Here is a 57,222-nt window from a genome sequence, read left to right as displayed (position 1 = left end):
TGGAGACCTTCCAGATGCAGAAGTATCTGGACTACGTCAACATCATGTCCTACGACCTGCACGGCGCCTGGAACGAGTACGTCGGTCCCAACGCCTCGCTCTTCGACGACGGCAAGGACGGCGAGCTCGCCGCGGCCAACGTCTACGGCTCCTCGCAGTACGGCAACATCGGTTACCTCAACACCGACTGGGCCTACCACTACTTCCGCGGCTCCATGCCGGCCGGCCGGATCAACATCGGCCTGCCCTACTACACCCGCGGCCACAAGAACGTGCAGGGCGGCACCGACGGCCTGTGGGGCAAGGCCACCGCGACCACCTGCCCGGCCGGCGCCGGTCTGACGAAGTGCGGCGACGGCGCGACCGGCATCGACAACCTCTGGCACGACAAGGACACCAACGGTGTCGAGTCGCCCGCCGGCTCCAACCCGATGTGGCACGCCAAGAACCTGGAGAAGGGGATCGTCGGCGACTACGTCACCCAGTACGGCTTCCCGGCGAACACCACGCTGACCGGCACCTACGCCCGCAAGTACGACTCGACCCTGGTCGCGCCGTGGCTGTGGAACGCGCAGAAGAAGGTCTTCCTCTCCACCGAGGACGAGCAGTCCGTGGCCGCCAAGGCCGACTACGTGGTGAACCGCGGCATCGGCGGCACCATGGTCTGGGAGATGGCCGGCGACTACGGCTGGAACGCCACCAAGGGCCAGTACGAGATGGGCTCGACGCTCACCTCGCTGATGTACGACAAGTTCAAGGCGGCCACCCCGTACGGCGCGAAGAAGTCCAACAAGGCGCTGCCGACCCAGGCCGTGAAGATCGACACCCAGTTCACCGAGTTCAAGCTGGGCGACTCGAACTACCCGATCACGCCGAAGATCAAGATCACCAACAACACGGCGTCGACGCTTCCCGGCGGCACCGAGTTCCAGTTCGACTACGGCACCTCGGCCCCGGCCAACGCCTCCGACCAGTCCGGTTTCGGCACGAAGGTCATCAGCAGCGACCACACGGGCTCGAACGTGGGCGGCCTGAAGGGCGACTTCCACCGCGTCTCCCTGAAGCTCCCGGCCTGGCAGACGCTGGCCCCGGGCGCCACGATCGATCTGGCCTTCAACTACTACCTGCCGGTGTCCACCCCCTCCAACTGGACGGTGAACATCAACGGCACGACGTACGCCCTCGCCGGTGACCTGGCGCGCGGCACGACGGTCGTGGAGCCGGGCACCACCACCCCGCCCACCACGCCCCCGACCACGCCGCCCACCACCCCGCCGACGACTCCCCCGACCACGCCTCCGACGACCCCGCCGACGACCCCGCCCACGGGCTGCGCCACCCCGGCGTACGTGGCCGGCACGGTCTACAACGCGGGCAACGAGGTCTCCCACAAGGGCAAGAAGTGGAAGGCCCAGTGGTGGACGCAGAACGAGGAGCCGGGCACGACCGGCGACTGGGGCGTCTGGAAGGACCTCGGCGCCTGCTGAGGCACCCCGTCCGCTGACGCACCCCGTCCGCTGAACTCCCGGCGGCGGACGCTCACGGCCCTTGCCCACCGCCGGGCACCCGCGCCGCGCCCCCCTGTCCGGGGCGCGGCGCGGTGGCGTTCGGGCCCCCTGTCCGCGGCGCGGCGCGGTGGCATTCCGGTCCGTACGGCCTCCGGCCCCCCTACGGGAAGAGGTCCTCCTGGGCCGCGTCGCGCGCCCCGAGCAGGGCGCCGCGCAGGACGGCCGCGTCGCCCAGGGCGGTGGCGCGGACCTCCGTCCGCAGCGGGGACAGCGCCGCGAGTTCGGCTTCCACGCGCGCGGCGAGGCCGGGGCCGCCCTGGTGGCCGGTCTCCCCGGCGAGGACCACGCAGCCCGGGTCGAGGACGGAGACGACGGCGGCGGCGCCCACGGCGAGGCGGCGGGCGAGCGCGTCGAGGAAGGGCTCGTGGTCCGAGGCGAGCGCGCCGGCCGGGTCGAGGCCGTGCGCGGCGGCCAGCGTGCCGACGGCCGAGGCGCAGGCCAGCTCGTGGAAGCCGCCGTCGCAGCCGGTGGCCGAGGGGAGCCCGGAGGTGCCGGGCACCGGCAGGAAGCCGATCTCCCCCGCGCCGCCGGAGGCGCCCCGGCGCAGGCGTCCGTCGAGGACGACGGCGGCGCCGACGCCCTGGCCGAGCCAGAGCAGGACGAAGTCCTCGCGGTCGCGGGCCGCGCCCTCGCGCAGCTCGGCGACGGCGGCGAGATTGGTCTCGTTCTCGACGAGGACGCGGGCGGGCAGCCGTTCCTGGAGGACCCCGACGAGCCGGCGGTGCCAGGCGGGCAGCCCCGAGGAGTCGCGCAGCTCGCCGGTGGCCGGGTCGATGAGTCCGGGGGCGCCCACGGCAACGCTGTGCAGCCGGTCGGCGCCCGCCTCCTTCACCGTCCGCTCCAGGAGCGCGACCGCCTTCTCGACGGCGGGTCCGGTGCCGTGGTCGTCGCCCACGGGGACGGCGGCCCCGGCGAGCGTCGAGCCGAGCAGGTCGGTGACGGTGACGGAGACCGAGCGGGTCCGGACGTCGAGGGCGGCGAGGTGGGCGCGGTCGGCGACGATCCCGTACAGCTTGGCGTTGGGGCCGCGGCGCTCGGCCCCGGACTCGCCGACGACATGGACGAGGCCGGAGCCCTGGAGCCGCTCGACGAGGTCGGCGACGGTCGGGCGGGAGAGCCCGGTGAGCGTCTTGAGCTGAGTGGCCGTCAACGGGCCTTCGTCCTGGAGCAGTCGCAGGGCGAACCGGTCGTTGATGGCTCGTGCGGTGCTCGGGGATGCGGCCATGCGGCGATCCTCTCAGACGCGCGTGGGAGGGAGTCCCCTCCGCCGTCTATTTATCAGGCAGGGTTCCTGATAGTTTACGCGGCACACCACGACCCCAGGGAGGGACCATGGCGGCGGAGACCGTCACCAGCACCGATCGCCTCCGGCGGGCGCGCTTCGCGGTCGCCGCCGTCTTCTGCGTCCACGGCGCGGTCACCGGCAGCTTCGCGACCCGGATCCCCTGGATCCAGGAGCACGCGGGCGTCAGCGCGGGGCAGCTCGGGCTCGCCCTCGCCTTCCCCGCCCTCGGCGCCTCCCTGGCGATGCCCCTGGCCGGGGCCGTCTCGCACCGCCTCGGCGCCCGCACGGCCCTGCGGTTCCTGCTGGCCCTGTGGACCCTCGCGCTCACCCTGCCCTCGCTCGCCCCGAACGTCTGGGGGCTGTGCGGCGTGCTCTTCGTCTACGGCGCGACCGCCGGCATGTCCGACGTGGCGATGAACGCCCTCGGCGTCGAGACCGAGAACCGGCTCGGCAAGTCCATCATGTCGAGCCTGCACGGCATGTGGAGCGTGGGCGCGCTGCTCGGGTCCGCCGCCGGCACGGTCGCCGCCCACCTCGGCGGCGACGCCCGGGTGCACCACCTGATCGCGGCCCTGGTGCTCACGGCGCTCGGCCTGGTCTTCTGCCAGGGCGTGCTGGATCTCCGCAGCACCCCGGAGGAGGAGCCCCCGCCGCGCTTCTCGCTGCCGCCGAGGTCGGCGCTGATCATCGGCGCCATCGGCTTCTGCGGGGTGTTCGCGGAGGGCGCCAGCCTGGACTGGTCGGCGGTCTACCTGCGGGACGAGCTGGGCAGCCCGGCGGGGCTCGCGGCCGCCTCCACGACTGCCTTCGCGCTGACCATGGCGGTGGCGCGGCTGGCCGGGGACCGGGTGGTGGACCGCTTCGGCGCGGTCCGCACGGTACGGGTCGGGGGCGCCGCCGCCACCCTCGGCGGGGTCCTGGTGGTCCTCGCCCCGCACGCCGCCGTCGCCCTGACCGGATTCGGCCTGATCGGGCTCGGGATCGCGGTCGTCGTCCCGCTGGCCTTCGCCGCCGCCGGGCGCAGCGGCCCGAACCCGAGCCAGGCCATCGCGGGCGTCGCCACCATCACGTACACCTCGGGGCTCATCGCTCCCTCGGCCATCGGCGGCATCGCCGACGCGACCTCGCTGGTCTTCTCCTTCGGCCTGGTCACCCTGCTGGCCCTGGGACTGGTGCTGGGCGCCGGTGTGCTGAGGACCGGCGGGCGTGAGGCGGCCTCGAAGACGCCGGAACCCGCGCGGAGCGCCGGGCCGGTGGCCTAGCAGGGGGCCGAGGGGGGCCGGGCGTCCGGGGAGGGGCTCTGGTCGATCACGCCCCGCGCGCGGCCCGATCGACCGGACACCCCGTGGCGTGGCCATCGGCCGCCGCGCGCGGAACGGGACCGGGGATCCGCTCCCGCGCGCACGAGCTCCCCGGTCCGGCGGTGGCGCATACCATGTGGCTGATCTTTTGCGGTCGCGACGCGGCCGCCGACCACCGGAGAACGGGAGCGACCTCATGAACCTCGGCGTGCGCTGGACCCTGCACGGCGACGGGAGAACACCCGCTCCGGGGGCCGTCGTGCGCCCGGACGAGCGGCTCTCCTGGCCCCGTACGGCCGGCCTCGGCGCCCAGCACGTCGTCGCCATGTTCGGCGCGTCGTTCGTCGCCCCGGTCCTGATGGGCCTGGACCCGAACCTCGCGATCATGATGTCCGGCGTCGCGACCGCGATCTTCCTGCTCGCGACCCGCGGCACCGTCCCGTCCTACCTGGGCTGCTCGCTCTCCTTCGTCGGCGTCGCCGCCGCCATCCGGGCCTCCGGCGGCACCAGCGCCACCGTGACCGGCGCGATCCTCGTCGTGGGCGCCGTGCTCTTCCTGGCCGGCCTGGCCGTGCGGAAGTTCGGCGCGCGGATCATCCACGCGGCGATGCCGCCGATCGTGACCGGCGCGGTCGTCATGCTGATCGGCTTCAACCTGGCCCCGGTCACCGCCTCCACGTACTGGCCGCAGGACCAGTGGACGGCGCTGCTCGTGATGCTGTTCACCGGCCTGGCCGTGGTCTGCCTGCGCGGCTTCTGGTCCCGGATCGCGATCTTCCTCGGCCTGGTCTTCGGCTACGCCATCTCGTGGATCTTCGACCTCGTCTTCGGCAGGATCCACTCGATGTCCCCGAGCGGTCAGGTCACCGACCACTGGCGGCTCGACCTCTCCGGCGTCGCCAAGGCCGACTGGGTCGGCCTGCCGTCCTTCCACGGGCCCAGCTTCGAGTGGTCCGCGATCCTGGTGGCCCTGCCCGTGGTCATCGCCCTGATCGCGGAGAACGCCGGTCACGTCAAGGCCGTCGGCGAGATGACCGGCGACAACCTGGACGACAAGCTCGGCACCGCGATCGCCGCAGACGGCGCCGCCTCGATGCTGTCGAGCGCCGTCGGCGGCCCGCCGAACACCACGTACTCCGAGAACATCGGCGTCATGGCCGCCACCCGCGTCTACTCGACCGCCGCTTACTGGGCCGCCGCGGGCTTCGCCCTGCTCTTCGGCCTCTGCCCCAAGTTCGGCGCCGTCGTCGCGGCGATCCCCGGCGGGGTCCTCGGCGGCATCACCGTGATCCTGTACGGCATGATCGGCCTGCTCGGCGCCCAGATCTGGATCAACGCCAAGGTCGACCTGCGCAATCCGCTCAACCTCGTCCCGGCCGCCGCCGGCATCATCATCGGCGTCGGCGGGGTGAAGCTGACCTTCACCGACACCTTCGAGCTGGGCGGCATCGCGCTCGGCACGATCGTCGTGATCACCGGCTACCACGTGCTGCGGGCCTTCGCGCCGCCGCACCTGAAGACCCAGGAACCGCTCCTGGACTCCGGCACCAGCTCGTACGAGACCGGCGCGGACGACGCGTCGAAGAGCTGAGTGATTCGCCCGTTCTGGGTAAGCCGGGCCCGATGAGTTCCCTCCCGGGCCCGGCTGCTGGGAGCCTGCCCCCATGGCGCAGACCCAGCAGCTCGGGCAGCAGACCGGACCGTGCGTCGGCCCGTTCGTCGCGGTCGACCCCGTGGTGGACCGGATGCGGGCACTCCGCTCGGCCTGGCATCCGGCCGACGGGGTCGCCGTCTTCAACCGGGTCTATCTGACGGTCACCGAGGAGATCGGCCACGCCATCGCGGCGGGCACCTTCGCCGACCGGCGGGCCGCCGCCACCCTCGACGTGCGCTTCGCCGAGCGGTACCTCGCGGCGGTCGACGCCGCCGCGGCCGGCCGGGCCGCCCCCGCCTGCTGGCGGCCCCTCTTCCACTACCGGCGCCATCCCGGCGTACGCCCGCTCCAGTTCGCGCTCGCCGGGATCAACGCGCACATCGGCCACGACCTGGCGCTCGCCGTGGTCGACGCCTGCCGGATCCTGGAGTGCGCCCCGGCCGACCTGGAGGACGAGTTCGACCGGGTCGGCGATGTCCTCGTCCTGCTGGAGGAGCGCATCCGGGAGGAACTGATGCCGGGCCCGGACCTCCTGGAGGTCGCGGACCCGCTGACGCATCTGCTCGGCTGCTGGAGCCTGGACCGGGCCCGCGACGGGGCCTGGCTCGCCGCCCGCTCGCTGTGGCAGCTGCGGGGGCTGCCCGACCTGGCCGAGGAGTTCACCGAACGCCTCGACCGGTCGGTGGGCCTGGTGGGGCGGATGCTGCTCACTCCCCTGGCCGGGCCCTGACGGGGATCAGTCCTCCGGCAGCTCGACCGGGGCGATCTCCTCGTACACGTCGCCCGGACCCGGGTTGGTGCCGTCGGTCGCGCCGCCGAAGTGGTGCATCACGCCCCAGACCGCGTTGAGCGCCGTCTGCACCGCGCCCTCGGCCCAGCCGGCCGTCCAGGAGATGTCGTCGCCGGCGAGGAAGATGCCCCGCTTGTCCTCGGGCAGCCGGTCCTGCATGAAGTGCGTGAACAGACGGCGCTGGTAGCGGTAGTGGCCCGGCAGGTTGGCCTTGAAGGCGCCCATGAAGTAGGGCTCGTTCTCCCAGGAGACCGTCACCGGGTTGCCGATGATGTGCTTCCGGATGTCGACCTTCGGGTAGATCTCGCCGAGCGACTTCAGCATGACCTCCATGCGCTCGTTCGCCGAGAGCGGCAGCCACTTCAGGCTGTCGTCGCACCAGGTGTACGAGAGGCAGATGACGGCCGGCTTGTCCGGGCCCTCGTCCAGGAGGTAGGTGCCGCGGGTCATCCGGTCGGTCAGCGTCATCGACATGACGTCCCGGCCGGTGTCCTCGTCCTTGTCCAGCCAGAACGGCCGGTCCACCGGCACGAAGAGCTTCGAGGACTCCATGTAGTGCGTGCGCTCGATCGCCGTCCAGTGGTCGATCGGGAAGAGCGAGTCGTCACAGGCGATCTTGGACAGCAGCATCCAGGACTGGGCGGTGAAGATCGCCGCCTGGAAGGTGCGGATGTCACCGGAGGCGTCGGTGACCGTGATCCGGTTGCCGGCGGTCCGGTTCAGCCGCGTCACGGCCGGCTTCGGGGCGCCCCCGTGCAGGGAGCCGAGCGAGGTGCCCGGCGCCCAGTGGACGATCTTCTCCGGCTCGCGCTCCCACAGGCGCAGCGGCAGCTGCTGCGAGCCGCCCACGATGCCGCGGTGGTGGTCGTCGGCCTCGGTGTAGACGACGCGGAGGATCTCCAGGATGGAGTTCGGGAAGTCGGTGTCCCAGCCGCCGGTGCCGAAGCCGACCTGGCCGAAGATCTCGCGGTGCCGGAAGGACTTGAAGGACTCGGAGTCGCAGAGGAAGCCGTAGAAGGTCTGGTTGTCGAGCTTCTCGACGAGCTTCGACCAGATCTCGCGGATGCGCGGGACGTCGCGCTCGCGCATGGCCTGGTTCATGTCGGAGAAGTCGGCGCCCTCGTCCAGACAGGCGTTCCACGCGTTCATCACGTCGCGGTAGACCTGCGGGAGGTCGTCGACGGTGGTGGCGTAGTGCGACTCGCCCTTCAGGTCGACGACGGTCGACGGGGTCGACTCGGCGAGCGGGTTCGGGAAGGGCTTGGTCTCCAGGCCGACCAGGTCGATGTAGTGCTGGAGCGCCGTCGAGGAGGGCGGGAAGCGCATCGCGCCCATCTCGGCCGTGAGCTCCTCGGTGCCGGTGCCCTCGAAGCCGACGGTGCGCAGCCGGCCGCCGATCTGGTCGGCCTCGTAGACGACGGGCTTGAGGCCCATCTTCATCAGCTCGTACGCGGCGATGATGCCGGAGAGGCCGCCGCCGATGACCGCGACCTCGGTGCCGTGCTCGGTCGCCGGTATCTGGCCGAGACCGGCCGGGTGGGCCAGGAAGTCGTCGTAGGCGTAGGGGAAGTCCGGACCGAACATGGTGATCGGCGGCTGGCCGTCGCTGTGGGGGACGGCGGTCGTGGGCACCGTGGACGTCATGGGGTACGGACTCCTTGCACGGAAAAAGGGTGAGGCGGGGAGGGCGGGGCGGCGCGGGGCCGGTCAGACGAGGGGGCCGTAGAGGCCGGGGCGCCGGTCGCGGAGGTAGGGGTTCTCCTCGCGGGAGGCCGCGAGGAAGGCCGGGTCGACGTCGCCGAGGACGAGGTCCTCACCGCGTCCGGCACGGGCCCGGGCGGTGCCGTCGGGGCCGGCCAGGGTGGAAAGGCCGACGAACTCGAAGTCGCCCTCGGGGCCGGTGCGGTTGGCGTACGCGATGTAGAGCTGGTTCTCGAAGGCGCGGACCGGCACCACGGAGAGCGGCACGACCTCCGCGGGGTGCATGAGCGCGGTCGGGACGAGGAGGAGGTCCGTGCCGGCCAGCGCGTGCGCCCGCACGTTCTCGGGGAACTCGACGTCGTAGCAGATCATCATGCCGACGGTGAGCCCGCCGAGCTCCGCCTGGACGACGGCCCGGTCCCCCGGGGTGAACCAGGTCAGCTCGAAGTCCCCGAAGAGGTGGGTCTTGCGGTAATGCACGAGGGGGACGCCGTCGGCGCCGACGAGCTGCGCGGAGTTGTAGAGCACCCCGTGCCGCTCGGTGTCCCGCTCCGGGTAGCCGTAGCCGACGGCCAGTCCGTGGCGCACGGCGATCGCGGCGACGGCGCGGGCCGAGGGGCCGTCGGACGGCTCGGCCAGGCGCGCGGTGTCGGCGCCGATGGCGTAGCCGGTGAGGAAGAGCTCGGGGGCGAGCAGCACGTGCGCGCCGGCGGCCGCGGCGCGGCCCGCCGCCTCGTCGAGGGCCTTGAGGTTGGCGGCCACGTCACCGAGCTCACCGGAGCTCTGGAGCAGGGCGGTGCGCAGCGCGGGCATCGGCGTTCCTCGGGGGTCGAGAGTTGAGGGGGAAGACGTCAAAAACGGTACGGTTTCGCACTCTCCCGGGACAAGGCGGCAGCGTTGCGGACCGACCGTCGAACCGTTGCGCGATCGACGGCCCGCGCGTCGATTCGTTGCGTACGGCTCCGCCCGGGGGTGGACGACCTCCCCGCCGGGCGGCGGAGGCGAGGACCGTCCTGCGGCGCGACGCCCGGGCGCGGCCCGGGCGGAAGAGTGGTGGTCGTCCGGGAGACCCGCCGGACGACCTGCCGAAGGGGGCCACGACGCACCGTCGTACGCGGATCGGGTGACGGCGGGAACCCCCGAGGACGGGAACGACGGAGGGGCGGTGCGGGAAGGAAGGACGGAGGCCCCGCGCGGCGCCGACGGTGGTGCGGGAACGACGGAGGGGCGGTGCGGGAACCACGGCCCGCACCGCCCCTCCCTCCCGTAGCTGCCTACGCGGGCGAGCCCGAGGAGAAGCGCCGCAGCAGCGGCGAGAGCACCAGGACGGACTTGGTGCGCTCCACGAAGGGCTCGCCGGCGATGCGCTCCAGGACGCGCTCGAAGTGGCGCATGTCCGAGGCGAAGACCTGGACGACGGCGTCCGCGTCACCGGTGACGGTCGACGCGGACACCACCTCGGGGTACCGCTCCAGACCTCGGCGGATGTCGTCCGGCGAGGTGTTGTGGCGGCAGTAGATCTCGACGAATCCCTCCGTCTCCCAGCCGAGCGCCGCCGGGTCCACCCGTACGGTGAATCCGGTGATGGCGCCCTCGGCCCGGAGCCGGTCCACGCGCCGCTTCACGGCGGGCGCGGAGAGTCCGACGAGCGAGCCGATGTCGGCGTAGCTGCGGCGGGCGTCCTCCGCGAGGGCGTGGACGATGCGTTCGTCGAGGTCGTTGAGTCGCACTACGGGTGGATCACTTCTGTTCGGTGGCCAGACGGGAGCGGCGCATGCCGTACAGGAAGTAGAACACGAGCCCGGCGGCCATCCAGCAACCGAAGACCGCCCAGGTGATGGCGTCGAGGCTGAACATGTTGTACGCGCAGAAGAGGAAGCCGAGGACCGGGAAGACCGGGCCGAGGGCCACCTTGAAGGTGCGGGGCATGTCCGGGCGCGTCCGGCGGAGCACGATGACCGCGATGTTGACCAGGGCGAAGGCGAAGAGCGTGCCGATGCTGGTGGCGTCGACGAGCTTGCCGAGCGGGATGAGCGAGGCGAGCAGACCGCAGAAGAGCGAGACGACCACCGTGTTGATGCGCGGGGTGCCCGTCTTGCCGCTGACCTTGCCGAAGAACTTCGGGACCAGGCCGTCGCGGGACATCGCGAAGAGGACGCGGGTCTGGCCGTAGAGGACGGTGAGGACGACGCTGGCGATGGAGATGACCGCGCCGGCGGCGAGCATCGTGCCCCAGAAGGTCTGGCCGGTGACGTCGTTCATGATCGCGGCCAGGGTGGCCTCGGAGCCGTCGAAGGCCTTCCAGTGCCAGGCGCCGACGGCGACGGCCGCGACGAGGACGTAGAGCACGGTGACGATGAGCAGCGAGAGCATGATCGCCCGCGGCAGGTCGCGCTTGGGGTCCTTGGCCTCCTCGCCGGCCGTGGAGGCGGCGTCGAAGCCGATGTACGAGAAGAACAGGGTGGCGCTCGCCGCGCCGACGCCGGTCATGCCGAGCGGCATGAAGTCCTTGTAGTTGCCGGACTTGAAGCCCATGAAGCCGATCGCGCAGAAGATCACGAGGGTGACGATCTTCACCGCGACCATGATCGTGTTGACGACGGCGGACTCGCGGGCGCCACCGAGCAGGAAGACCATCGCGAGCATGACGACGATCAGACCGGGCAGGTTGATCACGCCGCCCTCACCGGGGGCGGAGGAGAGCACGTCCGGGATCGTGACGCCGATCGTGCCGTCGAGCAGCTCGTTGAGGTACTCGCCCCAGCCGACGGCCACGGCGGCGACGGAGACGCCGTACTCCAGGACCAGACACCAGCCGCAGACCCAGGCGACGAGTTCACCCATCGTTGCGTACGCGTACGAGTAGGAGGACCCCGCGACCGGGATGGAGCCGGCCAACTCGGCGTACGAGAGGGCCGAGAAGAGGGCCGTGAGACCCGCGATGACGAAGGCGATCGTGACGGCGGGGCCGGCCTTCGGGACGGCGTCGCCCAGGACGACGAAGATGCCCGTGCCGAGGGTGGCGCCGATGCTGATCATGGTCAGCTGCCACATCGAGAGCGAGCGGCGAAGACTGCCGCCCTCACCCTGGCCACCTTCGCCGACCAGGCGTTCCACCGGCTTGCGCCGGACGAGTGCGCCGAGAGCCGAGGTCTTCGGGGTGGTCGATTTCTCGACCGGCGGGGCTGCGCCTTGATCCAGCACTGCGGAGGCTCCTTATCGCTGCCTGGGGGGACGGAGGCGACCGCGGCGGTACGTGGGCATGCCGAAGCAGGTCCACGGGGGACGGGAACCGCCGAGCAGGCGGTCGCCGCCACTCCTGGTACGGGGCACGAGCCTAAGGGGCGGAGGTTCGCAGTCGTAATGCAGGGTTGTTGCGCAGTACCGGATGATCATTGCGCGCTTCGGGCGCAGACGGGGGAACATTGCGCTCCCCCGCATGAATCGACACATCGGGGTGTGAACCGGCCCCCGCGCGCGTATGGACTCCTCATGCCGTATGACCGACGCTGCGAGCCCCTGACCGCCCCACGACCGGAGGTCCCGTTGGCCTGGCTCGACCCGGCGCCGTACCTGCGCGGCACCGCCTGGCTGGACGGGGACCGGCCCGTCCGCGCCGACCCCGAGGACCTCGCACGGCTGCCGTGGGACATCGCCGAGCGGGCCGCGCTGCCCATCGGCGTACGGATCGAGTTCACGGCCTCGCCCGGCACGCGCGCGGTGGAGCTCCGCTACCGGGCGGCCGTCCCCGCGACCGACGACCCGCTGCGGGCGCTGCGGCACTGCTTCGCGCTCTGGCAGGGCACCCGGCTCGTGGGCGAGACCTGCGCCGCGCCGGCGCGGGAGGGCGTCGTGAGGCTCCCGCTGCCTCCGTGCGGGGGCGACTTCACGGTGTACCTCCCGGAGGCCCAGGCGCCCGTGCCGATCGCTCTGCGGGCCGTCGGGGGCGTCCTGTCCCCCGCTCCCGAGCGGCCGCGCTGGCTCGTGCACGGCGACTCCATCACCGAGGGCTGGTGGTCGACGCGTCCGGCGCATTCCTGGCCCGCGACGACGGGACGGCAGCTCGGCCTCGACCCGGTGAACCTGGGGTACGCGGGCGGGGCGAGGGGCGAGCTGCCCCTGGCCGAACAGCTGGCACGGCTCCCCGGCGACCTGATCACCCTGGCGTTCGGCACCAACTGCTGGTCCCGGGTTCCCGCCACCGCCGACTGGCTCTACGCGACGGTCCGCGCCTTCGTCGGCCTGGTCCGCCGGGGCCATCCGGAGACGCCGCTGCTCATCGTCTCGCCGGTCCTGCGACCGGAGGCCGAGCACACCCGCAACGCCCTCGGGGCCACGCTCACGGAGCTACGGCGGGCGATGGAGCGCGCGGGCCGGGACCTGGCGGCGGAGGGCGACCCGCACCTCCACGTCCTCCCGGGCGGACCGCTGCTGGACCCGGAGCACCTGGCGGACGGGCTCCACCCGAACGACGCGGGGCACGCGCGGCTGGCGGCGGCGGTGACGGACGCGCTGCGCGGCCTGTTGAGCGCCCCCCGCTGACGCGCGGCCGCCGCGCGCCTGCGCCGCGACTGGGCCGCCGCACGCTGCCCCTGTGCGCCCCCGCCACGGCTGGGCCGCCGCACGCTGCCCGTGCGGGCGCCTGCCCCGTGCGGGCCCGCGCTCTCCGGCGGGGCGCTCGCCCGCTGCCCGTGTGGGCAATCGTCCCGCTGGGGCGGGACGGGTGGGCACACGGGACGGCGCCCCTCGCGGCGCCTCCGCCTCATGTGCCTGGGCCGCACCACGCGTGACGGGCACCTGTCGGTGCGGGTTCAGGCGCTACAGCCTCTGGCGCCGGCAGGGCGCTGGTCCGTTGTGCCCACCCGTTCCGCCCCGGCGGAACGCATGCCCACAACGGGCGGGCGCGGCGCCCACAACCGCAAGGCGCGGCCCGCAAACGCCCGTGGGCCCCGGGACGGCGGTCTCGGGGCCCACGGTGGCACGAAGCGGCTAGCTCCAGCTCGCGTGGAGCGGCTTGCCCTCCGCGTAGCCCGCCGCCGACTGGATGCCGACCACCGACTTCTCCTCGAACTCGGCGAGCGACGCCGCACCGGCGTACGTGCAGGAGGACCGCACGCCCGCGATGATCGAGTCGATCAGGTCCTCGACGCCCGGACGCTGCGGGTCGAGGAACATGCGCGAGGTCGAGATGCCCTCCTCGAAGAGCGCCTTGCGGGCGCGGTCGTAGGAGGACTCGTCGGAGGTCCGGTTCCGGACGGCGCGGGCCGAGGCCATGCCGAAGGACTCCTTGTACGCGCGCCCCTTGGCGTCGTGCTGGAGGTCGCCCGGGGACTCGTACGTCCCGGCGAACCAGGAGCCGATCATCACGTTGGACGCGCCGGCGGCGAGCGCCATGGCGACGTCGCGCGGATGACGGACACCGCCGTCGGCCCAGACGTGCTTGCCGTACTTCTTCGCCTCGGCGGCGCACTCCAGGACGGCGGAGAACTGCGGCCGGCCGACGCCGGTCATCATGCGAGTGGTGCACATGGCGCCGGGGCCGACGCCGACCTTGATGATGTCGGCGCCCGCCTCGATGAGGTCCTTGACGCCCTCGGCGGCGACGATGTTGCCCGCGACGATCGGGACCTGCGGGTCGAGCGCCCGCACGGTGCGGATCGCGGCGATCATCGACTCCTGGTGACCGTGCGCGGTGTCGATGACGAGCGTGTCGACGCCCGCGTCGAGGAGCTGCTTGGCCTTGCCGGCCACGTCGCCGTTGATGCCGACGGCGGCGGCGATCCGCAGCCGGCCGTTCTTGTCGACGGCCGGGCTGTAGAGCGTCGCGCGCAGGGCGCCCTTGCGGGTGAGGATGCCGACGAGCTTGCCGTCGGCGTCCACGGCCGGGGCGTAGCGGCGGTTGGCGCCGTCGAGGGTGGTGAAGGCCTCGCGCGGGTCGATGTCGGCGTCCAGGAGGAGCAGGTCCCTGGACATGACCTCGGAGAGCTGGGTGAAGCGGTCCACGCCGGAGAGGTCCGCGTCGGTGACGACGCCCACCGGGCGGCGGTTCTCGTCGACGACGACACCGGCGTCGTGGGCGCGCTTCGGGAGCAGGGAGAGCGCGTCGGCGACCGTCTGGTGCGGCTCCAGGACGATCGGCGTGTCCAGCACGTGGTGGCGGCTCTTCACCCACGAGATGACGTCGGTGACGACCTCGATGGGGATGTCCTGCGGGATGACGACCAGGCCGCCGCGGCGGGCGACCGTCTCGGCCATCCGGCGTCCGGCGATGGCGGTCATGTTGGCGACGACGAGCGGGATGGTGGTCCCGGTCCCGTCGGGCGAGGAGAGGTCCACGGCCTGGCGGGAGCCGACGGCCGAGCGGCTCGGCACCATGAACACATCGTCGTACGTCAGGTCGTAGGGCGGCTTGACGTCATTGAGGAAACGCACGTGCTGACATCCCAGTCGTTCGGATCGGCCCCTAGGCATTTCAGCCAGGGGAAAAAGCACGTAGTTCATTGTCCCACGCCTGTACGAATACCAGTCCCCGGCTAATCCTCCGAGGCTTGCGGCAGGCGCTTCGTCGGATCATCCGAAAGCTCTCCGAGGGCGAGGAGGACGGAGAGGCGGGTGGGGCGTTCCTCGACCGCCGTGGCGAAGACCTCCTGCGCGGTCGCCCACTCGCGCGGGCGGGTCCTGGCGTAGGCCTGCCAGCCGGTGACGACGAGGGTGACCGGCTCGGGCAGGTCGGTGAGGCAGTCCGCGAGGGCGTCCCAGTTGCGGCCGAACCAGTCGGGCAGCGCGAGCGCGTCGGCGCACCGGTCCATGAGCGCGGCCTTGTCCGTGACGCCGGTCAGGTCGAGGACGACGGGGTCGTCAGGTGTCATCCGTGACCACCTCCCGGAAGGTGTCGTAGTGGTCGTCGGTGTAGTACGCCTCGCCGTCCCGCCCGGTGACGATCCGGCGCGCTCCCCGGTCGCGTCCGCCGGGGGTCTTCACGGTGTACTCGTGGTAGTAGCCGCGCGCCTCGCGGGGCAGGACCCGCTCGAAGTTCGAGAAGACCGTGCCGTCCTTGGCGTACGGGAAGGGGCCGCCGCGCGCGATGAGGGCGAGCGTGTCCCGTGCCTCGGGCGGCAGGTCCGCCGCCCGTACGGTGGGCAGCCCGGAGGTGCCGGTGGGTGCGGCGGTCGCGGTGGCGCGGGAGGGCGCGGGCGTGACGGTGCCGGTCGCGCCGCCGCCCGCCGAGGAGCATCCGGCCAGGAGGACGGCGAGGACGAGCGCCAGGAGAACGCGCGGGGGCCGGAGCGACATGTCCCGAACATACCGTCACGGGATGGCTCCGGCCCCTGTTCGCGGCACGCGTTCAGCTGCCGTCGGGGTCCTTCCGGTCGAGGGCCGGGTGCGTGCCCGGGCTCGACTCGGTGAGCAGGAAGTCGGCCGCCGCGCGGTCGGTGACCAGGCTGGTGACGAGCCCGGAGCGGAGCACCGCGCCGATCGCCGCCGCCTTGCGCTGGCCGCCGGCGATCGCCACCACCTCGGGGATCCGGCGCAGGCGGTCCGCCTCGACGGTGATGCAGCGCTCGCCGAGGTCGCGGCCGACCCGGCGCCCGTCGGCGTCGAAGAGGTGCGCGGACATCTCGGCGGCGACGCCGAGCGAGGCGTAGTGGGCGCGCTCGGCGTCGGACAGCATGTCGTGGACGGTGGAGATGCCCGGCTCCCAGGAGCCGATGGAGACGCAGGCGACGGTGACCTTGTCGAAGTACTCGAAGGCCCGGGCGATGCCGGTCTGGCTGCGCAGCGCGGCCGCGGTGGCCGGGTCGGGCAGCAGCATGGGCGCGTAGATGGGGTGGGCCTCGCCGCCCGAGACCTGGGCGGCGCGCCGGACGGCCTCGACGGAGCCGCGCTCGGCGGTCCCGGCGTCGTACACGCCGGTGAGCTGGACGACGGTGCAGGGCGGCAGCCGGTCGAGGGCGGCCGCCATGTGGATGGTGGAGCGGCCCCAGGCCAGGCCGAGCACGTCGCCCTCGGTGACGAGCTCGCCGAGCAGGTCGGCCGCGACCTCGCCGAGGTTCTCCGGGTCGGGCGACTCGTCGTCGCCCTCGGCCGGGGACTCGACGACGACGGCGTGGCGGAGCCCGTAGCGGGCGCGGAGCGCGTCGGAGCGCTCGGCGTCGAGCTCGGCCGGCACCCGGATCTCGATCCGCACCAGGTCGCGCTCCAGAGCCGTCTCCAGGACCCGGGCCACCTTGAAGCGGCTCACGCCGAACTCCTCGGCGATCTGGATCTTGGACTTGCCCTCGAGGTAGAAACGGCGGGCCATGGCCGCCGCCTGCACCAGCTCCGCGGGGCCCATCCGCAGGGCTGACCGTCCCGCCGACATACCGGCCACCGCGATCTCCTCACTGCTCTTCACGTACCGCTGTTCACGTACGGCTGTCGTTCACACTCTGGCTCGCCGTTCATCCTGTCAGAAACGACGGGCCCTGATCAGTCCTGTCGGCGGCCCGACGGACCGCGTTCATCCGCCGGAGGCTCAGTGGCCACACGCCCACGCCGCCGAGGCGGTCGCGGCCTCCGCGCGGGCCCGGAGGGAGGCGACCGCCGCCGCCGGGTCCGCCGCTCCGTAGACCGCGGAGCCCGCCACGAAGACGTCGGCGCCGGCTTCGGCGCACCGCTCGATCGTGGACTCGGCGACCCCGCCGTCGACCTGGAGCCAGAGCTCCAGGCCGTGCTTGGAGATCAGCTCCCGGGTGCGGCGGATCTTGGGCAGCATGATGTCGAGGAAGGCCTGGCCGCCGAAGCCGGGCTCGACGGTCATGATGAGCAGCATGTCGAGCTCGGGGAGCAGGTCCTCGTAGGGCTCGATGGGCGTGGCCGGCTTGAGCGCCATCGAGGCCCTGGCCCCCTTGGCCCGGATCTCCCGCGCGAGCCGGACCGGCGCGGCGGCCGCCTCGACGTGGAAGGTGACCGAGCCGGCGCCCGCCTCGACGTACTGCGGGGCCCAGCGGTCGGGGTCCTCGATCATCAGGTGGCAGTCGAGGGGGGTGTCCGTCGCCCGGGCCAGCGACTCCACGATCGGGACGCCCAGGGTCAGGTTGGGCACGAAGTGGTTGTCCATCACGTCGACGTGCAGCCAGTCGGCACCGCCGACGGCCTTCGCCTCATCGGCGAGCCGGGCGAAGTCCGCGGACAGGATGCTGGGGTTGATCTGCGCCATGTGCCAAGCCTCCCACGTTCTTGGGCACTTCTTTGCCGCTCGGCGGTTTCGCATTCGGTCCAGACCAATTTCGGTACGAAGTGACGAGACCGGGACCAGGACGGACCGGGAGATTGCGGTCAGGTGATCGAAGGGTCGGGCGCCCGGGGGTCAGGCGGTCCGGCGCAGCAGCGCCAGATACATGGCGTCCGTACCGTGCAGATGCGGCCACAGCTGGACGTCCGGGCCGTCGCCGAGCGCCGGGACGCCGGGCAGCAGCGGGCGGGCGTCGATCAGCTCGGCGCCGCCGGTCCGCTTCAGGACGTCGTCGACGACCACACGGGTCTCGGCGAGGTGCGGCGAGCAGGTCGCGTAGCCCACGACGCCCCCGATCCGGACCGCGCTCAGCGCCTCGGTCAGCAGCGCGCGCTGGAGCGGGGCGAAGCCGTCCAGGTCCTCGGGGCGGCGGCGCCAGCGGGCCTCGGGACGGCGGCGCAGGGCTCCGAGGCCCGAGCACGGCACGTCGACGAGGACGCGGTCGAAGGAGCCGGGCCGCCACGGCGGGCGGGTGCCGTCGGCGGCGATCACCTGGTACGGGCCGGGGTTGCCGGCCAGGGCGCGCTCGACGAGCCGGGCGCGGTGGGGCTGCTTCTCGGAGGCGAGCAGGAAGGCGCCGCGCTCGGCCGCGAGGGCGGCGAGCAGCGCGGCCTTGCCGCCGGGGCCTGCGCAGCCGTCGAGCCAGAGGGTGTCGGCGCCCTCCACGGGCGCGTTCGCGAGGGCGATCGCGACGAGCTGGCTGCCCTCGTCCTGGACGCCGGCCCGGCCCTCCTTGACCGCCTCGATGGCGCCGGGCTCGCCGCCCTCGGCCATCCGCAGGGCGTAGGGCGACCAGCGGCCCGGGAGGGTCTCGGTGGCGGCGGCCAGCTCCTCGGCGGTGGAGCGTCCGGGGCGGGCGACGAGGGTGACCTCGGGGCGCTCGTTGTCCGCCTCCAGGAGGTCCTCGATCCCGGCGCGGCCGCCGCCGAGGGAGTCCCAGAGCGCCGAGACCACCCAGCGGGGGTGCGAGTGGACGACGGCGAGGTGGTCCTCGGCGTCGTCCTCGTACGGCGGGGCGACCTGCTCGACCCAGGCGTCGAGTTCCTGCCGCGAGATCTTCCGCAGCACGGCGTTCACGAACTTGGCGCGCCCGTCGCCGAGCACCACACGGGCGAGCTCGACGGTGGCGGAGACGGCGGCGTGGGTCGGGATCCGGGTGCCCAGGAGCTGGTGGGCGCCGAGCGAGAGGACGTCGAGCACGGGCGGGTCGACCTCGCGGAGCGGCCGGTCCACGCAGGCGGCGATGATCGCGTCGTACGTGCCCTGGCGCCGCAGCGTCCCGTAGACGAGCTCGGTCGCGAGCGCCGCGTCCCGGCCGTCGAAGTCGCCCTTCTCGCGGGCCTTCTTCAGCAGCGGCGGCAGCACCAGGTTCGCGTAGGCGTCCCGCTCGTCCACCGCCCTCAGCGCCTCGAAGGCGAGCATCCGGACGGGGTCCTTCTGGGGCCGCCGGTAGGGCTTGGGGGGACGACGACGTGCCTGCTCGCTCAAAGGTGCTCCGCGTGACGAAATGAAGAGGTCGAACCCCCTCAGCCTACGTCGCCCGCGGAGCGGCCCGCGCCCTACGCCCCCAGCCGCTCGCCCGGCGCGATGCGGACGCCACGGGCCCAGTCGGCGGCCTTCATCGGCTTCTTGCCCTGGGGCTGGACCCAGAGCAGTTCCACGGCGTACGAGCCGGTGCCCGCGTACACGTTGTTCTTGGCCACCGCGAGCTCGCCCGGGGCGAGGTCGGTGCGGTCAGGGAGCGGGGCGACCTGGATGAGCTTGAGGCGCTCGCCGCGGAAGACCGTCCAGGCGCCGGGGGCCGGGGTGCAGCCGCGGACCACCCGGTCCACGCGCAGCGCGGGGGCGGCGAAGTCGACGTGGGCGTCCTCGACCTGGATCTTCGGGGCGAGCGTGATGCCCTCGACGGGCTGCGGGACGGCCTGGAGCGTGCCGTCCTCGATGCCGTCCATGGTCGCGGCGAGCAGCCCGGCGCCGGCGAAGGCGAGCCGGGTGAGCAGGTCGCCGCTGGTGTCGGTCGGGCGGACGTCCTCGGTCACGACGCCGTAGACCGGGCCGGAGTCGAGGCCCTCCTCGATGAGGAAGGTGGAGGCGCCGGTGACCTGGTCGCCGGCCATCAGGGAGTGCTGCACGGGCGCCGCGCCGCGCCAGGCGGGCAGCAGCGAGAAGTGCAGGTTGACCCAGCCGCGGGCGGGGACGTCGAGGGCGACCTTGGGCAGCAGCGCTCCGTACGCGACGACCGGGCAGCAGTCCGGCGCGATCTCCCGCAGCCGGGCGAGGAAGTCCTCGTCGCGGGGCCTGGCCGGCTTCAGGACCTCGATCCCGGCCTCCTCCGCCCGCTGGGCCACCGGGCTGGCGACGAGCCGCCGGCCGCGGCCCGCCGGGGCGTCCGGCCGGGTGACGACGGCGGCCACCTCGTGCCGCCCGGAGGCGAGCAGGGCGTCCAGGGCGGGAACGGCGACCTCGGGGGTGCCTGCGAAGACGAGCTTCATGGGTGGCGACTGCCTGTCTCTCCGGGGGCGTTGTGGGCAGCGCACCAGTCTAGGGCGTGCCGTCCCCGTCCCGTCGTCGCCCGGAGGGCGGCCCCGACAGGTCGCGGGGCCTGGGGCGAAGGGGGCGTACGGGAGGGCGAGCGCCCCGCGCATATGCGTGTACGCCCCCGCAGCGTGACCCAACTCCCGGTGACGCGTTGGTCAAGAGAGATTGACCGAATCGGGCCGCTGTTCCCCCCTCGGCGGCCCGCCCCCTTACACGCCGGTTCGAGAGGCTTTCACATGGCCGACCACGCAACCCACGACGCCCAAGCCCGGGCAAGTCTGCATCTGTTGGTGCGGGACATCGAGAGGGTCCGGCGACAGGTGGACGCACTGCGCACGCTCACGGCCCAGCTGGGCAACGTCTACCGCCCTCGTCGCTCCGGCCCGTCGACGGGCTTCGTCGTCTACGGGCGCGCGCCCGCCCCGACCGTACGTCTCGCCCAGGAGCTGCGGGACAGTGTCGAGACCCTGGTGACCGCGGCGGTCGACTTCGACCGCTCGCTCGGCTTCTCCTGGGACGCGGTGGGTTCCGCGCTCGGGGTCACCAAGCAGGCCGTCCACCGCCGCTACGGCGCGCGGCGCGCGCCCCAGCCGGGCACGGCGGCCGTGGACCAGGACCACGTGGTGGAGCCGGGCGTGACCCGGACGCTCCCCACGGTCCCCGCGGCCCGTTCGATGCCGCCGCAGCCCACGTCGGGCAGCGCCACCCTCCGCGAGGACCCCCGTCCGCCGGCCTTCCCCGGCCCGCGCAACGGCTGACCCACGGGACGACCCGCGACGGCCGCCCTCCCCTCCCGGGGCCGGGCGGCCGTGGCATGCCGGAAGCCGGAAGGCCTGTGTCCGGAGGATCCGGAGGCCCTGACGGTCCGGCGGCGGGAGACAGCGCCGAGGGCGGGCGGCCGCGTCAGCCGATGTCTCCGGCGGCAGGAGACAGCGCCGAGGGCAGGCGGTCCCGTCAGCCGATGTCCGGCGGGTCCACCCTGATCCGCACCGGATCCCCGCCGCCGCGCGCGAGCCGCCCCGCGCGGGCCTGCTTCAGCGCGGCCGCCAGGGCCGCGCCGCTGCCCGGCGGCACCCGGACCAGCGCCCGCTCCCACTGCTCGCCCGGCGGCGGGTCGCCCGGTCTGCGCGGCCCGCCGGGGCGGACGACGGGCACCGGGACGGGCCCGAGGACCTCGGCGTCGGCGGGGAGCCCGGCCCCGGCGAGGAAGCTCTCGACGGCTTCGGGCGGCCCGGTGACGGCGGCCATCCGGGAGACCGGCGGGAAGCCCAGCTCGGCGCGCTCGGCGAGCTCCCGCCGGGCGTGCCCGACCGGGTCCCAGCGGACGAGCGCCTGGACCGGGCGCAGGGTCGGTTCGGCGACCACGACGACGGTGCCGCCCTCGGCCTGGCCCCGGACCAGCGAGGCCGCGTCGATCCAGCGGCGCAGCGCCTCCTCCCCCGCCCGCAGGTCGGGCCTGCCGAGCAGGGCCCAGCCGTCGAGGAGCAGCGCGGCCGCGTAGCCGCCCTCGGCGACGGGTTCGGCGCCGGGGGTGGAGACGACGAGCGCGGGGCGCCCGGGCACGCTGTCCAGGACGTGGTCGCGGCCGGAGGTCCGTACGGGCACGGCGGGGAACGCCCGGCCGAGCTCCTCCGCGGTCCGCCGGGCACCGACCACCTGCGCGCGCAGCCGGGTCGAGCCGCACTCCACGCAGTGCCAGTCGGGGGCGCCCCGGCCGCACCAGCCGCACCGCAGCTCCTGCTGCTCGGGGGCCTCCAGGGGCCCGGCGCAGTGCCGGCAGCGGGCGGGGGTGCGGCAGCGCTCGCAGGCCAGCCTCGGCACGTATCCCCGGCGGGGGACCTGGACGAGCACGGGACCGGTCTTCAGTCCCTCCCGTACGGTCTGCCAGGCCAGGGAGGGCAGCCGGGCGGCGCGCGCGGCCTCGTCGCGGGCGAGCTCGCCGTCACCGACCGTCCGGATCAGCGGGGCGGCCCTGCGGACCTGCTCGCGTCCGGCGCCCAGCGCCTGGGCCCAGCCCGACTCGACGAGCTGCGCGGCCTCGACGGTGCAGCCGGTGGAGCCGAGGAGGAAGGCGCAGCGGTCGTGGGCGGCGCGCAGCAGCAGGACCTCGCGGGCGTGCGGCTGGGGGGCGTGCGGCTCGCTGTGGCTGCCGTCGCCGTCGTCCCAGACGACGGTGAGACCGAGGTCGCGCACAGGCGCGAACATCGCGGCCCGGGTGCCGACGACGGCCTTCACGGCACCGCGCCGCACGGCCAGCCACTGCGCGTACCGCTTCTCGGGGCCGGCCTCGGCGGTGAGCACCGCGTGCCGTCCGGCTCCCAGGACCTCGGTCAGGGCCGCGTCGACCCGGCCGACGGCCCGCCCGTCGGGGACGACGACGAGCGCGCCGCGTCCGGAGGCGAGGGCGGCGGCGACGGCGCGGGCGATCTCCTCGGCCCAGTACGGCCCCGGCAGCGCGTTCCACACGGCGCGGGGTGCCCCGCCGCGCGCGAGGGAGTCCAGGAAGGCGGGTCCGCGGTCGTACCGCGTCCAGCTGCCGGGCTCCGGCGCGGCGGGAGGCGGCAGGGGCGCCGGGGAGGGCTTGCGCTCGGCGGTCGCGTTGCGCGGGGGGACGGCGAGCTGGAGGACGTCGGCGAGGCTCCCGGCGTACCGGTCGGCGACGGCCCGGGCCAGCCCGAGCAGCTCGGGCCCGAGCACCGGTTCCGGCGAGACCACGTCGGCGAGGGCGGCGAGCGGCCCCGCGTAGTCGGACTCGGCGCGCCGCTCGACGAGGAACCCGTCGATGAGCCGGCCGCCCTCCCGCCGGCCGCCCCGCACCTGGTGGGCGCCCGCCCCGAACCGCACCCGGACCCGGACCCCGGGCCGTGCGGCCTCGTCGAGCTCCTCGGGGACCGCGTAGTCGAAGAACTGGTCGAGGTGGAGGGCCCCCTTGTTCACGACGACGCGCGCGACCGGCAGCTCCTTGGCCAGCGCGGCGCCGCGCCAGGTGCGCGGCTTGGCCCGCGGCACCTTCGCGCTCCGTACGGTCTCCCGGATGAGCGCGAGCTGCTCGGGCTCGCCGGGCTCGTCGGGCTTCTCGTCCTCGCTGCTCACAGCCCCATACCTACCAGACCCCACCGACAGCCGGACATGACGGGAGCCCGGCACCCCCACGGGGTACCGGGCTCCTCCGCCTCAGGCCCGGGACTACAGGCCGGCGGCCTGCTTCAGGGCGTCCACGCGGTCGGTGCGCTCCCAGGTGAAGTCCGGCAGCTCGCGGCCGAAGTGGCCGTAGGCGGCGGTCTGGGAGTAGATCGGGCGGAGCAGGTCGAGGTCGCGGATGATCGCGGCCGGGCGGAGGTCGAAGACCTCGCCGATGGCGTTCTCGATCTTCTCGTTCTCGACGGTGTTCGTGCCGAAGGTCTCGACGAAGAGGCCGACGGGCTCGGCCTTGCCGATCGCGTAGGCGACCTGGACCTCGCAGCGCGCGGCGAGGCCGGCGGCGACGACGTTCTTGGCGACCCAGCGCATGGCGTAGGCGGCCGAGCGGTCGACCTTGGACGGGTCCTTGCCGGAGAAGGCGCCGCCGCCGTGACGGGCCATGCCGCCGTAGGTGTCGATGATGATCTTGCGGCCGGTGAGGCCGGCGTCGCCCATCGGGCCGCCGATCTCGAAGCGCCCGGTCGGGTTCACGAGCAGGCGGTAGCCGTCGGTGTCGAGCTTGATGCCGTCCTCGACGAGCTGCTTCAGCACGTGCTCGACGACGAACTCGCGGATGTCGGGCGCGAGCAGCGACTCGAGGTCGATGTCCGAGGCGTGCTGCGAGGAGACGACGACCGTGTCGAGGCGGACGGCCTTGTCGCCGTCGTACTCGATGGTGACCTGGGTCTTGCCGTCGGGGCGCAGGTACGGGATGGTCCCGTTCTTGCGGACCTCGGTGAGGCGGCGGGAGAGGCGGTGCGCGAGGTGGATCGGCAGCGGCATCAGCTCGGGCGTCTCGTCCGACGCGTAGCCGAACATCAGGCCCTGGTCGCCGGCGCCCTGCTTGTCGAGCTCGTCCTCATCGCCCTCGACCCGGGACTCGTACGCGGTGTCCACACCCTGGGCGATGTCCGGGGACTGGGATCCGATGGACACCGACACGCCGCAGGAGGCGCCGTCGAAGCCCTTCTTCGAGGAGTCGTAACCGATCTCGAGGATCTTGTTCCGGACGAGGGTGGGGATGTCCGCCCACGCCTTCGTGGTGACCTCACCGGCGACGTGCACCAGGCCGGTGGTGATCAGCGTCTCGACGGCGACGCGCGAGGTGGGGTCCTCGCGCAGCAGGGCGTCGAGAATGGTGTCGCTGATCTGGTCAGCGATCTTGTCGGGGTGGCCCTCGGTGACGGACTCCGAGGTGAACAGACGACGGGACACAACGCTCCCTGGGGTTGCAGCGGCTGCTGGCTACTCGTGACGCGGACCGGCAGGGGGCTGCGCCCCGCGACGTTCCACGAACAGTCTATCGGTCGTGGTCGGACAATGGACCAGGTGTCTCGCCTGGCGAATGCCAGTGGACAGCGGGATCCGGCCTTCGGCAAGGCAGAGCTGCCCACTCGGGTGGGGCGCAAATCACTTCCGAGGCGGCGTTTCGCGTCGCCGGTCAGCAGGATCACGCCACCGTCCCGGGCGGCTCTGATGCGTCAGGTCGTGGGCCGCAGCCGCGGCAGGACCAGGTCCCAGACCGTCTCGGCGAGCGCTTCCTTGGGCCCGTACGGCACCGGGGTCTCGGCGCCGTCGGAGGCGAGCACGACGGCCTCGTTCTCCTCGGAGCCGAAGGTCTTGCGCTCCCCCACCTCGTTGACGACGAGGAGGTCGCAGCCCTTCCGGCGGAGCTTCGCCCGCCCGTTGGCGAGGACGTCGTCGGTCTCGGCGGCGAAGCCGACGACGACCTGGCCGGGCAGGGCGCGGTCGGCGGCCAGCTCGGCGAGGATGTCGGGATTGCGCACGAGCTCGACGGTGGGCGCACCCCCGTCGTCCTTCTTCTTGATCTTGCCGGGGGCGTAGACGGCGGGGCGGAAGTCGGCGACGGCGGCGGCCATCACGACCGCGTCGGCGTCGGCGGCGGCCTTCAGCACCGCCTCGCGCAGCTGCACGGCGGTGCCGACGTGGACCACGTCGACCCCCGCCGGGTCCGCGATCCCGGTGTTCGCCTCGACGAGGGTGACCCGGGCTCCGCGCGCGGCGGCGGCCCTGGCGAGGGCGTATCCCTGCTTGCCGGAGGAGCGGTTGCCGAGGTAGCGGACGGGGTCGAGGGGCTCGCGGGTGCCTCCGGCGCTGACGACGACGTACCGACCGGCGAGGTCGGGGGCCGCGTGGCCGCGGGCCAGGATCCGGCGGCAGACCTCGAAGATCTCGGTCGGGTCCGGGAAGCGGCCCTTGCCGGTGTCGACGCCGGTGAGGCGGCCGACGGCGGGCTCGATGACGACGGCGCCGCGGCGGCGCAGGGTGGCCACGTTCTCCTGGGTCGCCGGGTGCTCCCACATCTCGGTGTGCATGGCGGGGGCGAAGACCACCGGACAGCGCGCGGTGAGGAGCGTGTTGGTGAGCAGGTCGTCGGCGAGGCCGTGGGCGGCCTTGGCCAGCATGTCGGCGGTGGCGGGGGCGACGACGACGAGGTCGGCGGCCTGGCCGATCCGCACGTGCGGGACCTCGTGGACGGAGTCCCACACCTCGGTGGAGACGGGGTTCCCGGAGAGCGCGGACCAGGTCGCGGCGCCGACGAAGTGCAGTGCGGAGTCGGTGGGGACGACGCGCACGTCGTGGCCCGACTCGGTGAGCCGGCGGAGCAGCTCGCACGCCTTGTAGGCGGCGATGCCGCCGCTCACGCCCAGGACGACCTTCGGCTCGGACACGACTTCCACGACTCCCCGCGCTCGGATGCGTACGACTCCATGAGACACCACAGGCCCGGCGGATGTTCCGCCGGGCCTGTGGTGACAAGCGTTACAACGTGGGGTGCTCTACTGCGCGGGGTCCGCGATCTTCTCGGACGTCAGTAGACCCGCGTTGATCTCGCGCAGGGCGATCGAGAGCGGCTTCTCGTGGACGTGGGTGTCGACCAGCGGACCCACGTACTCCAGCAGGCCCTCGCCGAGCTGGGAGTAGTACGCGTTGATCTGACGCGCGCGCTTGGCCGCGTAGATCACGAGGCTGTACTTCGAGTCCGTGGCCTCGAGCAGCTCGTCGATCGGCGGGTTGATGATGCCCTCGGGCGCGGTGATGGAAGAGGACACGCTCTACCTTCCGAAGATGGAAAAAAGATCAGACAACGTTCATCAACGTTAGCAGCTCGCGTGCGACGTCCTCGACGGAGGTGTTGACGAGGGTGGTGTCGAACTCCGACTCGGCGGCCAGTTCGACCTTGGCGGCCTGGAGACGCCGCTCGATGACCTCGGGCGACTCGGTGCCCCGGCCGGTGAGCCGGCGGACCAGCTCCTCCCAGCTCGGCGGGGCCAGGAAGACCAGCTGGGACTCCGGCATGGAGTCCTTCACCTGGCGGGCGCCCTGGAGGTCGATCTCCAGGAGCACGGGCTCTCCGGAGTCCAGCCGCTCCAGGACGGCGGTGCGCGGGGTGCCGTAGCGGTTGCCCGCGAACTCGGCCCACTCGAGGAGCTCACCGTTGGCGATCAGCTTGTCGAACTCGTCGTCCGTGACGAAGAAGTAGTGGACGCCGTGCTTCTCGCCGGGGCGGGGCTTCCGTGTCGTCGCCGACACCGAGAGCCAGACCTCGGGGTGGACCTTGCGCATATGAGCGACGACCGTGCTCTTGCCGACCCCGGAGGGGCCGGAGAGCACGGTCAGCCGCGGACGTACCTCTGCTGCCATGCAGCGATTATTCCAGCTTTACCGGCATGCCCGGGACGCGTGCCCCGGATCGGTGGCCGGTCCGGCCGCCGATCAGGCGCCGGTGCTGCCGAACTCGCGCTCCAGGGAAGCGATCTGGTTGGAGCCGAGACCGCGCACGCGGCGGCTCTCGGAGATGCCGAGCCGCTCCATGATCTGCTTGGCACGGACCTTGCCGACGCCGGGCAGGGACTCAAGGAGCGCGGAGACCTTCATCTTGCCGATGACGTCGTTCTCCTGGCCCGTCTTGATGACCTCGTGGAGGGAGGCGCCGGAGTGCTTGAGTCGATTCTTGACCTCGGCCCGCTCCCGGCGAGCCGCGGCGGCCTTCTCGAGCGCGGCTGCGCGCTGTTCAGGGGTAAGGGGCGGAAGAGCCACGCCTACGTCACCTCGGATGTCGATCTGTCGGATACGGACCGGTGAGGAACCTGAGCCCCACACCAGTGGAGCAACGCGCAACGGAGTGGCCGTTGAACGCCTGCTCTGCCCCGGAGACTAGCGGCCGATGCCGCTCCAGTCAGCGAGAACAGCGGAAAAGTCCTGGTCAGCATCGACCGACCAGGACTTTTCCGGCATAAAGACCCGGTTTTGAGCCAAGATTTCGTCAAGTGGTGAGACGGCTCACCATCGACCGACCCCGCCGCCTCCGACCTGCGGATTGTCCGGGAGACCCGTCAGCGGGCGACGGCCGCGCGGATCTCGTCCGCGTACCGGTGAGCCGAGTCCCGCAGGGCGGCCACGTCGGGGCCGTGCCGCAGGACGCCCCGGCTGACGTTCGGGACGACGTTGCCGACCGCCGCGCCGAAGACGGCCGGGAGGTCGGCGGGGGTCGCGCCCTGGGCGCCGATGCCGGGGGCGAGGAGCGGCCCGTTGATGTCCAGGTCGAAGGAGGACAGGTCGCCGAGGGTGGCGCCGACGACCGCGCCGAACGAGCCCATGGGGGTCTCTCCCGCGTTCTCCTCGGCGAGGTGCGCGAGCATGGTCGCGCCGATGGTGCGGCCGTCCTCGCGGACCGCCCGCTGGACCTCGGCGCCCTCCGGGTTGGAGGTGAGGGCCAGCACGAAGAGGCCGGCCCCGGACTCCCTCGCCAGGTCGACGGCCGGCTTCAGGGCGCCGTAGCCGAGGTACGGGGAGACGGTCAGCGCGTCGGAGAAGAGCGGGGAGTCCTTGTGCAGGAAGGTCTCCGCGTACGCCGCCATCGTGGAGCCGATGTCGCCGCGCTTGGCGTCCATGACGACCAGGCCGCCCGCCGCGCGCAGGTCCGCCGTGGCGCGCTCCAGGACGGCGATGCCGCGCGAGCCGAAGCGCTCGAAGAAGGCGGACTGCGGCTTGAAGACCGCGACCGTCCCGGCGAGGGCCTCGACGACGGTGAAGGTGAAGCGCTCCAGGCCGGCGATGTCGTCGGCCAGGCCCCAGGAGTCCAGCAGGGCGGCGTGCGGGTCGATGCCGACGCAGAGCGGGCCGCGCTCGTCCATGGCCGAGCGCAGGCGGGTGCCGAAGGGGAGGGTCACGGGGTGGCCTTTCGGTTGTCGGCGCCGACGGCCTCGGCGAGGGTGGCGTACGGGGAGGCCGCGAGGCGCGCGGCCAGGCCCTTGTGGATCCCGCGGGCGTAGAACGGACCCTCGTAGATGAAAGCGCTGTAGCCCTGGACCAGGGTGGCGCCGGCGAGGATGCGCTGCCAGGCGTCCTCGGCGTTCTCGATGCCGCCGACGCCGACCAGGACCAGGCGGTCGCCCACGCGCGCGTGGAGGCGGCGCAGGACGGCCAGGGAGCGCTCCTTGACGGGGGCGCCGGACAGACCGCCGGTCTCCTTGATCAGCGCCGGGTCGGACTTCAGGCCAAGGCCCTCGCGCGCGATGGTGGTGTTCGTCGCGATGATGCCGTCGAGGCCCAGCTCCAGGGCGAGGTCGGCGACCGCGTCGACGTCCTCGTCGGCCAGGTCGGGGGCGATCTTGACCAGGAGGGGGACGCGGCGGTCGGTGACCGTGCGGTCGGCGGCCTCGCGGACGGCCGTGAGGAGCGGGCGCAGGGACTCGGTGGCCTGGAGGTTGCGGAGGCCGGGGGTGTTCGGGGAGGAGACGTTGACGACGAGGTAGTCGGCGTGCGCGGCGAGGCGCTCGGTGGACTTCACGTAGTCGGCGGCGGCCTCGGCCTCGGGCACGACCTTGGTCTTGCCGATGTTGACGCCGACGGTCGTCCGGAAGACCGCACGGCGGGCGGCCAGGCGGGCGGCGACGGCGGCGGAGCCCTCGTTGTTGAAGCCCATGCGGTTGATCAGGGCGCGGTCCGGGACCAGCCGGAAGAGCCGCTTCTTGGGGTTGCCGGGCTGGGCCTCACCGGTGACGGTGCCGATCTCGACGTGGTCGAAGCCGAGCATCGACATGCCGTCGATGGCGACCGCGTTCTTGTCGAAACCGGCGGCGAGGCCGAAGGGGCCGTGCATGCGCAGGCCCAGGGCCTCGGTGCGCAGCTCCGCGTACCGGGGGGCGAGGACGGCCGCGACGAAGGTGCGCAGGACCGGGATCCGCGCGGCGAGCCGGATCCAGCGGAAGGCCAGGTGGTGGGCCTCCTCGGGGTCCATGCGCTTGAAGACCAGGTGGAAGAAGAACTTGTACATGGGTCTGTCGTCCAAGTGTGCTCATGACGAGGGGGACACCGCAGGTCCTGCCGGTGTCCCCCTCCTCGTACGGGCTGCTAGTCGCGGGCCGCGATCAGGTGCTCCGCGTGCTCCTGGAGCGAGCGGACGCCCACCTCGCCGTGGCCGAGCGCCTCGATGCCCTGGACGGCCGCGGCGAGCGCCTGGACCGTGGTGAGGCAGGGGACGCTGCGCGCCACCGCGGCCGTACGGATCTCGTAGCCGTCGAGGCGGCCGCCGGTGCCGTACGGGGTGTTGACGATCAGGTCGACCTGGCCGTCGTGGATGAGCTGGACGATGGTCTTCTCGCCGTTCGGGCCCTCGCCCTCGCTGAGCTTGCGCACGACCGTGGCGTTGAGGCCGTTGCGCTTGAGGACCTCGGCGGTGCCGGAGGTGGCGAGCAGCTCGAAGCCGTGGGCGACGAGCTCGCGGGCCGGGAAGATCATCGAGCGCTTGTCGCGGTTGGCGACGGAGATGAACGCGCGGCCCTTGGTGGGCAGCGGGCCGTAGGCGCCGGCCTGCGACTTGGCGTAGGCCGTGCCGAAGACCGCGTCGATGCCCATGACCTCGCCGGTGGAGCGCATCTCCGGGCCGAGGACGGTGTCGACGCCGCGGCCGTGCACGTCGCGGAAGCGCGACCACGGCATGACGGCCTCCTTGACGGAGATCGGCGCGTCGAGCGGCAGGGTGCCGCCGTCGCCGGTCTTCGGGAGCAGGCCCTCGGTGCGCAGCTCGGCGATGGTGGCGCCCAGCGAGATGCGGGCGGCGGCCTTCGCGAGCGGCACGGCGGTCGCCTTCGAGGTGAAGGGGACGGTCCGGGACGCGCGCGGGTTGGCCTCCAGGACGTAGAGGATGTCACCGGCCATGGCGAACTGGATGTTGATCAGGCCGCGGACGCCGACGCCCTTGGCGATGGCCTCGGTGGAGGCGCGCAGGCGCTTGATGTCGAAGCCGCCGAGGGTGATCGGGGGCAGGGCGCACGCCGAGTCGCCGGAGTGGATGCCGGCCTCCTCGATGTGCTCCATGACGCCGCCGAGGTAGAGCTCCTCGCCGTCGTAGAGCGCGTCGACGTCGATCTCGATGGCGTCGTCGAGGAAGCGGTCGACCAGGACCGGCCGGGTGGGGCTGATCTCGGTGGACTCGGCGATGTACGACTCCAGGCGGGTCTCGTCGTAGACGATCTCCATGCCGCGGCCGCCGAGCACGTACGAGGGGCGTACGAGGACGGGGTAGCCGATCTCGTCGGCGATGGCCTTGGCACCGGCGAAGGTGGTCGCGGTGCCGTGCTTCGGCGCGGGGAGCCCGGCCTCGGCGAGGACCTGGCCGAAGGCGCCGCGGTCCTCGGCGGCGTGGATGGCCTCCGGCGAGGTGCCGACGACCGGCACGCCGTTGTCCTTGAGCGCCTGCGACAGGCCCAGCGGGGTCTGGCCGCCGAGCTGGACGACGACACCGGCGACGGGGCCGGCGAGGGTCTCGGCGTGGACGATCTCCAGCACGTCCTCGAGCGTCAGCGGCTCGAAGTACAGGCGGTCGGAGGTGTCGTAGTCCGTCGAGACGGTCTCGGGGTTGCAGTTGACCATCACGGTCTCGTAGCCGGCGTCGCTCAGGGCGAAGGAGGCGTGGACGCAGGAGTAGTCGAACTCGATGCCCTGGCCGATGCGGTTCGGGCCGGAGCCCAGGATGATCACCGCGGGCTTCTCGCGCGGGGCGACCTCGCTCTCCTCGTCGTACGAGGAGTAGAAGTACGGGGTCTTGGCGGCGAACTCGGCGGCGCAGGTGTCGACCGTCTTGTAGACCGGGCGGACGCCGAGGGCGTGCCGGACCTCGCGGACGACGTCCTCGCGCAGGCCGCGGATCTCGGCGATCTGGGCGTCGGAGAAGCCGTGGCGCTTGGCCTCGGCGAGCAGCTCGGGGTGGAGCTTCTCGGCGGCGGCCAGCTCGTCGGCGATCTCCTTGATCAGGAAGAGCTGGTCGACGAACCACGGGTCGATCTTCGAGGCGTCGAAGATCTCCTGCGGGGTGGCGCCGGCGCGGATGGCCTGCATGACGGTGTTGATGCGGCCGTCGGTGGGGCGGACCGACTCGCGGAGCAGCTCGGCCTTGTCGCCGGGCTCGCCGACGAAGGTGAACTGCGAGCCCTTCTTCTCCAGGGAGCGCAGGGCCTTCTGGAGGGCCTCGGTGAAGTTGCGGCCGATGGCCATGGCCTCGCCGACCGACTTCATGGTGGTGGTGAGGGTGGAGTCGGCCTGCGGGAACTTCTCGAAGGCGAAGCGCGGGGCCTTGACGACGACGTAGTCGAGCGTGGGCTCGAAGGACGCCGGGGTCTTCTCCGTGATGTCGTTCGGGATCTCGTCCAGCGTGTAGCCGACGGCGAGGCGGGCCGCGATCTTGGCGATCGGGAAGCCGGTCGCCTTGGAGGCGAGCGCCGAGGAGCGGGAGACGCGCGGGTTCATCTCGATGACGATGATCCGGCCGTCGTCCGGGTTGACGGCGAACTGGATGTTGCAGCCGCCGGTGTCGACGCCGACCTCGCGGATGATCGCGATGCCGATGTCGCGCAGGCGCTGGTACTCGCGGTCGGTGAGCGTCATCGCCGGGGCGACGGTGATCGAGTCACCGGTGTGGACGCCCATCGGGTCGAAGTTCTCGATGGAGCAGACGACCACGACGTTGTCGTTCTTGTCGCGCATGAGCTCCAGCTCGTACTCCTTCCAGCCGAGGATGGACTCCTCCAGGAGCACCTCGGTGGTCGGGGAGAGCGTGAGGCCCTGGCCGGCGATGCGGCGCAGCTCGTCCTCGTCGTGGGCGAAGCCGGAGCCGGCGCCGCCCATGGTGAAGGAGGGGCGGACGACGACGGGGTAGCCGCCGAGCGTCTCGACGCCCGCGAGGACGTCCTCCATGGAGTGGCAGATCACCGAGGCGGCGGACTCGCCGTAACCGATCTTGGCCTTGACGGCCTCGACGACGCCCTTGAAGAGGTCGCGGTCCTCGCCCTTGTTGATGGCCTCGACGTTGGCGCCGATGAGCTCGACGCCGTACTTCTCCAGGACGCCCTGCTCGTGCATGGAGATCGCGGTGTTGAGCGCGGTCTGGCCGCCCAGGGTGGGCAGGAGGGCGTCGGGGCGCTCCTTGGCGATGATCTTCTCGACGAACTCGGGGGTGATCGGCTCGACGTACGTGGCGTCGGCGATCTCCGGGTCGGTCATGATCGTGGCCGGGTTGGAGTTGACCAGGATCACCCGCAGGCCCTCGGCCTTGAGGATGCGGCAGGCCTGGGTGCCGGAGTAGTCGAACTCTGCGGCCTGGCCGATGACGATCGGGCCGGAGCCGATGACCAGGACGGACTGGATATCGGTGCGCTTAGGCACGCTCGGCCTCCATGAGGGATACGAAGCGGTCGAAGAGGTACGCGGCGTCGTGCGGGCCCGCGGCCGCCTCGGGGTGGTACTGGACGGAGAAGGCCGGCTGGTCGAGCAGCTGGAGGCCTTCGACGACCTGGTCGTTCAGGCAGACGTGGGAGACCTCGGCGCGCCCGTAGGGGGTGTCCGAGACCTTGTCGAGGGGCGCGTCGACGGCGAAGCCGTGGTTGTGCGCGGTGACCTCGACCTTGCCGGTGGTGCGGTCCTGGACCGGCTGGTTGATGCCGCGGTGGCCGTACTTCAGCTTGTAGGTGCCGAAGCCGAGGGCGCGCCCGAGGATCTGGTTGCCGAAGCAGATGCCGAAGAGCGGGGTCTTCCGCTCCAGGACCGCCCGCATGACGGCGACGGGGCCGTCGGCGGTGGCCGGGTCGCCCGGGCCGTTGGAGAAGAAGACGCCGTCCGGGTTCACCGCGTAGATGTCCTCGGCGGTGGCGGTGGCGGGCAGGACGTGGACCTCGATGCCGCGCTCGGCCATCCGGTGCGGGGTCATGCCCTTGATGCCGAGGTCGACGGCGGCGACGGTGAACTTCTTCTCGCCGATCGCGGGGACGACGTACGTCTCCTTGGTGGCGACCTCGGCGGAGAGGTTGGCGCCCTTCATCTGCGGCTGCGCCTGGACCTTGGCCAGCAGGGCCTCGTCGCGGACGCCCGCCCAGGCCTCGCCGGAGAAGATGCCGACGCGCATGGCGCCGCGCTCGCGCAGGTGGCGGGTGAGGGCGCGGGTGTCGATGCCGGAGATGCCGACGACGCCCTGGCGCCGCAGCTCCTCGTCCAGCGAGCGCTGCGCGCGCCAGTTGGAGGAGACGCGGGCGGGGTCGCGGACGACGTAGCCGGAGACCCAGATGCGGCCGGACTCGGGGTCCTCGTCGTTGACGCCGGTGTTGCCGACGTGCGGGGCGGTCATGACCACGACCTGGCGGTGGTACGACGGGTCGGTGAGCGTCTCCTGGTAGCCGGTCATGCCGGTGGAGAACACGGCCTCGCCGAAGGTCTCCCCCACGGCCCCGTAGGCGCGGCCGCGGAAGGCGCGGCCGTCCTCCAGTACGAGTACGGCGGGAGCGGCCTTCTGCCTCTGAGAGGCGACTCCCTGGATGGAGGTCGTCATCGTGCGATGCCTTCCGTCGTGGTGGTTGCGTGGTTCATGGAGTTGATGGCCTCGACCCAGGCGGTGTGCTCGGCCGCCCGGTCGGACCGGAAGCCGGAGTCGAGCAGCTTGTCGCCGTGCGCCCAGGTGACGATCAGCAGACCGCCCTCGGTGAGGACCTTGCCGGCGATGCCCTTGTCGAGGCGGGCCTCGCGCAGGGCCTCGGCCGGGACGAAGAAGTCGTTCGCCCCGGGGCGGACGACCTCGATCCCGGCGTCGGTGAGCGTGAGCTCGACGCGGCTGCGGGTGCCGAGGCCGTGGGCGACGATCCGGTCGAGCCACTGCCCGGCGGTCGTGGACCCGTGGTAGCGCCCGCTCAGGGTCAGTGTCGCCTCACCGGTGGTCTCCGGCGCGGCGGGCAGCTCGGGGAGGTCCGACTGGAGGCTGCCCCGCCACTTCCATCCCTGGCGCATGAGCCAGTAGACGAAGGCGACGAAGAGGAGCAGTCCCGCGACCCAGCCGAGCCGTCCGGCCCAGTCGGTCACCTCCGCCGACTTCTGCTCGGCTGCCTCTGCGGCGATTGCGATGAGTGGTGTCACGCCAGCTTCCCGTCCACGACCGTTGCCCGGCCCCGCAGGAAGGTGTGGGTGACGCGTCCCGGCAGCTCGCGGCCCTCGTAGGGGGTGTTGCGGCTGCGGGAGGCGAAGTCCGCGGGGTCCACGACACCACGGTAAGCCGGATCGACCAGCGTCAGGTTCGCGGGCTCACCTGCCGAGACGGGTCGTCCGTGGCCCTTGGCCGCGCCGATGCGGGCGGGGGCGAAGGACATCCGCTCGGCGACGCCGGCCCAGTCGAGGAGACCGGTCTCGACCATCGTCTGCTGGACGACGGAGAGGGCGGTCTCCAGGCCGACCATGCCCATGGCCGCCGCGGCCCACTCGCAGTCCTTGTCCTCGTGCGGGTGCGGCGCGTGGTCGGTGGCGACGATGTCGATGGTGCCGTCGGCGAGCGCCTCGCGCAGGGCGAGGACGTCCTTCTCGGTGCGCAGCGGCGGGTTGACCTTGTAGACCGGGTTGTACGAGCGGACCAGCTCGTCCGTGAGGAGGAGGTGGTGCGGGGTGACCTCGGCGGTGACGTCGATGCCGCGGGACTTGGCCCAGCGGACGATCTCGACGGAGCCGGCGGTGGAGAGGTGGCAGATGTGGACGCGGGAGCCGACGTGCTCGGCGAGGAGGACATCGCGGGCGATGATCGACTCCTCGGCGACGGCGGGCCAGCCGCCGAGGCCCAGCTCCGCCGAGACGATGCCCTCGTTCATCTGGGCGCCCTCGGTGAGGCGGGGCTCCTGGGCGTGCTGGGCGACGACGCCGCCGAAGGCCTTCACGTACTCCAGGGCGCGGCGCATGATCACGGCGTCGTCGACGCACTTGCCGTCGTCGGAGAAGACGGTGACGCCGGCGGCGGAGTCGTGCATGGCGCCGAGCTCGGCGAGCTTCTTGCCCTCCAGGCCGACGGTGACGGCGCCGATGGGCTGGACGTCGCAGTACCCGGCCTCCTGGCCGAGGCGGTAGACCTGCTCGACGACGCCGGCGGTGTCGGCGACGGGGTGGGTGTTGGCCATGGCGAAGACGGCGGTGTAGCCGCCGGATGCGGCGGCGCGGGTGCCGGTGAGGACGGTCTCGGAGTCCTCGCGGCCGGGCTCACGGAGGTGGGTGTGGAGGTCGACCAGGCCGGGCAGCAGGATCTGGCCCTCGGCCTCGATCACGGTCGCGCCCTCGGCGGAGAGTCCGGTCCCGACCTCGGCGATGGTCTCGCCGTCGACGAGGACGTCCTGGACGTCGCCGCCGAGGACCTGCGCACCGCGGATAAGGGTCTTGCTCATGGTTACTTGGTCTCCTCGGTACGGGTGTGGCTGACGGCGGACTCGTTGCCGCCCAGGAGCAGGTAGAGGACGGCCATCCGGACGGAGACGCCGTTGGCGACCTGCTCGATGACGGTGCAGCGGTCGGAGTCGGCGACCTCGGCGGTGATCTCCATGCCGCGGACCATCGGGCCGGGGTGCATGACGATGGCGTGCTCGGGCATCTTCGCCATCCGCTCGCCGTCGAGGCCGTAGCGCCGCGAGTACTCGCGCTCGGTCGGGAAGAAGGCGGCGTTCATGCGCTCGCGCTGCACCCGCAGCATCATCACGGCGTCGGACTTCGGCAGCACGGCGTCGAGGTCGTACGAGACGTCGCAGGGCCAGGTCTCGACGCCGACCGGGACCAGGGTGGGCGGGGCCACCAGGGTGACCTCGGCGCCGAGGGTGTGGAGCAGGTCGACGTTGGAGCGGGCGACGCGGCTGTGCAGGACGTCGCCCACCAGGGTGATGCGCTTGCCGGCGAGGTCCTGGCCGAGGCCCGCGTCGCGGCCGACGAGGCGGCGGCGCATGGTGAAGGCGTCGAGGAGGGCCTGGGTGGGGTGCTGGTGGGTGCCGTCGCCGGCGTTGATGACGGGGGCGTCGATCCAGCCGGAGGTGGCGAGCCGGAAGGGGGCGCCGGAGGCGCCGTGCCGGATGACGACCGCGTCGACGCCCATGGCCTCCAGGGTCTGCGCGGTGTCCTTGAGGGACTCCCCCTTGGAGACGCTGGAGCCCTTCGCGGCGAAGTTGATCACGTCGGCGGAGAGGCGCTTCTCGGCGGCCTCGAAGGAGATCCGGGTCCGGGTGGAGTCCTCGAAGAAGAGGTTGCAGATGGTCCGGCCGCGCAGGGTCGGCAGCTTCTTGATGGGCCGGTCGGCCACCCGGGCCATCTCCTCGGCGGTGTCGAGGATCTGTACGGCGTCGTCGCGGGTGAGGTCGGCGGCCGAGATGAGGTGACGCATCATCGGGGTTTCTCTCCGTGGTGGGGAGGTGTGAGGGCATGCGGGGGCACAGGGATGTGCCCCGGCCCCAGGGGGAAGCCGGTCCGGTCAGGAGGCGGGCTTGGAGCCGAGCAGGACGGTGTCGCGACCGTCTTCCTCGGCGAGCTGGACCTTGACCGTCTCCCGCAGCGACGTGGGGAGGTTCTTGCCGACGTAGTCGGCGCGGATCGGGAGCTCGCGGTGGCCCCGGTCGACGAGGACCGCGAGCTGGACGGCGCGCGGGCGGCCGATGTCGCCGAGGGCGTCGAGGGCGGCGCGGATGGTGCGGCCGGAGAAGAGCACGTCGTCGACGAGGACGACGAGGCGGCCGTCGATGCCGTCACCGGGGATCTCGGTGCGGCCGATGGCGCGGGCGGGCTTCAGCCGGAGGTCGTCCCGGTACATGGTGATGTCGAGGGAACCGACCGGGATCTTGGCGCCGGTGATCGATTCGAGCTTCTCGGCGAGCCGGCGGGCGAGGAAGACGCCGCGGGTGGGAATGCCGAGGAGGACCACGTCGTCGGCGCCCTTGGCGCGCTCGACGATCTCGTGGGCGATGCGGGTCAGGACCCGCGCGATGTCGGGGCCCTCGAGAACGGGCCGTGCGTCGTCGCCGTACTGCTGCTGAGTGTCCATGGAAAACGGACCTCCTTCTCCGCCTCACGGGACGGCTCTTAAAGGACGTCGGATTTGCGCCGTTCACTCTACCAGGCGTGTGAGGGGCTTTCCCGCGCACCCCTGACGCCCCTCCGGGCGCCGTCCCCCGGGAGGGGGCGGTACGGACCATTCGGCTTGACGGGTAGGTGTAACGCTGCGTAACCTCACAGTGAGTTACCAGCCGCGCGGCGCAGCCGCATGTCGTCACAGCGTCCGGGAGCGTTATGTCCAGCGAATACGCAAAGCAGCTCGGGGCCAAACTCCGCGCCATCCGTACCCAGCAGGGTCTCTCCCTCCACGGGGTGGAGGAGAAGTCCCAGGGCCGCTGGAAGGCCGTCGTGGTCGGCTCGTACGAGCGCGGAGACCGCGCGGTGACGGTGCAGCGCCTTGCCGAGCTGGCCGACTTCTACGGGGTGCCGGTGCAGGAGCTCCTGCCGGGCACGACGCCGGGCGGGGCCGCCGAGCCGCCGCCGAAGCTGGTCCTGGACCTGGAGCGGCTCGCGCACGTCCCGCAGGAGAAGGCGGGCCCGCTCCAGCGCTACGCGGCGACGATCCAGTCGCAGCGCGGCGACTACAACGGCAAGGTGCTGTCGATCCGTCAGGACGACCTGCGCACGCTCGCCGTCATCTACGACCAGTCCCCCTCGGTCCTCACCGAGCAGCTGATCAGCTGGGGCGTCCTGGACGCGGACGCGCGCCGCGCGGTCGCCCACGAGGACAACTGACCCTCGGCGAGGGCGCAGCAGAAACGTACCGCCGGGCCCGTGGACGTCATCATGACGTCCACGGGCCCTTCGCGTGCCCGCCGCCGCGCCGGACGCGGACCGGCCGGCACGGCGGTGGGAAGGCGAAGGGGCCCGCAGCACCGAGTGCTGCGGGCCCCTTCGCGTGTGCCGTACGGGACTAGACGTCCGCGTCGCGGCGCAGGCGCGGCTTCAGGTCCTTGAAGCGCGCCAGCAGACCGTTGACGAAGGTCGGGGACTCGTCGGTGGAGAACTCCTTGGCGAGCTGCACCGCCTCGTCGATGGCGACCGCGTCGGGCGTGCCGTCCTCCCAGATGACCTCGTACGCGCCGAGGCGCACGATGTTCCGGTCGGCGACGGGCATCCGGTCGAGGTCCCAGTCCACCGCGTAGGTCGCGATGAGCTCGTCGATCCGCGCCACGTGGGCCGCGTATCCCTCGACCAGCTGCATGGTGAAGTCGTTCACCGGCGGCTGGCGGTCGTCCGACCGCGCGTGCCGGATCTGGTCCGCGAGAACCTCCTGGACGGAGGCACCGCGCTGGTCCGCCTCGAAGAGGATCTGGAAGGCGCGCTTGCGGGCCTTGCTCCGAGCGGCCACGGTTACTTGTTCACCCGGCCGAGGTAGCCGCTGTCGCGGGTGTCGACCTTGACCTTCTCACCGGTGGTGATGAAGAGCGGGACCTGGATCTCGTGGCCGGTCTCCAGCGTCGCCGGCTTGGTGCCACCGGTGGAGCGGTCGCCCTGGACGCCCGGGTCGGTGTGCTGGATGGTCAGCTCGACGGCGGCCGGGAGCTCGACGTAGAGCACCTCGCCCTCGTGCTGCGCGACGGAGGCGGTGAAGCCCTCGATCAGGAAGTTGGCGGCGTCGCCGACGTTCTTCCGGTCGATGTGCAGCTGGTCGTACGTCTCCATGTCCATGAAGACGAAGTAGTCGCCGTCCATGTAGGAGAACTGCATGTCGCGGCGGTCGATGGTGGCCGTGTCGACCTTCGTACCGGCGTTGAAGGTCTTGTCGACGACCTTGCCGGAGAGCACGTGCTTGAGCTTGGTGCGCACGAAAGCCGGGCCCTTGCCGGGCTTGACGTGCTGGAACTCGACGACGGACCAGAGCTGGCCCCCGTCGAGCTTGAGCACCATGCCGTTCTTGAGGTCGTTCGTGGAAGCCACGGTTGCGGAATCTCCTGGACTGACGTGACCTGGGAGGCGTACGCGCCTTACAGCGCGAGCAGCTCCTTGGTCGTGATGGTGAGTAGCTCGGGTCCGCCGTCCGCCTCCTGGCGCACGACGAGCGTGTCATCGATCCGGACCCCGCCCCGTCCCGGGAGGTGAACCCCCGGTTCGACGGTGACCGGCACACAAGCGTCCAGTTTACCCATGGCCGAGGGTGACAGCTGCGGGTCCTCGTCGATTTCGAGCCCCACCCCGTGCCCGGTGAGGGGCACCGCCGCCCCCGCGTGCCCCGACGCGTCCAGGATCTGGCGGGCCGCCCGGTCCACGTCCCGGTACTCGGCGCCGGGTGCCAGGGACTCCCGACCGGCCCGCTGAGCGGCGAAGACGAGCTCGTACAGCTCGATCTGCCAGTCCGCGGGGGTGGTGCCGATGACGAAGGTCCGGCCGATCTCGCAGCGGTAGCCGCGGTAGTCCGCGCCGAGGCAGACGGAGAGGAAATCACCCTCCTCGACCCGGCGGTCGGTGGGCCGGTGCCCCCGGCGCCCGGAGTGCGGACCGGTCCCCACCGAGGTGGGGAAGGCCGCCCCGTCGGCGCCGTGGTCGACGAGCCGCCGCTCCAGCTCCAGGGCGAGGTGGCGCTCGGTCCGGCCCACGAGGATCGACTCCAGGAGCTCCCCGAGGGCCTGGTCGGCGATCTCCGCGGCGATCCGCAGACAGGCGATCTCGTCCTCGTCCTTGACGATCCTGAGCTGTTCCACGGCGCAGGCGAGGTCGGTGAGACGGGGTCCCGGGGCGACGGAGCCCATGGCCCGGTGCCGGGCGACCGTCAGGTGGTGCTCCTCGACCGCGAGCGCGTCGGCGCCGGCCCGGCGGGCCAGGTCGACCGCGGCGACCGCGGGGTCGCCTCCGCCGGTGGGAAGGACCTGCTGCCGGAGCAGTTCGTCGAGCCTGCCGTCGGCCGGTTCGCCGCCGGGCGCGACGGGGCAGAGCAGGACGTCCGCCTCCGCCTCCGGCCCGACGAGCAGCACGGCGCCGGGCGGCGATCCACCGGCGAGATAGCGGACGTTGGCGGGGCGGGAGACCAGGGCCGCCGGGCTGCCCGCGGCCGCGCACCGATCGCGCAGCCGTACACGGCGGTCCGCATACACCTGTGACATGCTCCGAGCCTACGAGCGGGGCGGCGGGCCGTCCTGTTCAGAACGGCCGTCCGGGCGCCGTCACCAGGTGGGCGGGCTCGCGATCGCGCGGGCCAGCACGTCGTCCAGGACGCGGGCGGTGGTCTCCACGTCGTAGGTGGAGTTGTCGATGATCGGCAGGCCCGAGCCGTACCAGCCGGCCATCCGCCCGTGGATCGCGGCGACCTCCTCGTCGGAGAGGCGCCGGTTCCCGCTGCGCTCGGCGTTCCGCTCCAGGACGACCTCCAGGCCGGGCAGCAGGACGACGGGCAGCAGACCGGGGCCGACATGACGCTTCCAGCCGCCGAGGCCGACAACGGGCCGGTCGGGGAAGACGGCGTCGTCGACGATGCAGGAGATGCCGTTGGCCAGGAAGTTGCGCGCGGCGAAGCCGCAGGTGCGGCGGGCCAGCCGGTACTGCGCCTCGGAGTGCTCGTTCCAGCCGGACTGCGGGTCGGCGAAGCCGGAGCAGACCCACTCGCGGACGTCGTCGAGGCTGATGTGCGCGGTGGGGACGAGGCGGCGCTGCGCCCAGTGCCGGGCGACGGTCGTCTTGCCGGCCCCCGCGGGGCCGATGAGGAGGACGGCGAGGGTCGCCCCGCCGGTCCCCGTGCCGTGCTCCACGGGCTGCGCGAGGGGCGCGGCCACGGGCGGCAGCGGGACCTGCCCGGTCAGGTCCCCGCGCGGCGGCACGGCGGAGGGGTGCCGCGGGGCGGCGGGGTACTGACCCGAGGAGGGCTGGGGAGCCGCCGGGTGCTGGCCCGAGGAGGGCTGCGGGGCCGCCGGGTGCTGGCCCGAGGAGGGCTGCGGCGCGGTTCCGGGGTGCGGCGCCGGGCCGGAGAACGGGGGCTGCGGGGCACCCGGGTGCGGCGGGCCGGCCGGGTGCGGCGGTGTGGGGTGCTGGGAGGCCGCAGGACGCTGCGGTACGCCTCCGGGGGTGCCCCAGCCCGGCGGGGCGTGCGGGGGCCGGGGCGCTCCGGCCCCGACGCTCGGGTGCGCACCGGGCAGGGAGCCGGACGCGGGCCCCGGACGGGGCGGGACGGGGTACGGCTGTCCACCGGTCTCCCCGCCCGCCGGGACGGGAACGGGCCCGACCGGAGGAACGGATCCGGAGCCGGCGACAGGCCCGACCGGAGGAACGAGCCCGGATCCGGGCACAGGCCCGGCCGGAGAAACAGTTTCGGATCCGGGCACAGGCCCGGACGCCCCGGCCACAGGGCCCGGCATGGGCTGCCCCGGTCCCGGGACCGGGCCGGTCGACCCGGCCGACCGCTCCGGCGGTGGCAGCGGACCCCCCACTGCGTGCTGCATCCGGTGCCACTCCGTCTCGTACGCCTGTCTGATCCCCGGACCGGTGTGTCCGTGGACGGCGGAACGTTACCGCCCCCGGCCCCCACAGGGGGAACGGCCGGGGACGCCCCCTGGTGCCCTGCCCGTCAGCCGGCGAGTTCCTCGGCGAGCGCCCGCAGGGCCAGCCGGTAGGAACCGATGCCGAAGCCGGCGACCGTCCCGGTCGCCACGGCCGCGATCACCGAGGTGTGCCGGAACTCCTCGCGGGTGTACGGGTTCGAGATGTGCACCTCGATCAGCGGGGCGGTCCGCTGGGCGGCGGCGTCCCTCATGCCGTACGAGTAGTGCGTGAACGCGCCGGGGTTGATCACCACCGGGACCGAGCCGTCCGCCGCCTCGTGGAGCCAGCGGATCATCTCGCCCTCGTCGTTGGTCTCCCGGACCTCGACGTCGAAGCCGAGCTCCGCGCCGAGGGTCCGGCAGGACTCGACGAGCCCCTTGTACGAGGTGGCGCCGTAGATGTCGGGCTCGCGGGAGCCGAGACGTCCCAGGTTGGGGCCGTTCAGCACCAGGACCGGGCGCGTCCCGCTCACGCGGACACCTCGCCGTAGGCCGCGATCAGGACGGCCGGGTCGGGGCCCTCCAGGACGGTGGGCTTGCCGATGCCGTCGAGGACGATGAAGCGGAGCAGGTCGCCGCGGGACTTCTTGTCGACCCGCATCGTCTCCAGGAGCTTCGGCCACTGGTCGCCGCGGTAGGTGAGCGGCAGGCCGACGGACTCCAGGATCGCCCGGTGGCGGTCGGCGGTGGCGTCGTCGAGCCGCCCGGCGAGGCGGCCCAGCTCGGCGGCGAAGACCATGCCGACGGAGACGGCGGCGCCGTGGCGCCACTTGTACCGCTCGTTCTTCTCGATGGCGTGGGCCAGGGTGTGGCCGTAGTTGAGGATCTCCCGGCGGCCCGACTCCTTGAGGTCGCCGGAGACGACCTCGGCCTTCACCCTGATCGAGCGCACGAGCAGCTCGGCGGTGTGCGGACCAGCCGGGGTGCGGGCGGCCTGCGGGTCCTCCTCGATGAGGTCGAGGATGACGGGGTCGACGATGAAGCCGGCCTTGATGATCTCCGCGAGGCCGCTGACGTAGTCGTGGACCGGCAGCGAGTCCAGCGCGGCGAGGTCGCACAGGACGCCGGCGGGCGGGTGGAAGGCGCCGACGAGGTTCTTGCCCTCGGCGGTGTTGATGCCGGTCTTGCCGCCGACGGCCGCGTCGACCATGCCCAGCACGGTGGTCGGCACGGCGATCCAGCGCACGCCGCGCAGCCAGGTCGCGGCCACGAAGCCCGCCAGGTCGGTGGTGGCGCCGCCGCCGACGCCGACGACGACGTCGCTGCGGGTGAAGCCGGTCTGGCCCAGGGCCTTCCAGCAGTAGGCGGCGACCTCGGCGGTCTTCGCCTCCTCGGCGTTCGGCACCTGGATGGCGACCGCCTCGTAGCCCTGGTCGGCGAGGTCGGCGCGGAGCGCCTCGCCGGTGTCGGCGAGGGCCTCCGGGTGGATCACCGCGACCCGCTTGGCCTGGGGGCCGATCAGACCGGGGAGCTCACCGAGGAGCTGCCGCCCGACCAGTACCTCGTACGGATCGGTGCCCGCGGAACCGCCGACCTGGATCCGGGTCACCTGGTCCTGCTCCGTCATACGTCCTTCAACTCCAGTGCGTCGAGGACCGCCTGGGCGACCTCTTGGGGGGTGCGCTCGTCCGTGCCGACGACGACCCGGGCGACTTCGGTGTACAGGTGGCGGCGGGCCTCCATCAGCTCGCGCCACTGGCGGCGCGGGTTGACGGCGAGCAGCGGCCGCGCGGTGTTGAGGCCGACGCGGCGGACCGCCTCCTCCACGTCCATCGAGAGGTACGCGACGGGCAGCCCGGCGAGCAGGGCGCGAGTCCCGGCGTCCAGGATCGCGCCGCCGCCGAGGGCGAGGACGCCCTCGTGCTCGGCGACGGCCGAGGCGACGGCGGCCCGTTCGAGGGCGCGGAAGTGCTCCTCGCCGTCCTCGACGAAGATGTCGGCGATCTCGCGTCCCTCGCCGGCGACGATGTCGGCGTCGGTGTCCCGGTAGGGCGCGCCGAGCCGTTCGGCCAGGAGCGCGCCCACCGTGGACTTGCCGGAGCCCATGGGCCCGACGAGGACGACCAGGGGTCCGCCGGTCACCGGATGGTGAGGTGGTCGAGGTAGGACTGGACGTTGCGGCGGGTCTCGGGGACGCTGTCGCCGCCGAACTTCTCGACGACCGCGTCCGCGAGGACGAGGGCGACCATGGCCTCGGCGACGATGCCGGCGGCGGGGACGGCGCAGACGTCGGAGCGCTGGTGGTGGGCGGCCGCGGCCTCGCCGGTGGCGACGTCGATGGTGGCCAGGGCGCGCGGGACGGTAGCGATGGGCTTCATCGCGGCGCGGACGCGCAGCAGCTCGCCGGTGGTGAGCCCGCCCTCGGTGCCGCCGGAGCGGCCGGAGGTGCGCTTGATGCCGTCCTCGGTGCGCACGATCTCGTCGTGGGCCTGCGAGCCGGGCACGCGGGCGAGGTCGAAGCCGTCGCCGACCTCGACGCCCTTGATGGCCTGGATGCCCATGAGGGCGGCGGCGAGGCGGGCGTCGAGGCGCCGGTCCCAGTGGACGTGCGAGCCGAGTCCGACGGGCACGCCGTAGGCGAGGACCTCGACGACGCCGCCGAGGGTGTCACCGTCCTTGTGGGCCTGGTCGATCTCCGCGACCATCGCCTTCGACGCGTCGGCGTCGAGGCAGCGGACCGGGTCGGCGTCGAGCCTCTCCACGTCGGCGGGGGTGGGGTAGACGCCGTACGGCGCCTTCGCGGCGGCGAGCTCGACGACGTGGCTCACGATCTCGATGCCGGCGGCCTCCTTGAGGAAGGACCGGGCGACGGCGCCGAGGGCGACGCGGGCGGCCGTCTCCCGGGCGCTGGCGCGCTCCAGGATCGGCCGGGCCTCGTCGAAGCCGTACTTCTGCATGCCGGCGAGGTCGGCGTGGCCGGGGCGGGGCCGGGTGAGGGGCGCGTTGCGGCCCGTCTCCTTGAGCTCCGAGGGGTCGACCGGGTCGGCCGACATGACCTTCTCCCACTTGGGCCACTCGGTGTTGCCGACCATGACGGCGATCGGGGAACCGAGGGAGAGTCCGTGCCGGACCCCGCCGAGGAAGGTGATCTCGTCCTGCTCGAACTTCATGCGGGCGCCACGCCCATAGCCGAGGCGTCGCCGCGCGAGGTGGTCCGCCACCAGCTCAGTGGTGACCGGGACGCCGGCGGGAAGACCCTCCAGCGTCGCGACCAGCGCGGGTCCGTGGGATTCCCCAGCGGTCAGCCAACGCAACCTGCTCAACGATGCTCCTCATGCTCGCGCCTGGCACTGCGACGGCACGACCGGGTGCGCGGCCCTGGCCCGCCGTCCCCGATCCTTTCACGTCCGGGGGACGAACCCGCCCTCCGGTCCAGCTATCGGACGGGGGAGTCGGATTCCTGGACGGACGGGTCCGCCTCCGGCCGCTCGCCGAAGCGGGTGCGCAGCCACCCCAGGCCCTCGTGGACGACGAAGGTGACGCCGGCGGCGAGGAGCGGGAGGCGGATCCATTCGGGCAGGTGGCGTGAGGTCACCAGCCAGAAGAAGCGCACGACGTCGATGGCCACGTCCCACTTGGACGCCAGCGTCAGGCCTTGGTTCATCGCGCCGTTCTCCCCCGTGTTCCGCCCGGCGTGGCGGTGCAGCCTATCGCGCGGCCAGCGCCCGCTCCCCGGCCGCCCGCATGGCCGCGAGCGGGGCCTTCGGGACGCCCGTCATCTGCTCGACCTGGAGGACGGCCTGGTGGACGAGGAGGTCGAGGCCGCCGACGACCTTGCCGCCGCGGTCGGACCAGGCGGCCGCGAGCGGGGTCGGCCAGGGGTCGTAGAGGACGTCGAAGAGGGTGCCGACCCGGTCGGGGACGGCGGTCGCCAGCGCGTTGGTGGTGCCGGCGGGGGTGGTCGCGATGACGAGCGGCGCCTCGAAGGCCTCGGCGGCCCGCTCCCAGTCGGCGGTCCGGACGTCCACCCCGAGCCGCTCGCCCCAGCCGCGCATCTCCTCGGCCCGCGCCTCGCTCCGGACGTAGGCGGTGACGGGGCCCGCGCAGATCCGGGCCAGGGCGGCGAGGGCGGAGGAGGCGGTGGCGCCGGCGCCGAGGACGGCCGCCGACTCCACCTTCTCGACGCCCCGCTCGCGCAGGGCGGCGACCATGCCGGGGATGTCGGTGTTGTCGCCGGCACGGGTGCCGTCCTCGCGGAGGACGACGGTGTTGACGGCCTCCACGGAGGCGGCCGTGTCGCTGATCTCGTCGAGCAGCGGGATGACCGCCCGCTTGAGCGGCATGGTCAGCGAGAGTCCGGCCCAGCTGCCGTCGAGCTCGCCGACGAAGCCGGGCAGCCCGGCCTCGTCGACCTCGAAGCGGTCGTACGCCCAGTCGTCGAGGCCGAGCTCGGCGTACGCGGCCCGGTGCAGGACCGGGGAGAGCGAGTGGGCGATCGGCGAACCGAGGACGGCCGCGCGGCGGCGCGCCTCACTGGCCCGTGTTGGCATTGAACTTGTCCTTCAGCTTCAGGAAGTCGGCGTGCGTCTTGGCGAACTCGGTCTTGTTCATGCCGTCCGTGGCCACGAAGTAGATCCAGCCGTCGTTGGTCGGGTTCAGCATCGACGCCAACGCCTCGTTGCCCGGGTTGCCGATCGGTCCCGGCGGCAGCCCCGCGTGCTTGTAGGTGTTGTACGGGTCGGTGTTGGTGCGGGTCTCCTTCTCGGAGATCTTGATCTCGCTCTGACCCTTCAGATAGTTGAGGGTCGAGTCGAACTGGAGCAGCTGGTACGTCTCCTTGTTGTCCGGCCGGAGACGGTTGTAGACGACCTCGGACATCTTGCGGAAGTCCTCGTGGGTCTTGCCCTCCGCCTGGACCAGGCTCGCGACCGTGATGAGTTCCCAGGGTCCCTTGACGCCGAGGGCCTTGGCCTTCGCGTCCAGGTCCAGCTTCGTGTACTCCTGGTTGGCGCGGGACACCATCTTGCGCAGCGCGTCCTCGGGCTTGCCGCCCTTGGCCACCGGGTAGCTCGCCGGGAAGAGGAAGCCTTCCAGCGGGTCCTTGACGTCCGCGTGGTGCTTGGCCCAGTCGGGCAGTCCGAGGGAGTCCGCCTTCGCGAGTGCGATGCCCTTGGTGGTGCCGGGCTTGAGGTCCAGACGCTCGTCGAGCTTCTCGTAGACCCAGGCGTTCCGCTTGCCCTCGGGGATGATCAGGTTGGCCTGGCTGGCGGGGTCCAGCATCAGCGTGACCGCGCTGTCCGCCGACATCTCCGACTTCAGCGTGTAGGCGCCCGCCTGGATCGAGAGGCCGCGGGGGTTCTTCTGCTGCGCCGAGACGAAGGCGTCGACGCTCTTGACCACGCCGGCCTTCTTGAGGATGTTGCCGATCTCGTAGCCGCCGGCGTCCTTGGGGATCTCGACCTGCACGACGCCGCTGCCGCCGCCCGCGAAGTCGGGTGCGGCGCCGAACTGGCCCTGCCAGAACTTGTAGCCGAAGTAGCCGACGCCACCCACGCCGCCGACCAGGACGCCCGCGACGACCAGGCAGGCCACGCCGTTCTTGCCTTTGCGTTTCTTTGCTTTGCTCCGGCGCTCACGGTCGGGGTCGCGGGACCCCCGGCCGCGCCGGGGCTCCTCGTCGTGACCGTCGTCGTCGGAGTCGTCGCCCCCGGTGAAGAAGGGGTGGTTCTCCTCCTCCGGCTCGGGGTCGTGCGCCTCCTCCTCCGGCGCCCAGTCGACGACCGGCTCCGGCGGGTTCTGGCGGCGGCCGGGCGGCTGGGGCGGCGGGTAGGCCTCGGGCGTCCCGTAGAGGTCCGGGTTCTGGCCGCCGTACGGATCGGCCGGGGGCGCCCCGTAGGCCATCGCCGCCTGACCGGTCTCCCAGCCGCCGTCGTACTGCTGTCCGAGCTGCCCGGGCGTGTCGTAACCGCCCGGGTAGGCCGTCTCGTACTGCTGCTGGGGCTGCTGCTGGTACTGCTGATGCTGCGGGTACTGGGGATCGACGTACTGCGGCTGCTGCTGGTACTGCTGCTCCGGCTGCTGCGCGTACTGCTGCTGTGGCGCCTGCTGCTGGTACGGGTCGCCCGCGTAGCCCTGGCCGGCGGGACCGCCCTGGCCGTACGGGTCCGCGTAGCCCTGGTCCTGGTGCCCGTACTGGCTCGCCTGCTGCGGGTGCGGGTACTGCTGCTGGCCCTCCCACCCCTGGTCCCCGTAGAGCGGGTCCCCGGGGTGCCACGGTTCGGAGCCAGGGCCCCGGCCATACTCAGTCATCGATCCCCAAAACAGCCGCGAGGCTTCCGGACGGTCCGCCTCTACGTAGTACGGCAGCTGTTCGAACACCGCCGCATCGCGCGGAACGTTACCGTATCGCGATCAGATGACCACTTCGACGCCCTCACCGGGCGGATTACCTGATACCCGTTCGGACTCAAGAGCGTTCTGAAGGATGATCACAGCGGCGGCCTGGTCGATCACGGACCGCCCCTTCTTCGCCTTCACGCCCGAGGCCCGCAGGCCCTGGGTCGCGGTGACGGTGGTCATCCGCTCGTCGACCAGGCGGACCGGCACGGGAGCGATGCCCTTCGCCATCTCCCGGGCGAAGGCGCGCACCTTGGTCGCGGCCGGGCCCTCCCGCCCGCTGAGCGAGCGGGGCAGGCCCACGACGACCTCGATCGGCTCGTACTCCTCGACGATCTGGCGGAGCCGCCGGTGGGCGGCCGGGACGTCACGTCCCGGCACGGTCTCCACCGGCGTCGCGAGGACCCCGTCGGGGTCGCACGAGGCGACCCCGATCCGGGCGTCCCCGACGTCGACCGCGAGACGACGGCCGCGGCGCATCGTCACGCGGTCTCCACCACGAGGCGCTCGACGGCGGCGAGGGCCTCGCCGACGGCCTGCGGGTTCTGACCGCCGCCCTGGGCGACGTCCGGCTTGCCGCCGCCACCGCCGCCGAGGGTCTTGGCGGCCGTGCGGACGAGCTCGCCGGCCTTGAGACCGCGCTCGCGGGCGGCCTCGTTGGTGGCGATGACCGTGAGGGGCTTGCCGTTCACCGTGGTGAACAGGGCCACGACGGCCGGGCGGTCCGAGGGGATGCGGCCGCGCACGTCCAGGACCAGCTTGCGCAGGTCGTCGGCGCCGGTGCCGTCCTGGACCTGGCCGGTGACGAGGGCCAGGCCGCGGACGTCGCGGGCGGAGTCGACGAGTCCGGCGGCGGCCTGGAGAACCTTCTCCGCGCGGAACTTCTCGATCTCCTTCTCGGCGTCCTTCAGCTTGCCGAGCATGGAGGAGATCTTCTCCGGCAGCTCCTCCGGGCGGCCCTTGACTAGCTCCTGGAGCTGGGCGACGACCGTGTGCTCGCGGGCGAGGAAGTTGTACGCGTCGACGCCGACGAGGGCCTCGATGCGGCGCACGCCGGAGCCGATGGACGACTCGCCGAGCAGCTTCACCAGGCCCAGCTGGGCGGTGTTGCCGACGTGCGTGCCGCCGCACAGCTCCTTGGAGAAGTCGCCGATGGTGACCACGCGGACCTGCTCGCCGTACTTCTCGCCGAACTCGGCGATGGCGCCCTGGCGCTTGGCCTCGTTGATCGGCATGACCTCGGCGTGGACCTCCAGCTCGCGCGAGAGGACCTCGTTGATCTTCTGCTCGACGTCGGTGAGGACGGCGCCCGGGACGGCGTTCGGCGAGCCGAAGTCGAAGCGGAAGCGGCCGGGCTGGTTCTCGGAACCGGCCTGGGCGGCCGTCGGGCCGAGGGCGTCGCGCAGGGCCTGGTGGGTGAGGTGCGTGGCGGAGTGGGCGCGGGCGATGGCGCGGCGGCGCTTGACGTCGATGGTGGCGTAGGCGGAGGCGCCCACGGTCACCTCGCCGACCTGCACGGAGCCCTTGTGCACGGAGACACCGGGCACGGGCTGCTGCACGTCACGGATCTCGATGACCGCGCCGCTGTGCAGCTTGATCCGGCCCTGGTCGGCGATCTGGCCGCCGCCCTCGGCGTAGAACGGGGTGCGGTCGAGGACGACCTCGACCTCGTCGCCCTCGGAGGCGGCCGGCGAGGAGACGCCGTTGACGAGGAGGCCGACGACCGTGCTCTCGCCCTCGGTGTTCGTGTAGCCGGTGAACTCGGTGGCGCCGTTGGTGTCGGCGATCTCCCGGTAGGAGGTCATGTCGGCGTGGCCGGTCTTCTTCGCCTTGGCGTCGGCCTTGGCGCGGTCCCGCTGCTCCTTCATCAGGCGGCGGAAGCCGTCCTCGTCCACGGAGAGGCCCTGCTCGGCGGCCATCTCCAGGGTGAGGTCGATCGGGAAGCCCCAGGTGTCGTGGAGCAGGAAGGCCTTCTCGCCGGCGAGGACGGTGCCGCCGGAGGCCTTGGTCTCGGTGACGGCGGTGTCGAGGATGTTGGTGCCGCCCTTGAGGGCCTTCAGGAAGGCGGCCTCTTCGGCGAGGGCGACGGTCTCGATGCGCTTACGGTCGGTGACCAGCTCCGGGTACTGCTCGCCCATGGTGTCGATCACGGTGTCGACGAGGTCCTGGACGACCGGGCCGGTGGCGCCGAGCAGGCGCATGTTGCGGACGGCGCGGCGCATGATGCGGCGCAGGACGTAGCCCCGGCCCTCGTTGCCGGGGGTGACGCCGTCGCCGATGAGCATGACGGAGGTCCGCATGTGGTCGGCGACCACGCGCAGCGAGACGTCGCTGTCGTGGGCCTTGCCGTAGGCGACGCCGGTGAGGGCGGTGGCCTTGTCGATGACGACCTGGAGGGTGTCCGTCTCGTACATGTTCTGGACGCCCTGGAGGATCATCGCCAGGCGCTCCAGGCCGAGGCCCGTGTCGATGTTCTTCGACGGGAGCTCACCGAGGATCGGGAAGTCGTCCTTGCCGGAGCCCGCACCGCGCTCGTACTGCATGAAGACCAGGTTCCAGATCTCCACGTAGCGCTCGTCGTTGACGGCCGGGCCGCCCTCGACGCCGAACTCGGGGCCGCGGTCGTAGTTGATCTCGGAGCACGGGCCGCAGGGGCCGGGGACGCCCATGGACCAGTAGTTGTCCTTCTTGCCGAGGCGCTGGATGCGCTCGGCCGGGACGCCGACGACGTCGCGCCAGATCTGCTCGGCCTCGTCGTCCTCCTGGTAGACGGTGATCCAGAGCTTCTCCGGCTCCAGCCCGTAGCCGCCGTGCTCCACCGGGGTGGTCAGCAGCTCCCAGGCGAGCTTGATGGCGCCTTCCTTGAAGTAGTCGCCGAAGGAGAAGTTGCCGCACATCTGGAAGAACGTGCCGTGCCGGGTGGTCTTGCCGACCTCTTCGATGTCCGGGGTGCGCACGCACTTCTGCACGCTGGAGGCGCGCGTGAAGGGCGGCTTGACCTCGCCCAGGAAGTAGGGCTTGAACGGCACCATGCCGGCCGGGACGAGCAGCAGAGTCGGGTCGTCCGCGATGAGCGACGCCGAAGGGACGACGGTGTGCCCGCGCTCCTCGAAGAAGCTCAGCCAGCGGCGGCGGATTTCAGCCGACTCCATCAGTGGTCCTCATTCCGGTTGTACGAACTCGAAGGCAGTTTGGAAAACGAATAGGTGGTCGGGTGCGCGGCCGGGCCGAGCGCGGCCCTCCGACGCGGCTCCGGCAGCTCCCGGCCCTGGTCCTCGGCGGATTCCAGGCCGAGCGCCTCGCCCAGCTCGGCCTCCCGCTGGACCATGCCCGCCCGGACGTCGAGGGCGAAGTCCTTGAGGCGGTGGCCGGTCTCGATCGCCTTGTTCGCCGCCTGGGCCGCGAGACTCTCGGGGGTCAGCTGCTTGAGCTTCCGGTTGACCTTGGTGGTGGCCCACACGCCGGCGGCTGCGCCGGCCGTGAACCAGAACGTGCGGCGGAACATCGCGGCTCAGCCCTTCTGCTTCCGGCGTCGCGAGGACGGCACGGTACGGCCGACGATCACAGTACGGCGGGCGGCGCGCGGCGCGTCCTCCGCCTCGCGGCCGCCCCGGCCGAGCGCCCTGCGGACGCCGTAGCCGAAGGCGGCCACCTTGACGAGCGGGCCACCGAAGGTGGAGGCGACGGTCGTGGACAGCGCCGAGGCGTTGGAGGTGACCTCCTGGACGTCCGAGGCGATGGCGTCGACCCGGTCGAGCTGGGTCTGCGCCGAACGCACGGTCGCGGAGGCGTCGGCCAGCAGGGGAACGGCCTGCTCGGTCACGTCCGCCACGAGCCGGGTGGTCGCCCTGAGCGTCTGCGCCAGCCTCACCAGCACCACGGCGAGGAAGGAGACGAGGATCGCCCAGAACACGGCCACCAGGATCCCGGCAACCTCTCCACCGGTCACTGTGCACCGCTCTCTGCTGTCGTTGGGCCTGTGAAAAGTCGTCCCCCGACCCTATCGCGCCCCGGCTGTCACGCCGTACCGCATTACCGCCCGCAGGACGGGAGTTACCGGAAGCCGATTGTACGGAGCGCGCGCGGGTGAGTACGCTCCGTGTCCCATGCGACGGAGCAATCTCCCGGCGGAGCTGAACCGGTTCGTCGGACGGACCGCCGAGCGGGCCGCACTGACGGCGCTCCTCGAGACGTCCCGCCTGGTCACGGTCGTGGGGGTCGGCGGGGTCGGCAAGACGCGGCTCGCGCTGCGGGCCGCCGCGGAGGCGCAGAAACGCTTTGGCGAAGAGGTCCGGCTGGCCGACCTCACGCCGCTGCGCGATCCCGGCCTGGTCGCGCACGCCCTGGCCGAGGCGCTCGGCCTGACCGACCACACGCCGAGGCCGCCGCGCGGGGTGCTGGTCGAGCACCTCGCACGGCGGCGGACGCTGCTGGTGGTGGACGGCTTCGAGCACCTGGTGGAGAGCTGCGCGCCGCTGGTGCGGGAGCTCCTCGCCCACGCACCCGGCCTCACGGTGCTCGCCGTCGGCCGCAGGCCCCTGCGGGTGGCGGGCGAGGCGGTGTTCCCGCTGGCGCCCCTGGGCGAGGCGGACGCGGTGGAACTGCTCGCCGAGCGGGCGGCGGAGGCGGGCGCGCCGACGGTCGCGACGGTCCCGGCTGCGTCACCGGTCTCGGGGTCCGGGTCGGTCAGGAGCGCGGTCGCGGGGCCGGGGACGGTCGTGGGGCCGGAGCCCGTGGGTGCCGATGCGGTAAGGGAGCTGTGCCGGCGGCTCGACGGCATCCCGCTCGCCCTGGAACTGGCGGCCGGCCGCCTGCCGCTCCTCTCCGTCGAGCAGGTGCTGCACCGCCTCGACGACCGCTTCCGGCTCCTGACGGACGGCGAGCGCGGGGCGCTCCCCCGCCACCGGACGCTGCGCACCGCGATCGGCTGGAGCCACGAGCTGTGCACCCCGGAGGAGCGGCTGCTCTGGGCCCGGCTCTCGGTCTTCGCCGGCCCCTTCGACCTGGAGGCGGTGGAGTACGTGTGCGGGAGCCGGGAGCTGCCCCCGGACCGGGTCCTCGACGTCCTCGGGGGCCTCCTCGCACAGTCCCTGCTGTCCCGGGAGGACACCCCGGCCGGCCCGGCGTACCGGCTGCTCGACACGGTCGCCGCCTACGGGGCGGAGTGGCTGGCGGAGCTCGGCGACACGGAGCGGATGCGACGACGGCACCGCGACTGGTACATGGGGCTCGCCACCTGGTGCGAGCTGGAGTGGTTCAGCCCCCGCCAGCCGGAGGTCGCCGCCCGCACGGACGCGGCGCTGCCCCATCTGCGCGCGGCGCTCGACCTCTGCCTCGAAGTCCCGGAGGACGCCCACCTCGCCCAGCACCTGGCGGGCACCCTGTGGTTCGCCTGGGTCGGCTGCGGGCGCCTCTCGGAGGGGCGGCACTGGCTGGAGCGGGCGGTCGCGCTGGACTCCGGGCACGAGGAGGCACGGCTCAAGGCGCTGTGGGTGCTCGGGTACGTGTCGGTCCTCCAGGGGGACGGCACGGCGGCGGTGGCGGCGCTCCACGAGTGCGGGGAGCGGGCGCGCGCCGCGCGGAACCCGCTGGCGGAGGCGTACGCGACGCACCGGCTGGGCTGTCTGGCGCTGCTCTCGGACGACCTGCCGCGGGCCGAGGCGCTCATCGGGCGGGCGCTCGACTCCTACCGGGAGCTGGGCGAGCTGAACAGCAACGTGCTGATGGGCCGGGTCGAGGTGGCGATGGCGCGGGCCTTCGGGGGCGACCTGGAGGGGGCCGTCGCGATCTGCCGGGAGGTCCGTGAGATCTGCGAGGAGCGCGGAGAGCTGTGGACCCGGGCCTACGCCCTCTACGTCCTGGCGTACTCGGCGTGGACCCGGGAGGCGTACGGGGAGGCGCGGCGGCTGCTCACCGAGTGCGTCTCGATCAACCACGCCTTCCGGGACCTGGTCGGTCTCGTCCTGGCGATCGAGCTGCTCGCGCTCGTGACGGTCAGCGAGGGCGACCCGGCCGAGGCGGCGGTCCTCCAGGGGGCCGCCGTCCCCGTGTGGGACGCGGTCGGCGTCCGGCTCTTCGGCTCGGAGGCGTTCGACGGGCCGAGGGCGCTGTGCGAGCGGCGGGCGGAGGAGGCGCTGGGCGCGGAGGCCTTCGGCGTCGCGGTCCGAAAGGGCCGGCGCCTTCCGCTCGACGCGGTCGTGGAGCGGGCGCTCGCCGGGCGCGGGGACGCGGTCGCGGACGGCCCGGCGGACCCGGGGGCCCCGCGCCCGTTCCGTACGGCGGGGGCGGGGCGCCTCCCGGGGACGCGGAAGCCCGCCGGCTCCCCCACCGGCAAGGGCGGGGAGGCGGCGGGCTGAAACCGCGGGTGCGGTACTACTGCCGTGCCGAGATCAGCGGGCGTAGTACTCGACGACCAGCTGCTCGTCGCAGATGACCGGGATTTCCTTGCGGTTCGGGTCGCGGTCGAGGCGGAAGGCCAGGGCCTTCAGGTTGACCTGCAGGTAGCGCGGGGTCTCGCCGTCGGCGGCGAAGCCACCCTCGCGGGCCATCTCGAACAGCGGCTTGGTGCGGCTGCGCTCGCGGACCATCACGACGTCGTCGGGACGGACGCGGAACGACGGCTTGTCGACCTTGCCACCGTTGACCTGGATGTGACCGTGCACGACCATCTGGCGGGCCTGGTAGATGGTGCGGGCGATGCCCGAACGCAGGACCAGGGCGTCGAGGCGACGCTCGAGCTCGACGACCAGCGCCTCGCCCGTCTTGCCCTCGGCCTTCTTGGCGCGGTCGTAGGCGCGCGCCATCTGGCGCTCGCTGATGTCGTACTGGGCGCGCAGACGCTGCTTCTCGAGCAGACGGACCTTGTAGTCCGAGTTCTGCTTGCGGCCACGGCCGTGCTCGCCCGGCGGGTAGGGGCGGGCCTCGAAGTACTTGACGGCCTTGGGGGTCAGCGCGATGCCGAGGGCACGCGACTTCTTGACCTTGGGACGGGACTGGTTCGGCATGAACCAACCTCTCTCATTGATCTGAAAACGGCTTCACCAGGGTTAGGGGAGGTCGCATCCGCAGCCGGGAAACCCGCCGGGTCCGTACGGGACGGACCTGCCGGGCAGCCGCTCCCAGGTCTGGGCACATACGTGCAGCACGCGAACGACCCATCGCCGCTCCCGGGAATCCAGGGGGTGATGGGTGGCCCGCGACACCTTCGAAGGTGCGCGACGCTCCTGGAAACCCCGCCCGGGGGCCGGGTCTCCGGCTGACTGTCCCGTTCTGGTGTGCCGACCGGGGCCGGACACGGGACGCAGCAATCCGGACCAGTGTACCGGGTCCGCGGGGCCCGCTCGCACGCCCCGGTCTACTCGGCGCCCTTCAGGCGGGCCCGGACGCGCTCGACCACGTCCGCGTACCGCGCCTCGGCCCCGTACCGCGTGGGCTCGTAGTACTGGCGGCCGTGGATCGTGTCCGGGGCGTACTGCTGGGCCGCGATGCCGCCCGGGACGTCGTGGGGGTAGACGTACCCCTGGGCGTGGCCGAGCTTGGCCGCGCCCTTGTAGTGGCCGTCGCGCAGATGCGGCGGGACCGCGCCCGCGAGGCCGCCCCGGACGTCGGCGAGGGCCGCGCCGATCGCGGTCGTCGCCGCGTTCGACTTCGGAGCCAGGGCCAGGGCGATGGTCGCGTGGCTCAGCGTGAGGGCCGCCTCGGGGAAGCCGATCATGGCGACGGCCTGGGCGGCGGCGACGGCGATCGGCAGCGCCTGGGGGTCGGCGAGGCCGATGTCCTCGCTCGCGGAGATCATCAGGCGGCGGGCGATGAAGCGCGGGTCCTCCCCCGCCTCGATCATCCGCGCCAGGTAGTGCAGGGCCGCGTCCACGTCCGAGCCGCGGATCGATTTGATGAGCGCGCTGGCCACGTCGTAGTGCTGGTCGCCGTCCCGGTCGTACTTCACGGCCGCGCGGTCGACGGTCTCCTCGACGGTCTGGAGGGTGATCTCCGGCTCGCCCTTGGCGATCGCCGCGCCGGCCGCCGCCTCCAGGGCGGTCAGGGCCCGCCGGGCGTCGCCCCCGGCGACGCGCAGGAGGTGCGCCTCGGCGTCCTCGGGCAGGGTCACCGCCCCGCCCAGTCCCCGCTCGCCGGTGAGGGCCCGGGCCATCAGGCCCTTGAGGTCCTCGTCGGTCAGCGGCTCCAGGGTGAGGAGCAGCGAGCGGGAGAGGAGCGGGGAGATCACGGAGAAGTAGGGGTTCTCGGTGGTGGCGGCGATCAGCGTCACCCAGCGGTTCTCGACGGCGGGCAGGAGGGAGTCCTGCTGGGCCTTGGAGAAGCGGTGGATCTCGTCGAGGAAGAGGACGGTCTCCTTGCCGTAGCCGCCGACCGCGCGCCGGGCGCCGTCGATGACGGCCCGGACCTCCTTGACGCCCGCGGTGATCGCGGACAGCTCGACGAAGCGCTTGTTCGTGGCCTTCGAGACGACGTACGCCAGGGTCGTCTTGCCGATCCCCGGCGGGCCCCAGAGGATCACCGAGGAGGCGCCGGCGGGGCCGCCGTCCCCGTCCCCCACGAGCCGGCGCAGCGGCGAGCCGGGCTTGAGCAGGTGCTGCTGCCCCACCACCTCGTCGAGGGTGCGGGGACGCATCCGGACGGCCAGCGGGCTGCTGGACGGGTCCTTCTCCTGGCGGTCTTCGGCTGCTGCGGTAAAGAGGTCGGGCTCCACAGTCATGAAGCCTAGGTCACCGCACCGACAG

51 protein-coding genes (1 of these 51 only partly in view) are annotated in these 57,222 nt (G+C 72.6%); 8 read left to right on the top strand and 43 right to left on the bottom strand.

What is annotated here, in order from left to right; all coding sequences use genetic code 11:
• Positions 1-1,487, top strand: partial view of a chitinase C-terminal domain-containing protein gene (locus tag ACFYXU_RS33485; RefSeq protein WP_329854613.1) — the 3' portion only. Its footprint begins 892 nt before the window's first position; the window shows 1,487 of its 2,379 coding nt (coding positions 893-2,379); its start codon lies beyond the left edge, outside the window; its stop codon occupies positions 1,485-1,487.
• A gap of 181 nt (positions 1,488-1,668) precedes the next feature.
• Here ACFYXU_RS33485 and ACFYXU_RS33480 read toward each other — a convergent pair whose 3' ends face one another.
• A complete protein-coding gene (locus ACFYXU_RS33480) occupies positions 1,669-2,793 on the bottom strand; it encodes an ROK family transcriptional regulator (protein WP_376514244.1) in 1,125 nt (374 codons plus the stop codon).
• A 107-nt stretch (positions 2,794-2,900) separates the two neighbouring features.
• On the opposite strand from ACFYXU_RS33480, the gene ACFYXU_RS33475 reads away from it, so the two are divergent.
• From ACFYXU_RS33475 to ACFYXU_RS33465, 3 genes are all read left to right on the top strand, one after another.
• Positions 2,901-4,115, top strand: coding sequence for an MFS transporter (locus tag ACFYXU_RS33475; RefSeq protein WP_376514245.1), 1,215 nt, complete (start codon positions 2,901-2,903; stop codon positions 4,113-4,115).
• 235 nt (positions 4,116-4,350) lie between these two features.
• Positions 4,351-5,745: a solute carrier family 23 protein gene (locus tag ACFYXU_RS33470; protein ID WP_329854616.1), complete on the top strand. Its 1,395-nt coding sequence runs from the start codon at positions 4,351-4,353 to the stop codon at positions 5,743-5,745.
• 73 nt (positions 5,746-5,818) lie between these two features.
• Positions 5,819-6,538: a DUF5995 family protein gene (locus ACFYXU_RS33465; RefSeq protein WP_389461373.1), complete on the top strand. Its 720-nt coding sequence runs from the start codon at positions 5,819-5,821 to the stop codon at positions 6,536-6,538.
• Positions 6,539-6,544: 6 nt separating this feature from the next.
• Here ACFYXU_RS33465 and ACFYXU_RS33460 read toward each other — a convergent pair whose 3' ends face one another.
• From ACFYXU_RS33460 to ACFYXU_RS33445, 4 genes are all read right to left on the bottom strand, one after another.
• Positions 6,545-8,242 (bottom strand): flavin monoamine oxidase family protein, encoded by a 1,698-nt coding sequence (locus ACFYXU_RS33460; RefSeq protein ID WP_389461370.1) that lies wholly within the window; start codon positions 8,240-8,242, stop codon positions 6,545-6,547.
• A gap of 63 nt (positions 8,243-8,305) precedes the next feature.
• Positions 8,306-9,112 (bottom strand): carbon-nitrogen hydrolase family protein, encoded by an 807-nt coding sequence (locus ACFYXU_RS33455; protein WP_389461368.1) that lies wholly within the window; start codon positions 9,110-9,112, stop codon positions 8,306-8,308.
• A 461-nt stretch (positions 9,113-9,573) separates the two neighbouring features.
• Positions 9,574-10,029 (bottom strand): Lrp/AsnC family transcriptional regulator, encoded by a 456-nt coding sequence (locus ACFYXU_RS33450; RefSeq protein ID WP_015032260.1) that lies wholly within the window; start codon positions 10,027-10,029, stop codon positions 9,574-9,576.
• A 10-nt stretch (positions 10,030-10,039) separates the two neighbouring features.
• A complete protein-coding gene (locus tag ACFYXU_RS33445; RefSeq protein WP_389461366.1) occupies positions 10,040-11,503 on the bottom strand; it encodes an amino acid permease in 1,464 nt (487 codons plus the stop codon).
• Positions 11,504-11,791: 288 nt separating this feature from the next.
• Between ACFYXU_RS33445 and ACFYXU_RS33440 the strand changes: the two genes are divergently transcribed.
• Positions 11,792-12,841: a GDSL-type esterase/lipase family protein gene (locus ACFYXU_RS33440; RefSeq protein WP_389461364.1), complete on the top strand. Its 1,050-nt coding sequence runs from the start codon at positions 11,792-11,794 to the stop codon at positions 12,839-12,841.
• A 447-nt stretch (positions 12,842-13,288) separates the two neighbouring features.
• On the opposite strand, the gene ACFYXU_RS33435 is transcribed toward ACFYXU_RS33440, so the two are convergent.
• The 7 genes from ACFYXU_RS33435 to fmt form a co-directional block, all read right to left on the bottom strand.
• The gene (locus ACFYXU_RS33435; protein ID WP_376516229.1) at positions 13,289-14,731 is read right to left on the bottom strand and encodes a GuaB1 family IMP dehydrogenase-related protein; all 1,443 of its coding nucleotides are present in this window, start codon (positions 14,729-14,731) and stop codon (positions 13,289-13,291) included.
• Between the two features lie 101 nt (positions 14,732-14,832).
• Complete coding sequence (locus tag ACFYXU_RS33430) at positions 14,833-15,168, bottom strand: barstar family protein (protein WP_389461362.1); 336 nt, start codon at positions 15,166-15,168, stop codon at positions 14,833-14,835.
• Entirely contained in the window at positions 15,158-15,592 is a 435-nt protein-coding gene (locus ACFYXU_RS33425) for a ribonuclease domain-containing protein (RefSeq protein WP_376516234.1), read from the bottom strand. Before ACFYXU_RS33425 ends, ACFYXU_RS33430 begins: the two co-directional genes overlap by 11 nt.
• Positions 15,593-15,644: 52 nt before the next feature.
• Positions 15,645-16,694: a sugar-binding domain-containing protein gene (locus ACFYXU_RS33420; RefSeq protein ID WP_329850732.1), complete on the bottom strand. Its 1,050-nt coding sequence runs from the start codon at positions 16,692-16,694 to the stop codon at positions 15,645-15,647.
• A 120-nt stretch (positions 16,695-16,814) separates the two neighbouring features.
• The gene (rpe, locus tag ACFYXU_RS33415; RefSeq protein WP_041128223.1) at positions 16,815-17,498 is read right to left on the bottom strand and encodes a ribulose-phosphate 3-epimerase; all 684 of its coding nucleotides are present in this window, start codon (positions 17,496-17,498) and stop codon (positions 16,815-16,817) included.
• Between the two features lie 150 nt (positions 17,499-17,648).
• Positions 17,649-19,061, bottom strand: a complete 1,413-nt coding sequence (locus ACFYXU_RS33410; RefSeq protein WP_389461360.1) for an RsmB/NOP family class I SAM-dependent RNA methyltransferase — start codon at positions 19,059-19,061, stop codon at positions 17,649-17,651.
• A 71-nt stretch (positions 19,062-19,132) separates the two neighbouring features.
• Positions 19,133-20,065: a methionyl-tRNA formyltransferase gene (gene fmt / locus ACFYXU_RS33405; protein ID WP_329850736.1), complete on the bottom strand. Its 933-nt coding sequence runs from the start codon at positions 20,063-20,065 to the stop codon at positions 19,133-19,135.
• Positions 20,066-20,347: 282 nt separating this feature from the next.
• Here fmt and ACFYXU_RS33400 point away from each other — a divergent pair, with 282 nt between their 5' ends.
• Positions 20,348-20,869, top strand: coding sequence for a hypothetical protein (locus tag ACFYXU_RS33400; RefSeq protein WP_329850737.1), 522 nt, complete (start codon positions 20,348-20,350; stop codon positions 20,867-20,869).
• A gap of 196 nt (positions 20,870-21,065) precedes the next feature.
• Here ACFYXU_RS33400 and ACFYXU_RS33395 read toward each other — a convergent pair whose 3' ends face one another.
• The 14 genes from ACFYXU_RS33395 to pyrR form a co-directional block, all read right to left on the bottom strand.
• On the bottom strand, positions 21,066-23,204 hold the full coding sequence (locus ACFYXU_RS33395) for a primosomal protein N' (protein WP_389461357.1): 2,139 nt from the start codon (positions 23,202-23,204) through the stop codon (positions 21,066-21,068).
• A gap of 93 nt (positions 23,205-23,297) precedes the next feature.
• A complete protein-coding gene (metK, locus tag ACFYXU_RS33390; protein WP_389408710.1) occupies positions 23,298-24,506 on the bottom strand; it encodes a methionine adenosyltransferase in 1,209 nt (402 codons plus the stop codon).
• A 266-nt stretch (positions 24,507-24,772) separates the two neighbouring features.
• Complete coding sequence (gene coaBC, locus ACFYXU_RS33385) at positions 24,773-25,984, bottom strand: bifunctional phosphopantothenoylcysteine decarboxylase/phosphopantothenate--cysteine ligase CoaBC (RefSeq protein WP_389461355.1); 1,212 nt, start codon at positions 25,982-25,984, stop codon at positions 24,773-24,775.
• Between the two features lie 108 nt (positions 25,985-26,092).
• Positions 26,093-26,365 carry a DNA-directed RNA polymerase subunit omega gene (gene rpoZ / locus ACFYXU_RS33380; RefSeq protein ID WP_046907460.1) on the bottom strand — a complete coding sequence of 91 codons (273 nt, stop codon included), beginning with the start codon at positions 26,363-26,365 and terminating at the stop codon, positions 26,093-26,095.
• Positions 26,366-26,393: 28 nt separating this feature from the next.
• Positions 26,394-26,957 carry a guanylate kinase gene (gmk, locus tag ACFYXU_RS33375; RefSeq protein WP_361393814.1) on the bottom strand — a complete coding sequence of 188 codons (564 nt, stop codon included), beginning with the start codon at positions 26,955-26,957 and terminating at the stop codon, positions 26,394-26,396.
• Between the two features lie 72 nt (positions 26,958-27,029).
• A complete protein-coding gene (locus ACFYXU_RS33370; RefSeq protein WP_030204477.1) occupies positions 27,030-27,353 on the bottom strand; it encodes an integration host factor in 324 nt (107 codons plus the stop codon).
• A 296-nt stretch (positions 27,354-27,649) separates the two neighbouring features.
• Positions 27,650-28,486, bottom strand: a complete 837-nt coding sequence (pyrF, locus tag ACFYXU_RS33365; protein ID WP_376516247.1) for an orotidine-5'-phosphate decarboxylase — start codon at positions 28,484-28,486, stop codon at positions 27,650-27,652.
• Positions 28,483-29,592 carry a quinone-dependent dihydroorotate dehydrogenase gene (locus tag ACFYXU_RS33360; RefSeq protein ID WP_376516259.1) on the bottom strand — a complete coding sequence of 370 codons (1,110 nt, stop codon included), beginning with the start codon at positions 29,590-29,592 and terminating at the stop codon, positions 28,483-28,485. The genes pyrF and ACFYXU_RS33360 overlap by 4 nt, the downstream gene beginning before the upstream one ends.
• A gap of 77 nt (positions 29,593-29,669) precedes the next feature.
• On the bottom strand, positions 29,670-32,978 hold the full coding sequence (gene carB, locus ACFYXU_RS33355) for a carbamoyl-phosphate synthase large subunit (protein ID WP_376516249.1): 3,309 nt from the start codon (positions 32,976-32,978) through the stop codon (positions 29,670-29,672).
• Positions 32,971-34,134 carry a glutamine-hydrolyzing carbamoyl-phosphate synthase small subunit gene (gene carA / locus ACFYXU_RS33350; RefSeq protein WP_376516252.1) on the bottom strand — a complete coding sequence of 388 codons (1,164 nt, stop codon included), beginning with the start codon at positions 34,132-34,134 and terminating at the stop codon, positions 32,971-32,973. The genes carB and carA overlap by 8 nt, the downstream gene beginning before the upstream one ends.
• Positions 34,131-34,712, bottom strand: coding sequence for a hypothetical protein (locus tag ACFYXU_RS33345; protein ID WP_389461351.1), 582 nt, complete (start codon positions 34,710-34,712; stop codon positions 34,131-34,133). Before ACFYXU_RS33345 ends, carA begins: the two co-directional genes overlap by 4 nt.
• Positions 34,709-35,995, bottom strand: coding sequence for a dihydroorotase (locus tag ACFYXU_RS33340; protein ID WP_329850757.1), 1,287 nt, complete (start codon positions 35,993-35,995; stop codon positions 34,709-34,711). The genes ACFYXU_RS33345 and ACFYXU_RS33340 overlap by 4 nt, the downstream gene beginning before the upstream one ends.
• Positions 35,996-35,997: 2 nt before the next feature.
• A complete protein-coding gene (locus ACFYXU_RS33335) occupies positions 35,998-36,978 on the bottom strand; it encodes an aspartate carbamoyltransferase catalytic subunit (protein ID WP_329850759.1) in 981 nt (326 codons plus the stop codon).
• A gap of 84 nt (positions 36,979-37,062) precedes the next feature.
• Positions 37,063-37,629, bottom strand: coding sequence for a bifunctional pyr operon transcriptional regulator/uracil phosphoribosyltransferase PyrR (gene pyrR, locus ACFYXU_RS33330; protein ID WP_352021704.1), 567 nt, complete (start codon positions 37,627-37,629; stop codon positions 37,063-37,065).
• Between the two features lie 245 nt (positions 37,630-37,874).
• On the opposite strand from pyrR, the gene bldD reads away from it, so the two are divergent.
• The gene (gene bldD / locus ACFYXU_RS33325; protein WP_017242229.1) at positions 37,875-38,375 is read left to right on the top strand and encodes a transcriptional regulator BldD; all 501 of its coding nucleotides are present in this window, start codon (positions 37,875-37,877) and stop codon (positions 38,373-38,375) included.
• Between the two features lie 178 nt (positions 38,376-38,553).
• Here the strand turns inward: bldD and nusB are convergent, their stop codons facing one another.
• From nusB to ACFYXU_RS33250, 15 genes are all read right to left on the bottom strand, one after another.
• Complete coding sequence (nusB, locus tag ACFYXU_RS33320) at positions 38,554-38,991, bottom strand: transcription antitermination factor NusB (RefSeq protein ID WP_189804389.1); 438 nt, start codon at positions 38,989-38,991, stop codon at positions 38,554-38,556.
• A 2-nt stretch (positions 38,992-38,993) separates the two neighbouring features.
• On the bottom strand, positions 38,994-39,560 hold the full coding sequence (efp, locus tag ACFYXU_RS33315) for an elongation factor P (RefSeq protein WP_361393809.1): 567 nt from the start codon (positions 39,558-39,560) through the stop codon (positions 38,994-38,996).
• A gap of 47 nt (positions 39,561-39,607) precedes the next feature.
• Positions 39,608-40,720: an aminopeptidase P family protein gene (locus ACFYXU_RS33310; protein WP_361393808.1), complete on the bottom strand. Its 1,113-nt coding sequence runs from the start codon at positions 40,718-40,720 to the stop codon at positions 39,608-39,610.
• 60 nt (positions 40,721-40,780) lie between these two features.
• Positions 40,781-41,746: an AAA family ATPase gene (locus ACFYXU_RS33305; protein WP_389461451.1), complete on the bottom strand. Its 966-nt coding sequence runs from the start codon at positions 41,744-41,746 to the stop codon at positions 40,781-40,783.
• 428 nt (positions 41,747-42,174) lie between these two features.
• A complete protein-coding gene (aroQ, locus tag ACFYXU_RS33300; RefSeq protein ID WP_329850769.1) occupies positions 42,175-42,621 on the bottom strand; it encodes a type II 3-dehydroquinate dehydratase in 447 nt (148 codons plus the stop codon).
• Positions 42,618-43,715: a 3-dehydroquinate synthase gene (gene aroB, locus ACFYXU_RS33295; protein ID WP_329850771.1), complete on the bottom strand. Its 1,098-nt coding sequence runs from the start codon at positions 43,713-43,715 to the stop codon at positions 42,618-42,620. The genes aroQ and aroB overlap by 4 nt, the downstream gene beginning before the upstream one ends.
• Entirely contained in the window at positions 43,712-44,230 is a 519-nt protein-coding gene (locus ACFYXU_RS33290; protein WP_389408706.1) for a shikimate kinase, read from the bottom strand. Before ACFYXU_RS33290 ends, aroB begins: the two co-directional genes overlap by 4 nt.
• Positions 44,227-45,411, bottom strand: a complete 1,185-nt coding sequence (gene aroC, locus ACFYXU_RS33285; protein ID WP_389461349.1) for a chorismate synthase — start codon at positions 45,409-45,411, stop codon at positions 44,227-44,229. The genes ACFYXU_RS33290 and aroC overlap by 4 nt, the downstream gene beginning before the upstream one ends.
• A 113-nt stretch (positions 45,412-45,524) precedes the next feature.
• Positions 45,525-45,752 carry a hypothetical protein gene (locus ACFYXU_RS33280; protein WP_389461347.1) on the bottom strand — a complete coding sequence of 76 codons (228 nt, stop codon included), beginning with the start codon at positions 45,750-45,752 and terminating at the stop codon, positions 45,525-45,527.
• 43 nt (positions 45,753-45,795) lie between these two features.
• Positions 45,796-46,638, bottom strand: coding sequence for a shikimate dehydrogenase (locus ACFYXU_RS33275; RefSeq protein ID WP_376516071.1), 843 nt, complete (start codon positions 46,636-46,638; stop codon positions 45,796-45,798).
• Positions 46,619-48,397 (bottom strand): endolytic transglycosylase MltG, encoded by a 1,779-nt coding sequence (mltG, locus tag ACFYXU_RS33270; RefSeq protein ID WP_389461345.1) that lies wholly within the window; start codon positions 48,395-48,397, stop codon positions 46,619-46,621. The genes ACFYXU_RS33275 and mltG overlap by 20 nt, the downstream gene beginning before the upstream one ends.
• Before the next feature lie 102 nt (positions 48,398-48,499).
• Positions 48,500-48,964, bottom strand: coding sequence for a Holliday junction resolvase RuvX (gene ruvX / locus ACFYXU_RS33265; RefSeq protein ID WP_030693079.1), 465 nt, complete (start codon positions 48,962-48,964; stop codon positions 48,500-48,502).
• A gap of 2 nt (positions 48,965-48,966) precedes the next feature.
• Complete coding sequence (gene alaS / locus ACFYXU_RS33260; protein ID WP_389461343.1) at positions 48,967-51,636, bottom strand: alanine--tRNA ligase; 2,670 nt, start codon at positions 51,634-51,636, stop codon at positions 48,967-48,969.
• Positions 51,636-51,989 carry a DUF6167 family protein gene (locus tag ACFYXU_RS33255; RefSeq protein ID WP_376516076.1) on the bottom strand — a complete coding sequence of 118 codons (354 nt, stop codon included), beginning with the start codon at positions 51,987-51,989 and terminating at the stop codon, positions 51,636-51,638. The genes alaS and ACFYXU_RS33255 overlap by 1 nt, the downstream gene beginning before the upstream one ends.
• Before the next feature lie 6 nt (positions 51,990-51,995).
• On the bottom strand, positions 51,996-52,433 hold the full coding sequence (locus ACFYXU_RS33250) for a DUF948 domain-containing protein (RefSeq protein WP_329850779.1): 438 nt from the start codon (positions 52,431-52,433) through the stop codon (positions 51,996-51,998).
• A 157-nt stretch (positions 52,434-52,590) separates the two neighbouring features.
• Here ACFYXU_RS33250 and ACFYXU_RS33245 point away from each other — a divergent pair, with 157 nt between their 5' ends.
• A complete protein-coding gene (locus ACFYXU_RS33245) occupies positions 52,591-54,840 on the top strand; it encodes an ATP-binding protein (protein WP_389461341.1) in 2,250 nt (749 codons plus the stop codon).
• Positions 54,841-54,873: 33 nt separating this feature from the next.
• On the opposite strand, the gene rpsD is transcribed toward ACFYXU_RS33245, so the two are convergent.
• Both rpsD and ACFYXU_RS33235 read right to left on the bottom strand, forming a co-directional pair.
• The gene (gene rpsD / locus ACFYXU_RS33240) at positions 54,874-55,488 is read right to left on the bottom strand and encodes a 30S ribosomal protein S4 (RefSeq protein WP_015032311.1); all 615 of its coding nucleotides are present in this window, start codon (positions 55,486-55,488) and stop codon (positions 54,874-54,876) included.
• Between the two features lie 350 nt (positions 55,489-55,838).
• Positions 55,839-57,191, bottom strand: a complete 1,353-nt coding sequence (locus ACFYXU_RS33235; protein WP_329850930.1) for a replication-associated recombination protein A — start codon at positions 57,189-57,191, stop codon at positions 55,839-55,841.
• Positions 57,192-57,222: the final 31 nt, after the last annotated feature.

This window comes from Streptomyces sp. NPDC002232, from assembly GCF_042890295.1.
Taxonomy (GTDB): Bacteria; Actinomycetota; Actinomycetes; order Streptomycetales; family Streptomycetaceae; genus Streptomyces.
This window is presented reverse-complemented; position numbering and strand designations above follow the sequence as displayed.

What these genes read in the sequence shown, in the direction of transcription:
- alaS (WP_389461343.1), bottom strand. Translation starts at nt 51,636, where the DNA reads ATGGAGTCGGCTGAAATCCGCCGCCGCTGGCTGAGCTTCTTCGAGGAG.
- pyrR (WP_352021704.1), bottom strand. Translation starts at nt 37,629, where the DNA reads ATGGACACTCAGCAGCAGTACGGCGACGACGCACGGCCCGTTCTCGAG.
- ACFYXU_RS33430 (WP_389461362.1), bottom strand. Translation starts at nt 15,168, where the DNA reads ATGACACCTGACGACCCCGTCGTCCTCGACCTGACCGGCGTCACGGAC.
- ACFYXU_RS33275 (WP_376516071.1), bottom strand. Translation starts at nt 46,638, where the DNA reads ATGCCAACACGGGCCAGTGAGGCGCGCCGCCGCGCGGCCGTCCTCGGT.
- ACFYXU_RS33280 (WP_389461347.1), bottom strand. Translation starts at nt 45,752, where the DNA reads ATGAACCAAGGCCTGACGCTGGCGTCCAAGTGGGACGTGGCCATCGAC.
- ACFYXU_RS33360 (WP_376516259.1), bottom strand. Translation starts at nt 29,592, where the DNA reads ATGTACAAGTTCTTCTTCCACCTGGTCTTCAAGCGCATGGACCCCGAG.
- carA (WP_376516252.1), bottom strand. Translation starts at nt 34,134, where the DNA reads ATGACGACCTCCATCCAGGGAGTCGCCTCTCAGAGGCAGAAGGCCGCT.
- ACFYXU_RS33255 (WP_376516076.1), bottom strand. Translation starts at nt 51,989, where the DNA reads ATGTTCCGCCGCACGTTCTGGTTCACGGCCGGCGCAGCCGCCGGCGTG.
- ACFYXU_RS33400 (WP_329850737.1), top strand. Translation starts at nt 20,348, where the DNA reads ATGGCCGACCACGCAACCCACGACGCCCAAGCCCGGGCAAGTCTGCAT.
- ACFYXU_RS33475 (WP_376514245.1), top strand. Translation starts at nt 2,901, where the DNA reads ATGGCGGCGGAGACCGTCACCAGCACCGATCGCCTCCGGCGGGCGCGC.
- bldD (WP_017242229.1), top strand. Translation starts at nt 37,875, where the DNA reads ATGTCCAGCGAATACGCAAAGCAGCTCGGGGCCAAACTCCGCGCCATC.
- gmk (WP_361393814.1), bottom strand. Translation starts at nt 26,957, where the DNA reads ATGGCAGCAGAGGTACGTCCGCGGCTGACCGTGCTCTCCGGCCCCTCC.
- ACFYXU_RS33310 (WP_361393808.1), bottom strand. Translation starts at nt 40,720, where the DNA reads ATGTCACAGGTGTATGCGGACCGCCGTGTACGGCTGCGCGATCGGTGC.
- ruvX (WP_030693079.1), bottom strand. Translation starts at nt 48,964, where the DNA reads ATGCGCCGCGGCCGTCGTCTCGCGGTCGACGTCGGGGACGCCCGGATC.
- ACFYXU_RS33425 (WP_376516234.1), bottom strand. Translation starts at nt 15,592, where the DNA reads ATGTCGCTCCGGCCCCCGCGCGTTCTCCTGGCGCTCGTCCTCGCCGTC.
- ACFYXU_RS33440 (WP_389461364.1), top strand. Translation starts at nt 11,792, where the DNA reads ATGCCGTATGACCGACGCTGCGAGCCCCTGACCGCCCCACGACCGGAG.
- rpe (WP_041128223.1), bottom strand. Translation starts at nt 17,498, where the DNA reads ATGGCGCAGATCAACCCCAGCATCCTGTCCGCGGACTTCGCCCGGCTC.
- rpsD (WP_015032311.1), bottom strand. Translation starts at nt 55,488, where the DNA reads ATGCCGAACCAGTCCCGTCCCAAGGTCAAGAAGTCGCGTGCCCTCGGC.
- aroB (WP_329850771.1), bottom strand. Translation starts at nt 43,715, where the DNA reads ATGACGGAGCAGGACCAGGTGACCCGGATCCAGGTCGGCGGTTCCGCG.
- ACFYXU_RS33455 (WP_389461368.1), bottom strand. Translation starts at nt 9,112, where the DNA reads ATGCCCGCGCTGCGCACCGCCCTGCTCCAGAGCTCCGGTGAGCTCGGT.
- fmt (WP_329850736.1), bottom strand. Translation starts at nt 20,065, where the DNA reads ATGAAGCTCGTCTTCGCAGGCACCCCCGAGGTCGCCGTTCCCGCCCTG.
- ACFYXU_RS33245 (WP_389461341.1), top strand. Translation starts at nt 52,591, where the DNA reads ATGCGACGGAGCAATCTCCCGGCGGAGCTGAACCGGTTCGTCGGACGG.
- ACFYXU_RS33340 (WP_329850757.1), bottom strand. Translation starts at nt 35,995, where the DNA reads ATGAGCAAGACCCTTATCCGCGGTGCGCAGGTCCTCGGCGGCGACGTC.
- ACFYXU_RS33470 (WP_329854616.1), top strand. Translation starts at nt 4,351, where the DNA reads ATGAACCTCGGCGTGCGCTGGACCCTGCACGGCGACGGGAGAACACCC.
- mltG (WP_389461345.1), bottom strand. Translation starts at nt 48,397, where the DNA reads ATGACTGAGTATGGCCGGGGCCCTGGCTCCGAACCGTGGCACCCCGGG.
- ACFYXU_RS33460 (WP_389461370.1), bottom strand. Translation starts at nt 8,242, where the DNA reads ATGACGTCCACGGTGCCCACGACCGCCGTCCCCCACAGCGACGGCCAG.
- ACFYXU_RS33480 (WP_376514244.1), bottom strand. Translation starts at nt 2,793, where the DNA reads ATGGCCGCATCCCCGAGCACCGCACGAGCCATCAACGACCGGTTCGCC.
- ACFYXU_RS33465 (WP_389461373.1), top strand. Translation starts at nt 5,819, where the DNA reads ATGGCGCAGACCCAGCAGCTCGGGCAGCAGACCGGACCGTGCGTCGGC.
- ACFYXU_RS33335 (WP_329850759.1), bottom strand. Translation starts at nt 36,978, where the DNA reads ATGATGCGTCACCTCATCTCGGCCGCCGACCTCACCCGCGACGACGCC.